A 55,590-nucleotide genomic window follows, 5' to 3' on the forward strand; every position below is an offset into this window, starting at 1 on the left:
TAGATCAGCTCGGCATAACGCGGCATGATCGAATCCTTCAGGTGGCCCGCGCCGGAATCCAGCGTGATCTGTTCGATCCCGCGATGCGCCTCAAGCAGGATGGTCCCGCCCGGCGTTTCGTAGATGCCACGCGATTTCATACCCACGAAACGGTTTTCCACGAAATCCAGCCGCCCGATCCCGTGGGTTTTGCCATAGGCGTTCAGCGCGGTCAGGATCGTGGCGGGGCTCATCGCCTCGCCGTTGATCGCCACGGCATCGCCTTTTTCAAAGGTGATTTCGATATATTCCGGCGTGTCCGGCGCGTCCTCGGGGTTGTCGGTGCGCTGATAGACGTAATCGGGCGCGTCCTGTGCCGGGTCTTCCAGCACCTTGCCTTCGGACGAGGTGTGCAACAGGTTGGCATCCACGCTGAACGGGGCCTCGCCGCGCTTGTCCCTGGCGATGGGGATCTGGTTTTTCTCGGCAAAATCGATCAGCCTGGTGCGGCTGGTCAGATCCCATTCGCGCCAGGGGGCGATCACCTTGATATCGGGGTTCAGCGCATAGGCCGACAGTTCGAACCGGACCTGATCGTTACCCTTGCCGGTCGCGCCGTGCGACACAGCATCGGCGCCGGTTTCGGCGGCGATTTCCACCAGCCGCTTGGAAATCAGGGGTCGCGCGATCGACGTGCCGAGCAGATACAGGCCCTCATACAGCGCATTCGCGCGAAACATCGGAAAGACGAAATCGCGCACGAATTCTTCGCGGATATCTTCGATATAGATGTTCCCGGGCTTGATCCCCAGCATTTCGGCCTTCTTGCGGGCGGGCTCCAGCTCTTCGCCCTGGCCCAGGTCGGCGGTGAATGTCACCACCTCGCAGCCATATTCGGTTTGCAGCCATTTCAGGATGATCGAGGTGTCGAGGCCGCCGGAATAGGCCAGCACGACTTTCTTGGGCGCGGACATGGAACTCTCCAAGGAATTTTGGTTCGCCACCGCCTAGCGCCTTTACGCGAGGGACGCAACATCGGGCGATGTGCGCAAGAATACCGCGCAGCCGTCTTGCCAAGGCGCGATTTGCCCGCCATCACGGGGCCTATGACAAGTTTTCAGGATATGGCCCGCGTGGCCGAGCGCGCCATGCGCGAGGTGTTCGCCGAAACGCCGCTGCAGCTCAATGCCCATCTGAGCGATCGGTTCGGCGCGGAAATCTGGCTGAAGCGCGAGGATCTGACGCCGGTGCGGTCCTACAAGCTGCGCGGGGCGTTCAATGCCATGCGCAAGGTGCTGGAGGCACATCCCGACCAGCAGGTATTCGTATGTGCCAGCGCCGGCAACCACGCGCAGGGCGTGGCCTATATGTGCCGCCATTTCGGCGTGCGTGGCGTGATCTTCATGCCGGTGACGACGCCGCAGCAGAAGATTCAGAAAACCCAGATCTTCGGCGGCGATGCCGTGGAAATCCGTCTGACCGGCGATTTCTTCGACGACACGCTGGCCGAGTCGCAGACATTCTGCGCCGCCGAGGGCGCACATTTCCTTGCGCCTTTCGACGATGACGACGTGATCGAGGGACAGGCCAGCGTTGCGGTGGAAATGGCCGTGCAGATGGGCGGTGCACCCGATCACATCATCCTGCCCGTGGGGGGCGGGGGCCTCAGCGCCGGGGTGCGCGCGTTCTTCGGGCCGCGTTGCCAATATACCTTCGTGGAGCCCGCCGGCGGGCGCAGCCTTTATGCCGCGGTGCAGGCGGGCGAGCCCGTGACGCTGGACCGGGTGGACAGTTTCGTCGATGGCGCGGCGGTGGCGCGGATCGGGGAAAAGCCGTTTGAAAAGCTGCACGATATCGACGCGGCCGACGTGATCGCGGCGCCCGAGAACCGTATTTGCGGCACGATGCTGGAAATGCTGAATGTCGAGGGCATCGTGCTGGAGCCCGCGGGCGCGCTGGCCGTGGATGCGCTGGTGGACATCGCCGACCGGATCAGGGGCAAGCGGGTTGTCTGCATCACGTCGGGCGGGAATTTCGATTTCGAACGCCTGCCCGAGGTCAAGGAACGGTCGATGAACTGGCAGGGCTTGAAAAAGTATTTCATCCTTCGCCTGCCGCAGCGCCCCGGCGCGCTGCGCGATTTCCTCGATCTGTTGGGGCCGAACGACAACATTACGCGGTTCGAGTATCTGAAGAAGAATTCGCGCAATTTCGGGTCGGTCCTGATCGGGATCGAAACCAATGCCGCCGGGAATTTCCCCAGCCTGTTCGACCGCGTGAACAAGCGTGGCTTTGCCTTCCGCGACGTGACCAAAGACGAAATCCTGGCCGATTTCCTGATCTAGGGGGGGTCCGGCCCGTTCAGGAATGCGCGATGCGAAGCGTGATAACAGGCGAGGATCGCGGCGATATCCACCTGTTCGGCTTGCCCGTTCGCGCATTGGTTTTCCCCATGCTGACAGAGGGCCGAGAATGCGCCGAAGCCGAGATTGAGTGCGCAGCCTTTGAGGAAATGCAGCTCGGAATCCAGAGCCGCCCTGTCAGGCCCGACGCGCAGACGCGTGATACCCTCTTCGATCTCTTCGAGGAACAGCGCGACGATTTCGTCGAAACCATCTGCGCCGACATCGTCGCGCAGCGTGTCGAGCCGTGCCCAGTCAATCATGCAATCCCTCATGCGGGTCAGGATCGGCGGCAGAGGTTAATAAAACCTGTTCCTCGTCATGCCGGAAACCACGCATTTTAGCCTTCAGCTTTCGTTAGCGTCCGGCGGTGCAAAAGGGGGCGAATGACGGAAACGAAAGGCGGGATCGGTGCAGGCGCCCCCCATCAGGCTGGACGCAAGGATACCCGGCGATGCCGGGCCGTTGCGTGTGCTGGTCGTGGATGACAGCCGGGCGCAGCGCCGTATCCTCGTGGCATCGCTCGGCCAGTGGGGCTTTGACGTGGTTGAGGCGGATTCAGGCCATTCCGCGCTGGAACAGTGTCTGATCCGGCCCCCCGACCTGGTGCTCAGCGACTGGATGATGCCGGGCATGGACGGGCTGGAATTCTGCCGGCGGTTTCGCGGGATGCGGCGTGACAGCTACGGGTATTTCATCCTGCTGACATCCAGGACCGAAAAGGAATCGGTCACGCGGGGCCTCGATTGCGGGGCCGACGATTTCCTGACCAAGCCGGTCGATACGGCCGAGTTGCGCGCGCGTATCAATGCCGGGCAGCGCGTGCTGAGGATGGAACGGGAATTGCAGGCGAAATCCGAGCGGCTTGCCGGTGCGCTGGACGAATTGCAGGGGCTTTACGACGCGATCGACCGCGATCTGGTACAGGCGCGCAAGATACAGGAGTCGCTGGTGCCCGAACGGTTCCGCGCCTTCGGGCCGACGCAGGTATCCATGCTGCTAAAGCCCTGCGGCCATGTCGGTGGCGATCTGGTGGGGCTGTTTTGCCCGGGCGAGAACCGGATCGGGCTCTATTCGATCGACGTGTCGGGGCATGGAATCACCTCGGCGCTGATGACCGCGCGCATCGCCAGCTATCTGAGCGGCCGGTTTCTGAATCAGAACATTGCCCTGCAGCGCCGGCTGGAGCGGTTCTTTGTCATGCGCCCCCCGGGCGAGGTGGCGCGCATCCTCAACGACCGCCTGCTGTCCGACGCCGGGGTCGAGGAGTATTTCACGATGGTCTACGCCACGATTGATCTGCGATCGGGGATGGCCCGCATGGTGCAGGCCGGGCACCCGCACCCGGTGTTGCAGCGTGCCGACGGACGGGTCGAGTTTCTGGGCGAGGGCGGGTTGCCGATCGGGCTGATTGCCGGGGCGCAATACAGGTGTTTCGAGGTTGCGATGATTCCGGGGGACAGGTTGCTTTTGTATTCCGACGGCTTCACCGAAAGCGAGGACGGCGCCGGTGCCATGCTGGGTGAGGACGGGCTGGCGCAGATGCTGGCGCACCATTCGGGACGCAGCGGCCCGGAACTGTTGGATGACATGTTCTGGACCCTGCACCAGCGCGAAGGCGGCACAAGGATGGCCGACGATGTATCGGCGGTTCTTCTGGATTATTTCGGGCCGGAATAGGCCCTAAACGGCAAAACGCGCCACGAAACTCCGGTCACCGCTGTTGCCCAGTTCCCGCGCGGCCACGCGCGGGCTTGCCCAGACCGTGCTGTGCCAGGGTTCGGTCGGCGGGCCAAGCGGGCGCACAGGGCGGGCCATGTAGATCGTGCACAGCTTTTCCGCCCAGAAATCATATTCCGGCATGAAGACGAAACGCCGGAACGCACCCAGCCGGCGCGGCGCCGAGATACTCCAGCCGGTTTCCTCGTATACCTCGCGGTGAAGTGCGGCCAGGGGCGATTCGCCCGGATCGACCCCGCCGCCGGGCAACTGAAGCTCGGGCACGGGCGATTCTTGAAAGGTCAGCAAAAGGTCGCCGCCATGCGGCAGGATGGCGTATACGCCGGGGCGCAGGCGGTATTTTATGTCGGATCGCGGCGTTGGGCCGAAACGCGGGATCATGGCGACCTCCTTGGACACTGCCTTGCGGCACCTATATGGAGGCGGTATGCCAAGACAAGGCGCCAAAGGAAATCCCATGACCATCGGATCGAAACTCGCCTGGGACGACGTGATCCTGCCGTTCCAGCTGGACAACTCGGATATGCGCGGCCGCGTGGTGCGGCTTGACGGGGTGCTGGACGGCATCCTGAAGCAGCACGATTATCCCCCGCAGGTCGAGGCGCTGGTCGCGGAAATGGCCCTGCTGACCGCGCTGATCGGCCAGACGATCAAGCTGCGCTGGAAGCTGTCCCTGCAGGTGCAGTCCAAGGGTCCGGTGCGGATGATCGCCACCGATTATTTCGGCCCGCAGAAAGAGGGGGAGCCCGCCCGCATCCGTGCCTATGCCAGCTACGATGCCGACAGGCTTGGCCGGGGTGCGCCTTTCAACCAGGTGGGTGAGGGGTATTTTGCGATCCTGATCGACCAGGGCAAGGGCACCACACCCTATCAGGGCATCACGCCGCTTGCCGGCGGCTCGCTTGCCTCCTGTGCCGAGGCGTATTTCGCCCAGTCCGAACAACTGCCCACACGATTTTCCCTGTCCTTCGGCAAATCGACCGAGAAGGGCGGTGTCGAACATTGGCGCGCGGGTGGGATCATGTTGCAGCACATGCCCAAGGCGTCGCCGCATGTATCCGGTGGCGGTTCGGGCGAGGGCGGGTTGCTCAGCGCATCCGATGTGGTTTCGGACGATGACCGCGACGACTGGAACCGCGTGAACATCCTGCTCGATACCGTGGACGATCTGGAGCTGATCGGGCCCAGTGTCACCTCGACCGACCTTCTGGTGCGCCTGTTCCACGAGGAACAGCCGCGCGTTTTCGATGCACAGGCCGTGCGGTTCGGCTGCACCTGCTCCGAGGACCGGGTGCGGCAAAGCCTGTCGATCTATTCTGCCAGGGACATCGAAAAGATGACGACGGATAAGGGGCGGGTGACCGCCGATTGCCAGTTCTGCGGCGCGCATTACGATCTGGACCCCGCGACGCTGGGGTTCGAGGCGTCCAGGGGGCCGGATCAGGGTGAGTGATCCGCTGGACCCCATAATCGCGGCTTTGGGCCGAAATAGTGCCGCATCGTCGGATTTCGATCTGAACCCCGACACTGTCTTGCCCCAGGGGCGCGTGTTGCGCCCTGCCGGTGTTCTGGTGGGGTTGCTGACGCGGCCGCAAGGTGTGCAGGTGATCCTGACCAAGCGGGCCAGCCACCTCAAGCATCATCCGGGGCAGATCGCCTTGCCCGGCGGCAAGGTCGATCCCGGCGATACGGACGAGGTGGCCGCCGCCCTGCGCGAGGCGCATGAGGAAATCGGTCTGGACCCCGCGAATACCGAGGTGTTGGGCACGCTGCCCAGCCACGAAACCGTCACGTCGTTTCGCGTGACGCCGGTGATCGCCCGGATTTATGAACCGTTCGATTTCCGGCCGGAACCGGGCGAGGTCGACGAGGTGTTCGAGGTGCCTTTGGCCCATGTCACCGATCCCGCGCAGTTCAATATCCAGTCGCGGCGCTGGCGGGGCACGATGCGGCACTATTTCACCGTACCCTGGGGTCCCTACTATATCTGGGGTGCGACTGCGCGTATCCTGCGCGGGCTGGCGGACCGGATGCAGGATTGATGCGGATCACCGACGAATGGCTGAACGAACCGGGCTTGCAACGCATCTTTGCGTTGCTTGAAGATGCGGGCCATCACGCGCTTTTGGTGGGCGGCTGCGTGCGCAACGCATTGCTGGGCGTGCCGGTGTCGGACATGGATATCGCCACCGATGCCCGGCCCGAACGGGTGATGGACCTGGCCGCGGCGGCGGGGATCAGGGCGGTGCCCACCGGGATCGAGCACGGCACCGTGACGCTGGTGGAAAACGGTATCCCGCATGAGGTGACGACCTTTCGCCGCGACGTGGAAACCGATGGGCGGCGTGCGGTCGTGGCCTTTGCCGATGACGTGGCCGAGGACGCAGGAAGGCGCGATTTCACGATGAACGCGCTTTATGCCCGCGCCGATGGCACGGTCATCGACCCGCTGGGCGGGTTGCCCGATCTGCAGGCGCGGCGCGTGCGGTTCATCGAAAACCCCGAACAACGCATACGCGAGGACTACCTGCGTATCCTGCGGTTCTTCCGGTTTCATGCCTTCTATGGAGATCCGCAGGGCGGATTGGACGCCGATGCGCTGGCCGCGATTGCCGCGAACCTCGACGGGCTGCCGATGCTGTCGCGGGAAAGGGTGGGGACCGAGCTGCTCAGGCTGCTGGCGGCGCCCGATCCCGCGCCGTCGGTTGCGGCAATGCGGTCTGCCGGCGTTCTGGGGGTGGTTTTGCCTGGCGCGGATGACACCGCCCTTGCCCCGCTGGTGCATCTTGAAGGGGCGGCCGGGGCCGCGCCCGATGCGATCCGCCGCCTGACCGCGCTGGGTGGTGACGACGTCGAGGACCGGCTGCGGCTGTCCAAGGCCGATGCCCGGCGGCTTGCCCTTTATCGGGCCGAAACAGGCTCTGTTTCGACCGCATCCGCGCTTGGATATCGCCACGGGGCTGCGGCTGCGCGCGATATCCTGCTGCTGCGGGCGGCGCTGCTGTCCCAGCCGCTTGACCCCGAGGAGCTTTCGGCGGCCGATACCGGGGCCCGGCAGGTTTTTCCGGTCAAGGCCGCGGATCTGTTGCCCGGGCTTCAGGGTCCCGCGCTGGGCGCGCATCTTAAGGAACTCGAAGAGCGCTGGATCGCCTCGGGCTTTGCGCTGACGCGCGACCAGCTCTTGCATTGACGCCGGGGTTGTAAGCGCCACTATTCACCGGGTCAGCTCAGGAGCATCCAGTTGCAACATCTGATCAATCCCTTTGCCCATGCCGATGGCCCGCCGCCGCAAACGCTGTGGCGGTTCATGGGCTGGGCGTTGCGCGGGTCGCGGCCGGTGCTGATCATTGCCACGCTGGCCTCGGCCCTGGCCGGCGTGATGGAGGCGGGCACCGCGCTGATTCTGGGATGGGTGGTCGACGGGGCGGTCGATGCCGGGCGCGATGTGTTCCTGTCCCCGGGGAACATCGCCCTGCTTGCCGGTGCCGTGGCGTTTTTCATGATCGCGCGGCCGCTGGCCTTTGGCCTGTCCTCGGCCGCCAATTCGATGCTGGTCCAGCCCAACGTCAACCCGCTGGTCCTGTCTCGGCTGCATCGCTGGACGCTGGGGCAGGCGGTGCGGTTCTTTGACGACGATTTCGCCGGGCGCATCGCGCAAAAGCAGATGCAGACGGCCCGCGCGATCACCGATGTGGTGTCCGAGGCGATCAACGTGGTGGCCTTTGCGCTGGCCTCGCTTGCCGGGTCGGTTGCGTTGCTTGCGGCGATCGACGGGCGGGTGGCGCTGGCCTTTCTGGGCTGGCTTTGTGTCTATTTCCTGACGATCCGCTGGTTCCTGCCGCGCGTGCGCAAACGGGCCGGGCGCCGTGCCGGCGCGCGGGCGCATGTGTCGGGGCAGATCGTCGATACGATCACCAATATCAAGACGGTCAAGCTGTTTGCCCATGACAGCCACGAAGACCGCGCCGCGCTGGGCGCGATGCAGGCGTTTCGCAATACCGCGCTGGATTTCGGGCGGCTGGCGGCCGGGTTCCGGCTGGCGCTGATGACGCTGGCCGGTATCCTGCCGGTGCTGCTGATCGGGCTGACGTTGTGGGACTGGTCGGCGGGACATGCCAGCGCTGGCGATATCGTGGCGGCCGGTGCCGTTTCGATCCGAATCGCGCAGATGACCGGCTGGGTCAGCTTTACGCTGATGACGATCTATTCCAACGTGGGCGAGGTCGAGGACGGGATGCGCACGCTAACCCCGCGCATACGGCTGGAGGACACGGCGCAAGCCACCGATCTGCGGGTCGATGCGGGCGAAATCCGGTTCGATCACGTCAGCTTTGCCTATGGGCGCGATGTCGGTGGCGTCGAAGATATCGACCTGACGGTGCATCCGGGCGAAAAGCTGGCCATCGTGGGTGCGTCGGGGGCGGGGAAATCAACGCTGGTATCGCTGTTGCTGCGCCTGCATCAGCCGGAACAGGGCCGTATCCTGATCGACGGGCAGGAGATCGGGCAGGTCACGCAGAAAAGCCTGCGCCGCGCGATCGGGATGGTCACGCAGGAAACCGCTATGTTCAACCGTTCGGCTCGCGACAACATCCTGTATGGCCGCCCCGACGCCAGCGAGGACGATATGATCGCCGCCGCCCGAAAGGCCGAGGCGCATGAGTTCATCCTCGGGATGCAGGATCACAAGGGCCGCAAGGGGTATGACGCGCATCTGGGCGAACGTGGCGTCAAGCTGTCGGGCGGGCAGCGGCAGCGTATCGCGCTGGCCCGCGCGATCCTCAAGGATGCGCCGATCCTTGTGCTGGACGAGGCGACATCGGCGCTCGATTCCGAGGTCGAGGCCGCGATTCAAACCGCGCTGGAACGTGTGATGGAGGGCAAGACCGTGCTGGCCATCGCGCACCGGCTTTCGACGATTTCGCAGATGGATCGCATTATCGTGCTGGATCAGGGTCGCATTGTCGAACAGGGCACCCATGATACCCTGCTGGCGAAAGACGGGCTTTACGCGCGGTACTGGAATCGCCAGTCGGGCGGTTTCATCGGGTTGAGCGACGCCGCCGAATAGGGCTTTGCCCGCGCCCCGGTGCACGCTATTTCCGCGATATGGAACGCCACGAAATTCAACGCCTGGGTCATCAGGGCGACGGGATCGCCGCCGGTCCCGTCTTTGTCCCGCTTACCCTGCCGGGTGAGCTGGTCGAGGGCACGCGCGACGGATCGCGCCTGACCGATGTCAGGATCGTCACGCCATCGCCCGACCGCGTAGCGCCGCCCTGCCGGCATTTCAAATCCTGCGGCGGATGCCTGTTGCAACATGCCAGCGATGTCTTCGTGTCCGACTGGAAGCTGGGCGTCGTGCGCACCGCGCTTGAGGCGCAGGGGCTGGTGGCCGATTTTCGCCCGGTCCATACCTCGCCCGCAAGCAGCCGCCGGCGCGCGGGGATTTCGGCGCGGCGCACGAAAAAGGGCGCCATTGCCGGCTTTCATGGCCGCGCCTCGGGCACCATCGTCGAAATACCCGATTGCCGGCTGATCCACCCCGATCTGAAGCCCGCACTGGCCGTCGCGGAACGGCTGGCGATTCTCGGCGGCAGCCGCAAGGGTGAGCTGAGCGTGCTGGCCACCCGCACACTGAACGGGCTGGACATTGCCGTGGCGGGCGGCAAGCCGCTGGACGGCCCCCTCCGCATGGCCCTTGCGCAAGAGGCCGAGGCATCGCGCCTTGCCCGCCTGTCCTGGGAGGACGAGGTGATCGCCACCCGCCTGCCTCCGACGCAAAGGATGGGCCGGGCCGAGGTGTCGCCGCCGCCGGGCGCGTTCCTTCAGGCGACCGCGGATGGCGAGGCGGCGCTGTTGTCGGCGGTGCAGGAAATCCTGGGCGATGCGCCGCGCGTGATCGACCTGTTCGCGGGCTGCGGCACCTTCGCCCTGCCGCTGGCCGAACGGGCCGAGGTGCACGCCGTCGAAGGATCGGCCGCGATGCTGGGCGCGCTGGACAAGGGGTGGCGCGGCGCTCAGGGGCTCAAGCGTGTCACCACCGAGGCGCGCGACCTGTTTCGCAACCCGGTCATTGCCGCGGATTTGCACCGATACGATGCCGCGGTGATCGACCCGCCGCGCGCCGGGGCCGAGACGCAGGTGGCCGAGCTGGCGCAAAGTGGGATTTGCGATATCGCCTTCGTGTCCTGCAATCCGGTGACCTTTGCCCGCGACGCCCGCGTGCTGGTCGATGCGGGCTGGCAACTGGACTGGGTGCAGGTGGTCGATCAATTCCGCTGGTCCAGCCATGTGGAGCTTGTCGCCCGGCTGACCGCGCCCCATATGTGAGCGCAAATTCCGGCGTTGAGGGGCAGCAGTTTCATGCGTGAACAGTTAGGCAAATGGCTGGACCGGCCATTGGTTCGAAATACGATTGTCGCGGTTATCATCTTCAACGCGGTCATCCTGGGGCTCGAAACCTCGCAGGTGGTGATGGATCGGGCCGGGCCGCTGATCCTGTTGCTGGATCAGCTTTGCCTCGCGGTTTTCGTTGTCGAGATCGCGTTGAAACTGGTGGCAAGGGGCCCGCGCTTCTTTTCCTCGGGCTGGAATATCTTTGATTTTGTGATCGTCGGTATCTCGGTTGTCCCGGCGGGTCAGGGCCTGTCGGTGCTGCGGGCGCTGCGCATCCTGCGTGTGCTGCGTGTGGTGTCGGTCGCGCCGCGCCTGCGCCGGGTGGTCGAGGGGCTGCTGAACGCGCTGCCGGGCATGGGCAGCGTGTTCCTGTTGATGACACTGATCTTCTATATCGGCGCGGTGATGGCGACCAAGCTCTTTGGCACAGCCTTTCCCGACTGGTTCGGGACGCTGGGGCGGTCGGCCTATTCTCTGTTCCAGATCATGACGCTGGAAAGCTGGTCGATGGGCATCGTGCGCCCGGTGATGGAGGTCTATCCCCAGGCCTGGGCGTTCTTCCTGCCCTTCATCCTGGTCACGACATTCGCGGTGGTGAACCTGCTGGTGGGTCTGATCGTGAATTCGATGCAGGACGCCCATCACGAAGAGGACAATCAGCGCACCGATGCCTATCGTGACGAGGTGCTGGCGCGGCTGGCTGCGATCGAGGCCCGATTGCCCCGGCGGGATTGACCGAAACTCGCCAGCCCCGCGTGAAAACCACTGGCCCGGGGGCGGCGATCTGGTGTATTACTCGGGCAATAACACAGGCAAAATACAGCAGGCAAATCAGGCAATGTTCCGTTTTCTGGCTATTCTGGCCGCAATGCTCGCGCTGTCGGGCTGTGCCAGCAAATTCAAGACCTATGATGGCCCCGAGGTCACGCATGTCCTGGTAAACAAGGGCGCGCGGAAAATGTACCTGTTGCACCATAACCAGGCGCTCAAGGCGTATGATATCGGGCTGGGCTTTGCGCCAATCGGCCACAAGCAATTCGAAGGCGACGGCCGCACGCCCGAAGGCACCTATATCATTGACCGCCGCAATCCCAACAGCGAGTTCCACCTGTCGGTCGGCATCAACTATCCCGGCAACAGCGACCGCGAATTTGCGAAAGAGGCGGGCCGCAGCCCCGGCGGCGATATCTTCATCCATGGCCGGCCATGGAAATACCGCAAGGGCGGGCGCGACTGGACGGCGGGATGTATCGCCGTCACCAACAAGGAAATCGAAGATATCTACGCGATGGTGCGCGACGGTACCCCGATCACGATCCGGCCGTGATCAGTCGCCCATGACCAGCGTCCACCAGATCTTTCCGTTGTTTTCCTGATACCAGGAGAATCCCATTTTCCGGGCTTCGGGGGCAACGATGACGCGGCGGGTGTCGGGCTGCTCCATCCAGGCGGCCAGCGTTTCCAGCTCGGTTTCGTAGGTTTCCGAGATGTTTTCGCCCAGAAGCGTGCCGTCATACCCGGCGCGGCGCACGCGGTCGATCGGCGACGACCCGTCCGATCCGAAGTGCCACGGCCGGTTCTGCACCGACATGTCGCGCGCATGGGTTGCGGCAGCGGCGGTCAGGTTCGGGTCGAGCTCGACCTCGGCGGCGCCTGCGGCGCGGCGCAGCGCATTCACAGAATCGAGCATCCGGTACTGGATGCGTGCCTTGTCGCCCATCCCGATGCGATACACCTTCGGCAGCGGCTTGCCGTCCGCGCCAAGGGTCGGCACGGTTGGGGCACAGGCGGCCAAAGCAAGAGCGAGAGAGACGAAAAGGGCAGCAATACGCATGGGACCGTCCGCGATTTTTGATTTTGTAACGGCTTATCGCGGCGAGCGTTGTGTTTCCAACCCACTTCGTCGTGAGTCGGCCAAATGACGCGCGTTTGATTTGCGACTGCGGCTTTCGCGCAATATGTTTCTGGGATATTCGGAGTACCCTGACCCCTGGGGAGAATACGATGACCAAACACACGCCCAATCACCTGACGCGGCGCGGATTTATCGCGGCAGGCACCGCCATGATGGCGGCGCCGGCGCTGGCGCAATCCTCGTCGGACGTGAACGGTGCCGGCACCGTCGAGGTCGAGCGCGACCTGAGCCAGGCCGTCCGCCGCAATATCTCGAGCTTTCGGACGCTGGACTGGCAGCCCTATTTTTCGAACCTGAACAATGGTGCGATCCTTGTCGATATCGACAGCCGGGCGCTGCACTACTGGTCCGAGGACCACTCGGTTTACAAGCTTTACCCGTCATCCGTCCCGCTGACCGAGGATCTGACCCGCCGCGGCCGCACCAGCGTGGTGCGCAAGGTCGAAGGCCCCGACTGGCGCCCGACCCCCTCGATGAAGGAACGCAATCCCGAATGGCCCGACTATGTGCCGCCGGGCCCCGACAACCCGCTGGGCACGCATGCGCTGTACCTGAGCTGGACCTATTACCGCATTCACGGCACCCATGATACGCGCAAGATCGGGCGGCGGTCGTCCAATGGTTGCATCGGTCTGTATAACGAACATATCGCCGAACTGTTTGCGCTGACCAACGTGGGTACGCAGGTGTTGCTTATTTGACGACATTTTCGCCACAGCGGCATGAGAGCGGCAAAACTGGGTTTGCAATTAGCGGTTTTTGCTGCTTTACCAAGAGCTACGAGGTAAGTCTTGGGTGCTTGTCGTCGCGTATATATGTGCGACAGGCGAATATCTGGAGGATAACATGAAGAAACTCGTTCTGGCCGCCGCTTTTGCCGCTGCTGCAACCAACGCTTTTGCCGGCAACATGGCTGAGCCCGTGATCGAAGCTCCGGTCATCGTTGAAGAAACCGCAAGCTCGTCGGCCGGTGGCATCGCCATCCCGCTGCTGCTGCTGGCGGTTCTGGCTGTTGCTGCTTCGGACTAAGTCCAGGCACATAAAGCAAAAGAAAGGCGGTGGATTTCCACCGCCTTTTCTTTTTGTCTATGGCCCTCCGGGTCAAAGCCGCAGACGGGTCGGTCCGGGGGCGATCCTTGTGCCCAGCCGCGCATGGTGCTGCGCCGTGGCGATGGGCGTGGTCGGCTCTTGCCGCGAATTGCGCAGATGGGTCGGACGGTCGCCGAACCCGTGCCAGATATCCCGCCCGGCAACGCAATTCAGCGCGAAAAGCCGCGTCACCTGCGGGCAGGCGGCACTGGTGCCCGACAACATCCCGCGCGACCCGCCAAGCACACCGGCCGAGGGCATTCCCGGGCGCAGGCGGCTGCGGTCGCAGGGGGCTGAGGCGTCGATATCCGGCGCCGTCGCACCGCCTGCCGAGATCCCCGTGCTGCCTGAATATCGGCAGGGAAACCCCGTCAGCGCCTCGTATCCCGCAACGCGGGTCACGCCCGGCGCCGTGGCAATCGCGCTCAGCCCGCCATAGCCCCGGATCAGGTCCATCCGCCCGTCGTAAATGGCCAGGTCGTCCGGTATTGGCGGCGGTCCAAGATCCACCAGGTAGCTTTGCCGCCCGCCGGTGCCCATGCGCACCGGATCGTCGTCGCGCTGCACCCACAGCCGGATCGCGCTGCCTTCGGGCAGGGGGCTTGCCTGCGCCGTGCGGCTGACCTCGACCGTCCAGCGGCCGGCCGGGGCGGCGCGTGTCTGCCCCGGCTTGTGCCATGTCGGCAACAGCGCGACCAGAACCCGCCAGCGCGTGCCCCGGTCCAGATCGGCGGACAGCTGGCCGATATTCTGCCCGCCCATCTCGATCTCGACAAAGCGGCGCGGGTCACCGCCGGGCAGGGCCGGGTCGGGCGTGACCGGCAGCTCCCCGCGCCCGCTGAGCTGGCCATGCGGGGGGATCAGGTCGATCTGGTATTCCGACGGGTCCATACCTTGCGGAAACCAGATTTCCAGATAGCTGCAGGTCATGTCGTCAGGCTGCACCTGCCAGCCCAGCCGGCAGGCGCCGTTGGACATGCGCGGTTCGTCGATATGGGCGTGCAGCCCGGCTGCGAACTCGTTGCCGGTGGGCATCATGATCTGCGTCAGCGGCTGGATCGCACGCCGGGCGTCCACAAGGTGCTGGATCGCGTCATCCAGCGCCGATCCGCTGTCATGGCGGCCCGCGTTCCAGCCATAGCTGAGATTGACGAAAAGCGGCAATTCCGCCGGATCAGAGCCTGTTTCCGCCGCGATCCGCCGCGCGCGGTCAAAGATATAGTGAAGCGCGCTCAGGACATAGGTTTCCTTGCCGAAGCCCGAGGTTTCCCACGAAATCGCGTTGGGCAGTTCCACGGCGATGATCTGCACCTCGTCACCCATCGGATCGGCGGGGATGCCGGGGCCGTTGCCCGCCGCCATCGCCAGCACCTGCGCCCCGTGCGTCGCGGTGCGGCGCAGCAGCCCGCCCCGCCCCTCGCGCCCGTCAAGCAGGGTGCCCGACCGGCGATAGGCTTCGGCCTCGTTCCCGGCCGATCCGGCGCGCAGCGCGTCGATTTCGGCATTCACCAGCTCGCGGCCAAAGGGCACCGCATCGCGGGGCAGGGCCGGGGCGGATTGCAGCCAGCAATGGCTGATCCGGGTGCGCCCCACCGCATCCAGAAAGGCGCGACCGGCAAAGGGAATACCGTCGTCGATCACCGCGACGATGGCCTTTGGCCTCGTGGCGGGCGGGGTCCACCCGTCCATCGCGCGACCCCGCGCATAATCGGGCACCCAGGCATCGGGGCGGATCGGGAAATTCACGCGGTATCGCGCTTTACCCGCCTGTTTCAGCAGCTCGGCCACATCCTGATCCAGCCTGTCGTTCCGGCGATGCGGTATCAGCCGGTGAAAGGCAAAGGGCAGGATCGTGTGGCCGACATCGCCCGGCGCCCAGATCGGCGGCAGCCGGGCCGCGACCCCGGCGGGAAAGGGCAGGGTATTGCCGCCTTCCAGCAGGGCGGTGAAGTATCCCGCCGAAATATCTGTATGGGGCGGAAAGACAAAGGGCTGCCCAAGCTCGGGCGAATAGACCCAGCGTTCATACGGGCCGCTATAACGGTCAATGCGCAGGTGATCGGGGCGTTCGGCAAACATCCGTCATACCCCCGCGCCCTGGCGTTCCTTCATGGATTCGTCCCAAAGCCAGCCGAAAATGGGGCTTTGCGCCACGGTATAGTCGGGTCCGGTGGTCAGCCCGTTCGCCTGCGGATCGTTGACAAAGGCGTGATCGGTGAAATCGCCGTGCACCGCGGCATAGGAATAAGAGGGCGTATCGACCTGTTGCCCGCAGCGCCGCAGAACCGCCCGGCCCACCGCCGTGCCCAACGCGGCCCCGGCCCAGCTGTCGACCGGAAAATGCACGCCCGCCACCGTGCGGTTCACCGCGATGCGCTCGGCCAGGCCACGCAGCAGCGTCAGCCGCGTGGACTGGTCCGACATGGATGCCCAGCCTTCGACCACCTGCGCCAGAACCGTCATCGCGGCATAGGCTTCGGTCGCGTGGGCGCTGGGAAAGCTGCCATGGCCGGGCGTGGCGATCATCGGCATGACGCGGCCATCCACCTGGTCGGGCCGCCGCACGGCCAGGGCGAACTTGGCGATCATCGCGGTATGGGCGGCCGCCACCTGCGTTGCCGCCAGCAGCTCAAGCGTCTTTTCGTGCTGGGCATTGTGCAGGCCCAGGATCATTGCGAAATACTCGGTCGGAAAGCCCAGCTGCGACGTGATTTCGATCGTGCGGTCTGCGCGCAGGTCGCCGTAATCGCGCACGATGGCGGCCTGTTTGGCCAGAACAGAGTCTGACGGGCGGGCCAATGTCACCATCGTGGCACCGTCCATGCGGATCTTGACCGTCTCGGCCGCGGCATTCGCGCTCCAGTCCAGGCCCCTGGTGTATTCGGTCAGGTACAGCGATCCGCGCACCCATCCCGCCCAACGCGACAGGTTGCCGGTGCTGGCGAAATCCATCGGGTCCACCGCGGATGCGGGATCGGTTCCGACAAGATGGCTCAACCCTTCGGCGGTGGTCTGTAGCCCGACCGTTACGGCGCCATTATAGGCGCCCGAGGCCCCCAGCCCGCCAAGCCCTCCGAGACCACCCAACCCTCCGAGGCCCCCAAGCCCCCCGAGACCGCCCAGGCCACCCAGCCCCCCAAGGCCGCCGAGACCACCGAGGCCCCCCAAACCGCCATATTGTGACATTTGCCTTCTCTCCTATGTGTCAACGAATGCCTGCGGCGGTCAGCGCCTCGATCACGCGCTGACCGACCTGATGGTTCGCCGACGGATGCGTGCGGCGATAGTAATCCAGACTGAAATCGGGTTGCCGACGCATCAGTTCCTGCGCGGTCTTGCGGGCCTCGTCGGTGCGGCCCAGGAAATGCAGGGCCGTCGCGCGCGTTCGCAGCGTCGACAGGTGCCGGTCGTTCACCGCGAGCGAGCGGTCGGCAAATTCCAGCGCCTTGGCATAATCCTCGGCGGCGACATAGGCGGTGCTGGCAAGGCTGTCGTAGAAATAGCCGAACGGGTCGATGGGCGACAGGTTGCGCGCGGTCGTAATCCCGCGCACGGCGGCCTTGCCGTCGTCCTGGAATGCCATCAGCGTGCCGCGCAGCAGCCAGGACAGGCTTTCGTTCGGGTTCGCCTCAAGCGCCATGTTGTAGCGCTCTTCGGCGACCGACATGTTCTGCAGCAGGTTGTTATGGGCAAAGCCGTCGATGGTCAGGCTAAAGCTCGATTCCGGGTCGATATCCAGCGCCCGCGCGGTGTGATCCAGCGCCTTTTGCGTGTCGTCCTGCGCATCCACGGTCCAGCCGTTAAAGACGCTCAGCACATGCCACTTGCCCAGCCAGGCGTGGATCTCGGCCGCGTCGGGCGTGCGGTTCACCGCCTCGGCCAGAAGCTCGCGGGATTTCAGGAAATCGCGCATCTGCCGCTTGTGCATCAGCGATACGCCCGCGATCAGCAGGTTGTGGTCCTCGATCATGGGCAGCGGCCGGTCGCGCACATAGGAGATCGCCATATCCGCGATCGACCGGCCGATCGACTGGATCACGTTGGCCAGCCGACCCTGCAACTGTTCGGTAAACTCTCCCGCCGGGCAGCTTATGTGCCGGTTCCACAGGATGTTGCCGCTGCGGGCGTCCATGAAATCGAAATCGGCGACGATATCGTTTCGGAAACGTCGCATCGTGCCGGTGATCAGGTAATCGACATTCAGCGTTTCGCGGATCTCGGCGATATCGAATGCCCGCGTGGCCATCGCCCGGCTGCTGAGATGCGAGATCACCGTCAGCAGGTTCGACCGCGACAGCGAGCGGCAGGCCTCTTCTGCGACCCAGTCGGCCAGAACGCCAAGGTCGGGATCGTCGCCCACCACTTTCAGCGGCAGGGTGGTGATACGCGGGCGCGGGCGGCCGAACTGCACGCGGGGCGTGGTGCGGAACAGCGCCGCCACCTGGTCGGGATTGGCGCGGATCGTCTGCACCCAGTCCACGAATGCGCGTTCCCGGATGTTCAGATCCTCCAGGAATGCCCCGTCATTGGGCGAGCCCAGAAAGCTGACATGCTCCAGGTCCAGCTCGACATCGCTGTTGGTGACGTGCAGGAACGTGCTGAACTCGTCGCCCAGCATCCCGCGCAGGTCGGACAGGGCGCGGCGCAGGTTCTGGTGCCCGGCATCGTAAGAGGTATCGCCCCAAAGCGTCTGTTGCAGATAGGTGCGGGTGCGCCGACCCAGCGGCGCGGTGGCGAGGATCGTGAAAAGCGCGCGGTGCTTGGCGCCACGGATCTCCTGCGGCTCGCCGCCGGTGACGCGCACGATGCATGTGCCGAACAGGGACATTTCCAGCTTCGTCGCCACCCTGACCCTCCTTTTCCGATGGAAAGGTTAATCCGCAAATGCCTGTGAACCAAGCACTTCACAGTTTATTCACGCACTGCTTTCCCATGGGTCAACTACGATGCTGTGCATCACGGAGATTCAAGAAGGCCGCACATATGTTGGCGACAATGAAAGATCGCAAGATCAACGATCTGGTCGATTTCTACAGGCACTGGCCGGAAGTGCGCGCGCAGGCACAGAACCTGCAGGCGCGGCGCGATATCGGCGACGACCAGCGGGAAATACTGAAATGGATGATACGCGTGGTGGATCGCGTCGGTCCATCCGACCTGAGCGAGGAGGTCTGAGATGATCACGAACCTGAGACATGCCAAATGGATGCCGGTCGAACCCGTCGGCTGGGTGCGCCGGGCCTATGGGCGGACCATCAAGTACGAATCCGAGGGCGGCACGTTGCGCACCTCGACCGCCCGAATGCGGACGACCGGAGGCCAGGTTTACCTGCAGTTCGAGGTGACCGGCCGGATGCTGGTGCAGTTGTTCTGCAACGATGTCCCGGTGTTCGAAGACCTGATCGCCCATGGCGATCTGGATACGTTCGTCGACCTGCGGCCGGACCCGTTCGCCGATCGCGTCGATGTCGAACTGCACCTGATCCCCGCGACCTTCGGCAGCGTGCGGATCGCGCAGAACGTCCAGTTCGTCAGCGCCCGCCAGGTCGCCGGGATGTGCCTGGCGAATGCCTCCTGATCCCCTGCCCGTGCCGGTGTCGCGCGCGGCGGTTTCCCCTTTCTCCCCGTGACTGCGCGGATGCGTCCCCCCGGACCCATCCGCGCTTTTTTGTCACGGCTCCGCACGCCGGGTCAGGCCGGTTCGATCCAGCCCTTCAGCTCGGTTTCGATCACGTCGCACAGCGCGTCGATATGGGCCGGTTCGTCATTGAGGCAGGGAATATAGGTAAATCGTTCCCCACCCGCCTCTTCGAAGCTTTCCCTGATCTCTTCGTTGATCTCTTCCAGCGTCTCGATGCAATCGGCGGCAAAGGCAGGCGCGATCACGGCGATGTTCTTTTTGCCCGCCTTCGCCAGCTCGGCCACGTGTTCGACCGTGTAGGGGCGCAGCCATTCCTCGGTCCCGAAAACCGACTGGAAGGTGGTGCAGATCCGGCTGTCGTCCCAGCCCAGCCGTTCCTTCAGCAGGCGCGTGTTCTTCTGGCACTGGCAATGATACGGGTCGCCCTCCATCAGATAGCGTTTCGGCATCCCGTGATAGGAACAGACCAGCATGTCGGGTTTCGTGTCCATCTGCGCATAGGTGCGTTCGACCGACTGCGCCAGCGCCTCGATATATTTCGGGTGGTCGAAATAGGCCGGGATAGTGCGCACGGCAGGCTGCCATTTCTCGTCCATAAGCGCGCGGAAGAACGCATCGTTCGCCGTGGCCGAGGTGGCGCCGGCCTGCTGCGGGTACAGCGGCACGAACAGGATGCGGCGGCATCCGGCCTCGACCATCCTGCGCAGTTTCGATCTGGTCGACGGATTGCCGTAGCGCATACAGAAATCGACCATCACCCTGTCGCCATACTTGCCCTGCATGACCTTCGAGATCGCCGCGGTCTGGTCCTTGGTGATCGTCATCAGCGGGCTTTCGCCCTGTTCCTCGTTCCAGATCGACTTGTAGGCGGCGCCGCTGGTGAACGGGCGCTTGCTCAGGATGACAAGCTGCAGCAACGGTTGCCATTTCCATGCCGGATAGTCGATGACGCGCCGATCCGACAGGAACTCGCTCAGATAACGCCGCATCGACCAATAGTCGTAGTTGTCCGGCGTCCCGAGATTGGCCAGCAGAATGCCGATCTTCTCGGCCGGGATCGCGGGGTGATCCGAAGGGGCGTGTTCGGGGCGTGTGGCCTGAGATGTCGCATCCAGCATTCCTGGGCCTCGTTTCTTGTGTTTTATTCGCAAATCGGCATGGGTTTCATCGGGACATAAGGGATATTGCGCGCGCGTCAATCATGAAGCGGCGTTTCCCTTGTGCCCAGTGCATCGGCCAGACGCGTTCGTGCGGAACCGGGTCGCAGGGGCTGCGGCTGGCTGTCGTCCGGCGCCCAGCCCGTCAGCACCACCAGTTCAAAGGTTTCGGTAATCCGGCCGCCGTCGGTTTCGGCCAGCCCGGCATGGATCGCGGCGGCGCGGGCCAGCACCCCGGCCCGTGTCGGGCGCCGCAGCCGCGCCTGCAACGCGTTGCCTTCGCCCATCGCGCGCAGGTCGCGCATCAGGGCAAAGCTGTCGGCATAGGACACGCGCAGCGGCACCGCATCGGCCACCGGCAGCGCCAGCCCCGCCCGTTGCAACAGCGCGCCCATGTCGCGGATCTCGGCCATCGGGGCGACGCGCGGCGACAGCCCGCCGGTAAGTTGCGACTCCGCCTCGGCCAGCGCGGTGCGCAACCCGGCCAGGGTCTGCCCCCCGAATGCCACGGACAGGAACAGCCCGTCCGGCTTCAGCGCGCGCCGGCACTGGATCAGCTGGCCAACCGGGTCGTTCGCCCAATGCAGCGCCATGGCGTGAATGACCAGGTCATGCGTGCCGGGGTCGAGCGTCAGAACCTCGTCATCGGGAACGATTTTCGCCCCGGGCCACTGCGCCGCCCAGAAATCGGGAAAGCCGGTGACGATGGCCGGATTGCTAAACGTCCTGTTAACCATCGAGAGGCGATCCTTCACCTCGTCCAGAGCGGTTTCGTGCAGGAACAGGGCCGGGCCCTGCCTTGCGGCGCGGGCGCGGTTGCGCATCAGGGCGCGGCGGTCGGTCAGGCGGGGCATGTCTGTCATGGCGCGTTGATATAAGGGCAGGACGATGGCACTTCAAACCTTGATGCGCATGATCTATCCGCCGCGCTGCCTGAATTGCGGCGATATGGTCGACAGCGATTTCGGCCTGTGCGGGCCATGCTGGCGCGACACGCCCTTTATCGGCGGCACGGTCTGCGACCTGTGCGGCACGCCCCTGCCGGGCGGTGAGCCGGGCGAGATCGCCCATTGCGACGATTGCCTGACCATCGCGCGGCCCTGGCAGCGCGGCCGGGCGGCGCTGCTTTATGACGGCAACGGGCGGCGGATGGTTCTGGCGCTGAAACATGGCGACCGGCACGAGATCGTCCAGCCCGCCGCCCGCTGGATGGCGCAGGCGGCGCGGCCCCTTGTGGTTCCCGGTGCGCTGATTGCCCCGGTGCCGTTGCACTGGTCGCGGCTGTTGCGGCGGCGGTTCAACCAGTCGGCGTTGCTGGCGCAGGCGTTTGCGCGCGAAACCGGCCTGCCGCATTGCCCCGACCTGCTGCGGCGCGTTCGGAGGACGGATATCCTGGACGGCAAGGGCCGCGACCAGCGGTTCGCGGCGCTGACGGCGGCCGTTACCGTGCCCGCAAACCGCGCGGAACGGGTCCGAAACCGCGCGGTTTTGCTGGTCGATGACGTGATGACCTCGGGCGCGACGCTGGCGGCCTGCGCGGATGCCTGCCTTGCCGCAGGTGCAACACAGGTTTCCGTGATCGTTCTGGCGCGCGTTGCCAAGCGACCCTAAATCCCCTTAGAACACACGAAATCCGCTAGGGGACCAATATGCAGCCTGTCGAGATCTATACCTCGCCGCTTTGCGGCTTTTGCCACGCAGCCAAACGCCTTCTGACGCAGAAGGGCGTCAGTTTCTCGGAAATCGACGTCCTGGCCAATCCCAACCGCAAGCCCGAGATGATCGAGCGCGCGAATGGTGGCTATACCGTGCCGCAGATTTTCATCGGCGAAACGCATGTCGGCGGCTGTGACGAGCTTTACGCGTTGGAACGGGCGGGCAAGCTCGATCCGCTTTTGGCGGGCTGACGGATGCGCGCGGCGCTGCTGCAACTCAATTCCGGCGATACGCCGGAGGAGAACCTGCCCATAACGCTGGGCATGGTGCGGCGGGCCGTGGACAATGGCGCGGATTTCATCGCCACGCCCGAGGTGACGAATTGCGTATCCGCCAGCCGCACCCGGCAGAACGAGGTGTTGCGCCATGAAGCCGACGATCCCACCCTTGCCGCGCTGCGCGATGCCGCGGCCGGGGCAGGTGTGTGGCTGCTGATCGGGTCGCTGGCGCTGAAAACGGATGATGCGGACGGGCGGTTCGCCAACCGGTCTTTCCTGATTGCGCCCGATGGCGGTATTGCCGCGTGGTATGACAAGATCCACATGTTCGACGTTCAGGTCAGCGAGACCGAGACCTACCGGGAAAGCGCGGGCTATCGCCCCGGCAACCAGGCGGTTCTGGTGCAGGCCGGTGCCGCGCGGGTCGGCATGACAATCTGCTACGACATCCGTTTCCCGCATCTTTACCGCGGGCTGGCGCAGGCGGGTGCGCAGATCCTGACCGTGCCCTCGGCCTTTTCGCCCGTCACCGGCGCCGCGCATTGGGAGCCGCTGTTGCGCGCCCGCGCCATCGAAACCGGCTGTTTCGTGCTGGCCCCGGCGCAGACCGGCACCCATGCCGCCACACGCGGCAAGGCGCGGCAGACCCATGGGCACAGCATGGCGGTCGCGCCCTGGGGCGAGGTGTTGCTGGATGCCGGGACCGACCCCGGCGTTCACATGGTCGATCTCGACCTGGGCGAGGTGGAAAAGGCCCGGGCGCGCGTACCTTCGTTAAGCCATGACCGCGCGTATGGGGGGCCGGATGTCTGACGCCGCCAGCCCCCTTGCCGTCGCGCTGTTCAGCGAGTTGCTGACCGCCGATCAGCTTGTGCGCAACCGGCTGTCGCGGGTGCTGCCCAAGGGGATGGAAATCTCGCATTTCTCGGTTCTGAACCACCTGGCGCGGGCGGGTGGCGAACGCAGCCCTGCGCAACTGGCGAAATCCTTTCACGTCACACGCGGGGCGATGACCAACACGCTGAGCAAGCTGGAATGGGCGGGCTACGTGCATATCCGCCCTGACTGGGACGATGCGCGGCGCAAGATGGTGGCGATCAGCCCGGCGGGGCGGCAGGCGCGCGACGCCGCGCTGTCGGCGATTTCGCCGATGATCTCGGAAATGGCCGAGGAGCTGGGCGAGGACAAGCTGCGCGCCATCCTGCCCATCCTGCGCGAATTGCGTCTCAAGCTCGAGGACGAGGGCTGAGCCCCGTGGCTCAGGCCGGTTTCGTGCTGGCGGTCACGTAGTTCACGCTCAGATCACGCGGCGACAGCGACCAGCTCCAGGTTGCGGGGTTGAAGACGAATCCCTTGCGATCAACCGGCGTCAGGCCCGCGTTGCGGATCAGGTCGTGCAACTCGTCCGGGGTGATGAATTTCGACCATTCATGTGTGCCCTTGGGTAGCCAGCGCATCACATATTCCGCGCCGACGATCGCCATGGCAAAGCTTTTGGGATTGCGGTTGATGGTCGAACAGATCATCAGCCCGCCGGGTTTCAGAAGCTGCCGGCAGGCGGTCAGATAGGCCAGCGGATCGGTCACGTGTTCGACCACCTCCATGTTCAGCACCACGTCGAACTGTTCGCCGGCGGCGGCCAGATTCTCGGCCGTGGTGTGGCGATAGTCGATATCCAGCCCCGACTGTTCGGCATGGATGCGCGCGACGGGAATGTTGCGTTCCGCCGCGTCGGCGCCGACAACGGTGGCGCCCAGCCGCGCCATCGGTTCGCTGAGCAGCCCGCCGCCACAGCCGATATCGAGCAGGCGCAGCCCGTCAAAGGGTTTTCCGGCCTTCAGGTCACGCCCGAATTCCCCCGCGATCTGCTGCGTGATATAGTCCAGCCGGCAGGGGTTCAGCATGTGAAGCGGTTTGAACTTGCCCTTGGGATCCCACCATTCGGCGGCCATTGCCTCGAATTTGGCGACTTCGCCGGGATCCACGGTCGTTTGGGCGGTTTGCATTCGGCTCTCCATATGCTCTTTTGGTGCCTGGTAACCTATATAGGGCGTGAATGGACAAATACGCAGGTCAAAACAGCGCGGTCCGGCATCTGTATCCGTCGCGTGATCCGTTCGATCAACGGATGTTGCAGGTGGGCGACGGCCACACGCTGTATGTCGAGCAGTCGGGAAACCCCGATGGTATCCCCGTCGTGGTGCTGCATGGCGGCCCCGGCGGCGGGTGCAGCCCGGTGATGCGGCGGTTTTTCGATCCCGCGAAATACCGCGCGATCCTGTTCGACCAGCGCGGCTGCGGCCGGTCGCGGCCCCATGCCAGCGTCGACGCCAACACCACCTGGCACCTTGTCGAGGACATCGAGCGGATTCGCGCCACGCTGGGTATCGACCGCTGGATGGTGTTCGGCGGAAGCTGGGGGGCGACGCTGGCGCTGATCTATGCGCAGACGCATCCGCGCGCGGTGCGCCACCTGATCCTGCGCGGCGTGTTCCTGGCCACGCAGGCCGAGCTTGACTGGTTCTATGGTGGCGGTGCGGGTAAGTTCTGGCCCGATGTCTGGTCGCGCTTTGTCGATCCGATCCCCGAGGAGGAGCGCGACGACCTGATCGCGGCCTATCACCGGCGGCTGTTTTCCGGCCATCTGCAAACCGAGATGCGGTTCGGGCGCAGCTGGTCGGCCTGGGAAAACGCGCTGGCGTCGATGGGCGCGAACGGACATGCGGGCGAGGCGCCGGGTGAATATGCGCGCGCCTTTGCGCGGCTGGAAAACCACTACTTCACGCACAAGGCGTTCCTGGACCGTGACGGGCAGATCCTGCAGGACATGGGCAGGATCGCGCATGTTCCGGGCGATATCGTGCAGGGGCGATACGACATGATCTGCCCGCCCCATTCGGCGTGGGAGCTGTCGCAACGCTGGCCCGGGGCCGAGCTGCACATGGTGCGCAACGCGGGCCACGCGCTGAGCGAGCCGGGGATCAGTTCGCAACTTGTGCGGATCATGGACGCGCTGGCCGTGGCGGACGACTGATTTAACCGCTTGCAGACTCAGCGCCTGTCACCTATATCCGTTTCAACAGCGGCGCGTCGGGGTCCACACCCGGCGCCCACCGGAAAATCTGACGGGCCGCGCGCCCGTTTTTTTGTGTCTGGAGCATCCATGAGCGACCTGATCGCCAAAACAGCCATCGACCGGCGGATTGCCGAGATCATCGGCCCCGTGATCGAGGACATGGGGTTCGAACTGGTGCGCGTGCGGCTGATGGGTGGCAAGACGAACACATTGCAGATCATGGCCGAGCGGCCGACCGGCGGGATCGAGGTGGATGAATGCGCCGAGATCTCGAACGCGGTCAGCGCGGTTCTGGATGTCGAAGACCCGATCACCGACCAATACGTGCTGGAAGTGTCGAGCCCCGGCATCGACCGGCCGCTGACGCGGCTCAAGGATTTCGAGGTGTTCGAAGGGTACGAGGCCAAGCTGGAAACCGCCGAGAACATCGACGGCCGCCGCCGGTTCAAGGGCGTGCTGGCCGGGGTCGAGGGCGACGATGTGCTGATCAACGTCACCGAGGGCACGATCGGGCTGCCCTTCGACTGGCTGTCGGACGCCAAGCTGGTTCTGACCGACGACCTGATCAGGGAAATGCTGAAGGCGCGCAAGGAAGCGGGCGTTCTGAACGAAACCGCGTTTGACGATATCGAAACCGAAGACGGTTCCCAGGAGGACTGAAAATCATGGCCATCACTTCTGCAAACCAGCTTGAGCTTTTGCAAACGGCCGAGGCCGTGGCCCGCGAAAAGATGATCGACCCCGGCCTTGTGGTCGAAGCGATGGAAGAATCCCTCGCCCGCGCCGCCAAGAGCCGCTATGGCAGCGAGATGGATATCCGCGTGTCGATCGACCGCAAGACCGGCCGCGCCACCTTTACCCGCGTGCGCACCGTGGTCGAGGATGAGGAGCTTGAGAATTACCAGGCGGAAATGACGGTCGAGCAGGCGAAACAGTACCTGGACGATCCCAAGGTCGGCGACCAGTTCGTCGAAGAGGTGCCGCCGGTGGAAATGGGCCGGATCGCCGCGCAATCGGCCAAGCAGGTGATCCTGCAAAAGGTCCGCGAGGCCGAGCGCGACCGCCAGTTCGAGGAATTCAAGGACCGCGTCGGCACGATCATCAACGGCGTCGTCAAGCGCGAGGAATACGGCAACGTCATCGTCGACGTGGGCCGGGGCGAGGCGATCCTGCGCCGCAACGAAAAGATCGGCCGCGAGGCCTATCGCAACGGCGACCGCATCCGCTGCTACATCAAGGACGTGCGCCGCGAAACGCGCGGGCCGCAGATCTTCCTGTCGCGCACGGCGCCGGAATTCATGGCGGAACTGTTCAAGATGGAAGTGCCGGAAATCTACGACGGCATCATCGAGATCAAGGCCGTGGCCCGCGATCCGGGCAGCCGCGCCAAGATCGCCGTCATTTCCTATGACGGCTCGATCGACCCGGTGGGCGCCTGTGTCGGTATGCGCGGCAGCCGCGTGCAGGCCGTTGTGAACGAGCTTCAGGGCGAAAAGATCGACATCATCCCGTGGAACGAGGATGTGCCGACCTTCCTGGTGAACGCGCTGCAGCCGGCCGAAGTGTCCAAGGTGGTTCTGGACGAGGACGCCGAGCGGATTGAGGTTGTCGTGCCCGACGACCAGCTTAGCCTTGCCATCGGCCGCCGTGGCCAGAACGTGCGCCTGGCCAGCCAGCTGACGAACCTCGATATCGACATCATGACCGAGGCCGAGGAATCCGAACGCCGCCAGAAGGAATTCGAAGAACGCACCAGGCTGTTCATGGATACGCTGGACCTGGACGAATTCTTTGCACAGCTTCTGGTGTCCGAAGGGTTCACCAACCTCGAGGAGGTGGCCTATGTCGAGCTGGACGAGCTGCTGGTTATCGACGGGGTGGACGAGGATACCGCCAACGAGTTGCAGGCCCGTGCCCGCGACGTGCTGGAAGAGCAGGCGCGTGCCGCGCTTGAACGGGCGCGTGAACTGGGTGTTCAGGACAGCCTGGTTGAATTCGAGGGCCTGACCCCCCAAATGATCGTTGCGCTGGCCGAGGATGGTATCAAGTCGCTGGAAGATTTCGCCACCTGCGCCGACTGGGAACTGGCCGGCGGCTGGACCACGGTCGAGGGCGAGCGCGTCAAGGACGATGGCCTGCTGGAACCGTTCGAGGTGAGCCTGGAAGAGGCGCAGAACCTTGTCATGACCGCACGTCTGCAACTGGGCTGGGTCGATCTGGCGGATCTCGAGGCCGACGAGGCCGAAGCCGAAGAAGACGCCGGTGACGAATCCGCAGAGGAGGCCGGGGCCTGATCGCAGGCCTCGGGGGCGCGCGGATGACGCGGGGCGGACAAGCCAGGGCAAAAGGCGATGCAGCCGAACGCAAATGCATCGTCACGGGGCAATCCGCGCCAAAGGCAGGACTGATCCGTTTCGTGGTCGGGCCGGATGGCGCGGTGGTGCCGGATATTGCCGAAAAACTGCCCGGTCGCGGTATCTGGGTGTCGGCCGATCGTGCGGCGATCGACAAGGCCGCCCGCAAGGGGCTGTTTTCGCGCGCCGCCAAGGCGCAGGTGACGGCGCCCGAGGATCTGGCCGACCGGGTCGAAGCGATGCTGGCGCGCCGGGTGGTCGATTTGCTGAGCCTTGCCCGGAAAAGCGGGCAGGCGGTTGCCGGTTTCGAAAAGGTCAAGGACTGGCTGGCCAAGGATCAGGCCGAGATACTGATCCAGGCCAGCGACGGGTCCGGCCGGGGCAAGTCGAAGCTGTCGACGCCGCAGGGCGGACGCTTCATCGGCTGGCTTACGGGCGATGAGCTGGGATTGGCCTTTGGCCGACAAAACGTGATACACGTTGCGCTTGCCGCTGGTGGTTTGGCGCCGCGTGTTGTAGAGGAGGCCGCAAGACTTAAGGGTCTGCGCCTCTCAGACGGCGGAGACTCTGCCGGAAAGGATAGAAGACGCAAATGAGCGATAACGACGGTAAGAAAACTTTGGGTGTACGTGGCGGGCCCCGTTCGGGGAACGTAAAGCAGAGCTTTAGCCACGGCCGGACCAAGAACGTCGTGGTGGAAACCAAGCGCAAGCGCGTCGTGAAACCCAAGCCGGGTGCGACGTCGAAGCCGGCTGCTTCCACCGGCGGTGGCCAGAAACATGCGTCCTCGGACCCGGCAAAGCGGCCCGCGGGCATTACCGATGCGGAAATGGAACGCCGCCTGAAGGCGTTGCAGCTGGCCAAGGAAAAGGAAGCCGAGGAAGCGGCGCAGCGCGAGGCCGACGAAAAGGCCCGCGCCGAAGAGCGTGAGCGCCGCCGCGCCGAGCAGGAGCAGAAAGAGCGCGAACAGCGCGAAGCCGAAGAGCGCGCCAAGGCCAAGGCCGAGGAAGAAGAGCGCCAGCGCCGCGAGGCCGAGGATGCCGCCAAGCGTGCCGCCGAAGCTCCGGCCCCCGCGCCCGAGGATGCCTCGGCTGCTGCCGCGCGTGGCAAGCCCAAGGAAAAGGAAGCGCCCCGCAAGGTCGAACGCGAGGAACGCCCGCGTGGCAAGGGCCGCGACGATGGCGGCCGCCGTGCCGGCAAGCTGACGCTGAACCAGGCGCTGTCCGGTGGCGAAGGCGGGCGGCAGAAATCCATGGCCGCGATGAAGCGCAAGCAGGAGCGTATGCGCCAGAAGGCGATGGGCGGCGCGCAAGAGCGTGAAAAGATCGTGCGCGAGGTCCAGTTGCCCGAAACCATCGTCGTCAGCGAGCTGGCCAATCGTATGGCGGAACGGTCCGCCGACGTGGTCAAGGAACTGATGAAGATGGGCATGATGGTCACGCAGAACCAGTCCATCGACGCCGATACCGCGGAACTCATCATCGAGGAATTCGGCCACCGCGTCGTGCGGGTTTCGGATTCCGACGTGGAGGACGTGATCAGCCAGGTCGAGGACAAGGAGGGCGACCTGAAGCCGCGCCCGCCGGTCATCACGATCATGGGCCATGTCGACCACGGCAAGACATCGCTGCTGGATGCGATCCGCGACGCCAAAGTGACCGCGGGCGAGGCCGGCGGCATCACCCAGCATATCGGCGCCTACCAGGTGGAAACCGATGGCGGTGCGGTTCTGACCTTCCTCGATACGCCGGGCCACGCGGCCTTTACCTCGATGCGCTCGCGCGGTGCACAGGTGACGGATATCGTTGTCCTGGTCGTGGCTGCCGACGACTCGGTCATGCCGCAGACGATCGAGGCGATCAACCACGCCAAGGCGGCCGCAGTGCCGATGATCGTTGCGATCAACAAGTGCGACAAGCCGCAGGCCGATCCCGACAAGGTGCGCGCCGAGCTGCTGCAGCACGAGGTGATCGTCGAGGCGATGTCGGGCGACGTGCAGGATGTCGAAGTGTCCGCCGTGACCGGTCAGGGCCTGGACGAACTGCTTGAGGCGATTGCGCTGCAGGCGGAAATCCTTGAACTCAAGGCCAATCCCGACCGTGCCGCCGAGGGTGCCGTGATCGAGGCGCAGCTTGACGTGGGCCGTGGCCCCGTGGCGACGGTTCTGGTGCAGAAGGGCACCCTGAACCAGGGCGATATCTTCGTCGTGGGCGAACAATGGGGCAAGGTCCGGGCGCTGATCAACGACCGGGGCGACCGCGTGGATCATGCCGGCCCCTCGGTTCCGGTCGAGGTTCTGGGCCTCAACGGCACGCCGGAGGCGGGCGATGTCCTGAACGTGGTGTCGACCGAGGCGCAGGCCCGCGAGATCGCGGAATACCGCGAGCAGGCCGCCAAGGACAAGCGCGCCGCAGCCGGTGCCGCGACCACGCTGGATCAGCTTCTGGCCAAGGCCAAGGCGGACGAAAGCGTCAGGGAGCTGCCGATCCTCGTCAAGGCGGATGTGCAGGGCTCGGCCGAGGCGATCGTTCAGGCGATGGAAAAGATCGGCAACGACGAGGTGCGCGTGCGCGTGCTGCATTCGGGTGTCGGTGCCATCACCGAAACCGATGTCGGCCTTGCCGAAGCGTCGGGCGCGCCGATCCTGGGCTTCAACGTGCGTGCCAACGCATCGGCCCGGAACACCGCGAACCAGAAGGGCGTCGAGCTGCGCTATTACAGCGTGATCTACGACCTTGTGGACGATGTGAAAGCGGCGGCTTCGGGCCTGCTGTCGGCCGAGATCCGCGAGAACTTCATCGGCTATGCCCAGATCAAGGAAGTGTTCAAGGTCTCGGGCGTCGGCAAGGTCGCCGGTTGCCTGGTCACAGAAGGCGTGGCACGCCGGTCGGCCGGTGTGCGCCTGCTGCGCGACGACGTGGTGATCCACGAGGGCACGCTGAAAACGCTCAAGCGGTTCAAGGACGAGGTGGCCGAGGTTCAGTCGGGTCAGGAATGCGGTATGGCGTTCGAGAATTACGACGATGTCCGCCCCGGCGACGTGATCGAGATCTTCGAGCGCGAGGAAGTGACCCGTACGCTGGAGTGATCCGGCACGCATCGGACAAATATAAAAAGGGGACAGCCGATGCTGTCCCCTTTTTCGTTCCGTAAGCGATACGCGCTTTTCAGGCGGCTTTCGGCATCACCGGAGTGCCTGTGAATTCGCGTTCTCCGACGCGGATAACCGTTTTGCCATCGGGCAAATCGCGGACGAACTGTCCCTGAATCGATACGCAACTCCCAATCGTAATGGTGCGCAGCATGTCAATCATCCCCACAGTTGACGTAAGCAACCATAACGTCAGAAGCGTGAACAATGAATTAAAATATTTCGGTATTGTTCAGGCGTTTGCCGATTTTTCCCGTCACAGCCAGTCGCGCAGGATGGGAATCAAAGGGATATCGGCAGGCGGCATCGGGTAATTTCGTAATTCGCGGGCATGGGCCCATTTCAGGGTCTGCCCCTCTTTCGGTTGCGGAATCCCGTCCCATTTCCGGCAAGCGAAAAGCGGCATCAGCAGGTGAAAGTCGTCATAGGAATGGCTGGCGAATGTCAGCGGCGCAAGGCAGCTGTTCCAGGTCTCGATCCCCAGTTCCTCGTGCAATTCGCGCACCAGCGCCGCCTCGGGGGTTTCGCCGGGTTCGACCTTGCCGCCGGGAAATTCCCACAGGCCGGCCATCGACTTGCCCTCGGGGCGTTGCGCCAGAAGGATGCGGCCGTCGGCGTCGATCAGCGCCACCGCCGCGACCAGCACCACCTTCATGAGCGGTAGTCCGCGTTGATCGAGATGTAGCCGTGGGTCAGGTCGCAGGTCCAGACCGTGGCCTTGCCGTTCCCCAGCCCGATATCGACCCCGATCGTCAGCTCGGGTTGCTTCATGTAGACGGCGCCGTCCTCTTCGCGGTAAGCGGGCGATACCCAGCCGTTTTCGGCCACAAGGATGTTCCCGAACCGGATCGACAACCGGTCACGGTCTGCCGCGGCGCCGGATTTGCCGATGGCCATCACCACACGGCCCCAGTTCGGGTCTTCGCCGGCGATGGCGGTTTTCACCAGCGGCGAATTGGCGATGGACAGGGCGTGGACACGCGCGTCTTCGTCGCTTTGCGCGCCGGTCACCGTCACCTCGACGAATTTCGTGGCCCCTTCGCCATCGCGCACGACCTGGTGCGCGAGGTCCAGCATGACCTTGTGCAACGCGGTTTCGAACTCGGGGGTGTCGTCGACACTGACGCCCGATGCGCCGGTGGCCGCCAGCAGCAGCGTGTCCGAGGTCGAGGTGTCGCTGTCGACGGTGATGCAGTTGAAGGTTCTGTCGGTCAGATCCGACAGCATCGCCTGCAATCGTCCCTGTTCGATGGCGGCGTCGGTGAAGATATAGACCAGCATCGTCGCCATGTCCGGCGCGATCATGCCCGACCCCTTGGCGATTCCGGCGATGCGCACGGGGCGGCCATCCACCGTGATTTTGGCACCGGCGCCCTTGGGGAAGGTATCGGTCGTCATGATGGCGCGGGCGGCATCTTCCAGCCGGGCGGGGGCCAGCCTGGCGGCCATCTCGTCCAGCCTGGCGATGATCCGGTCATGCGGCAGCGGTTCGCCGATCACCCCGGTGGACGAGGTAAAGACGCGGCCCACCGGCACACCCGCGGCATCGGCGACCGCGGCTGCGATCGCCTGCACCGATTCGACGCCGCGCCCGCCGGTAAAGGCGTTGGAATTGCCCGAGTTCACAAGGATCGCCGCGCCCGCATCCGGTGCTCCGCCGATCTTGGCCTGGCAATCCAGCACCGGGGCCGAGCGCGTGGCCGAGCGCGTGAACACGCCCGCCATCGCGGTGCCCGGTGCCAGCCGCGCCAGCATCACATCCGTCCGGTCGCGGTACTTCACGCCCGCGGCGGCGGTTGCGATCTCAACGCCCGCGATATCGGGCAGCAGGGGAAAGCCGGCCGGGGCCAGCGGGGATACGGCCAGCGCCTTGCCCATGTCTTATTTCTCCAGAAGGTCGAGATTCGACAGAACGGATTTGTCGATGCCTTCGTCCTTGCGTTCGACTTCGGCCGCGTCGGTCAGTTCCTGCACGCGGGCATCGACGATCTGCTGTTGCAGCCTGGCCTCGATCTCGCCGCGCACCTCGTCCAGCGCCGGCACGTCCTTGAGGCGGGTATCGTTCAGGCGGATGACATGCCAGCCGAATTGCGTCTGAACCGGGTCGGACACGGTTTCCTTTTCCATGGCCTGCACAGCCTCTTCGAACGGCGGCACCATCATGCCGGTGCTGAACCAGCCCAGTTGCCCGCCATTGGGGCCCGACGGACCGGTCGAGTGATCGCGCGCAAGCTGGGCGAACTCCTCGCCGCCACGGGCGCGTTCGGCCAGGGCGGTGGCCTCTTCCTCGGTTTCGACAAGGATGTGGCTTGCGTTCCATTCCTGCTCGGGTTCGGCGCTGGCGTATTCCTCGTCATAGACGCCCTGCACGGCCGCATCGGTCATCGCGCCGGCCAGCAGGTCGTCGATCGCCTCGGCCGCCAGCATCTGGCGCTGTTCGTTTTCAAGCGCCATTTCGACACGGCGCGGCGTGTTTTCCAGCGTTTCGGCAAGCACGGCCTGCTGCACAAGCTGGTTGAGGATACCGTCGAACAGCACCTCGTCGGGAAGCTGGGCATATTGCTGCGGCAGCGAGGCGCGCACCAGGATCAGGTGGCCCAGCGTGATGTCCTGACCGTTGACCGTGGCCACCACGGTTTCGGCGGTGGGTGCATCCTCGGCGGCGGCGGGCAGCGTGTGGCCGAGGGCCAGTGCGGTCGCTGCGGCAAGCATGAGGCGTTTGGGCATGGTAAAATCCTTTCATGGGCCCGTTTCGGCCCGTGACGTTGACACTTTCACAGCCGCCCCTTACGTAGCCTTGTGGCCGGTTTGGCTGTTATTTCCCGCCCGTTTTAGGCGGTGTGGAAACAGCGGGCAAGCAAATGGCTCGCACGAAATCGTCAACGACCGGAACGGATGGATCATGCTGGGATTCGGAACTCTTGCCCGAAAGGTGTTTGGCACACCGAACGACCGCAAGGTCAAGGCCACGCGCCCGCTGATCGAAAAGATCAACGCGCTTGAACCCGAGTTCGAAAAGCTCAGCGATGCCGGCCTGATCGAAAAGACCGAAGACCTGAAAAAACGCGTAGCCGGGGGCGAGGCGCTGGAAGCCATCCTGCCCGAGGCGTTCGCCAACTGCCGCGAGGCCGCGAAACGCGCGCTGGGGCTGCGGGCCTTCGACGTGCAGCTCATGGGCGGGATTTTCCTGCACCAGGGCAATATCGCCGAGATGAAGACCGGCGAAGGCAAGACGCTGGTCGCCACCTTTCCCGCCTATCTGAACGCGCTGACCGGCAAGGGCGTGCATATCGTCACGGTGAACGACTATCTCGCCCGGCGCGATGCGGAATGGATGGGTAAGGTCTATGGCGCGCTGGGGCTGAAGACCGGGGTCGTGGTGCCGCAGCAGCCCGACGACGAAAAGCGCGCGGCCTATGCGGCCGACATCACCTATGCCACCAATAACGAACTTGGCTTCGATTACCTGCGCGACAACATGAAGGCCGAACTGTCGGACATGGCGCAGCGCGGCCACCACTTCGCCATCGTGGACGAGGTCGACAGCATCCTGATCGACGAGGCGCGCACGCCGCTGATCATTTCCGGCCCGGCGCAGGACCGCAGCGATCTGTACGTGGCGATCGACGCCTTCACCCCGGAAATCAAGGACGAGCATTTCACGCTGGACGAAAAACAGCGCAACGTGACCTTCACCGACGAAGGCAACGAATGGCTGGAAGAGCAGCTTCATACGCGCGGCATCCTGCCCGAGGACCAGTCGCTTTACGAACCGGAAAGCACAACCATCGTGCACCATGTGAACCAGGCGTTGCGCGCGCACAAGCTGTTCCAGCGCGACAAGGATTACATCGTCCGTCCCGCGGTGAACCAGACGGGGCAGGCGCTGGGCTATGACGAGGTGGTGCTGATCGACGAATTCACCGGCCGCATGATGGCGGGCCGGCGCCTGTCGGACGGCCTGCATCAGGCCATCGAGGCCAAGGAAGGCTGCAAGATCCAGCCCGAGAACGTGACGCTGGCGCAGGTGACGTTCCAGAACTATTTCCGGCTTTACGACAAGCTGGCCGGCATGACCGGCACGGCCTCGACCGAGGCCGAGGAATTCCAGACCATCTATGGCCTGGGCGTGGTCGAAGTGCCGACCAATCGCCCGATCGCGCGAAAGGACGACGACGACGCCGTCTATCGCTCTGCGCAGGAGAAATACGACGCCATCGTCGAAACGATCAAGGACGCGCATGAAAAGGGCCAGCCGACCCTTGTCGGCACGACCAGCATCGAGAAATCCGAATTCCTGTCCCAGATGCTGACCAAGGCCGGGATCACGCATAACGTTCTGAACGCGCGCCAGCACGAGAAAGAGGCGCAGATCGTCGCCGATGCCGGCAAGCTGGGCGCGGTGACCATCGCCACGAACATGGCCGGGCGCGGGACCGACATCAAGCTGGGCGGCAATGTCGAGTTCAAGATCATGGAGGCGATCGAGGCCGATCCCGACGCCGATCCCGAAGAGATCCGCAAAAGGATCGAGGCCGAGCACGCCGCCGACGAGGAGAAGGTGAAAGAGGCCGGCGGCCTGTTCGTTCTGGCCACCGAACGCCACGAAAGCCGCCGCATCGACAACCAGCTTCGCGGCCGTTCGGGCCGCCAGGGCGACCCGGGCCGGTCGGCATTCTTCCTGAGCCTCGAAGACGACCTGATGCGCATCTTCGGCTCGGAACGGCTGGACAAGGTGCTTTCGACCCTGGGCATGAAAGAGGGCGAGGCGATCGTGCACCCCTGGGTGAACAAATCGCTCGAACGCGCGCAGGCCAAGGTCGAGGGGCGCAACTTCGACATCCGCAAGCAGTTGCTGAAATTCGACGACGTGATGAACGAGCAGCGCAAGGTGATCTTTGCGCAGCGCCGCGAAATCATGGAGGCGCAGGACCTGTCCGAGATCGTGACCGACATGCGCCATGAGGTAATCGCCGACCTGGTCGACGAACACATGCCGCCGAAAACCTATGCCGACCAGTGGGATACCGACGGGCTGCACGATGCCTGCATCGAATACCTGACGATCGACGTGCCCGTGGGCGACTGGGCCGCCGAGGAAGGCGTGGATGACGAAGAGATCACCGAGCGCCTGGAAGATGCCAGCGATAAGATGATGGAGGAAAAGGCGGCCGCCTTCGGGCCCGACACCATGCGCCAGATCGAAAAGCAGGTGCTGCTGCAGACCATCGACGGCAAGTGGCGCGAGCATCTGCTGACGCTGGAACATCTGCGGTCGGTCGTGGGCTTCCGTGGCTATGCGCAGCGCGATCCGCTGAACGAATACAAGACCGAGGCGTTCCAGTTGTTCGAAGGGATGCTGGATTCTTTGCGTCTGGAAGTGACGCAGAAACTGTCGCAGATTCGCCCGCTGACCCAGGAAGAACAGCAGGAGATGATCCAGCAGCTTGCCGCCCAGCAAGCGGCGCAACAGGCCGCGTTCGAGGCGGCAGCCGACGAGTCGGAAGCCCGGACAGTGGCCGCGCTGGAAGACGGGTTCGACGAAAACGACCCCGCGACATGGGGCAACCCCGGCCGGAACGAGCCATGCCCTTGCGGTTCCGGCAAGAAGTTCAAGCATTGCCACGGGCGGTTTGCCTGATCGTTTTCGCCACGTGCGCGAAAGCGAAAGGTCAGAATAACTCCTAAGCGGTGCCACATCGGCGCCGCTTTTTCCCTGTTCCCTCCACAATCGAAGCATTGGGTTTGAGGAGAACGGGATGTTCGATCCGAAACGCTATATTCTGGCGGGGGGCACGGTTGTTGTCGCGCTGGGCATCGGTTTCGTGATGCAGCAATCGCCCGCACCGCATTCCGGCGGGGATGCATCGCCTGCGCAGACGGCATCGCTCGACACCCGGCCGGACATGCCGCCCGTCGCGCAATCCGGGGTCACGACCGATTTCGGCGCCATGGGGCTGAGCGGTGTCGCCCATACATCCGCCAATCCCGAACCCCGGAAGGAGGCGCAGGCGCCCCTGGCCGAAACCCCGGCGCCCACCGGGGAAACCGAACTGGCCGCCGCGACGCCCGATGTCAAAGAAGGCCCGGTTCTGTCGGATGCGGGGCCGGAAGCGGTGCCGCTGGCGGATGCGTGCGAGCCGACGATGACGGCCACCGCCGCGCCTGCTGCCATGGTCACGCTTGAGATTTCGGTGTGCCAGCCCGATGCCCGGGTAACGATTCACCACAACGGCATGATGTTGTCCTATCTGACGGATGCGGCGGGCAAGGCAGAGATCCTTGTTCCCGCGCTTTCGTCCGAGGCGCTTTACATCGCGTCCGTCGAAAACGGCGTCGGGGCCGTGGCGCGCGCGCAGGTCGCGGATTTCGCCGATTACGAGCGTGTCGTGCTGCAATGGCGCGGCGAGGCCGGTTTCCAGGTTCATGCGCTGGAATACGGCGCGGAATACGGGGCCGATGGCCATGTCTGGCGCGAGTCGCCCGGCAACATCGCCCGCGCCCGGGACGGGCAGGGCGGATTTCTGACGATGCTGGGCGACCCGGCGATCACGGACGGGCTGCGCGGCGAGGTCTATACCTTTCCGGTCGCCGCCGCCGAAAAGGGTGACGTGGACCTGAGCGCCGAGGCGATCGTGACCGAGGGCAATTGCACCCGCGATATCGAGGCGCAGGCCCTGCAGGTCGGCGACTCGGGCGAACTGAGCGTGCAGGATCTGGTGCTGACCGTGCCCTCCTGCGAGGTGGCGGGCGATATTCTGATGTTGAAAAACCTGCTGCAAGACCTGAAAATCGCGCGTAACTAGAACCAACCGCAACTTTCGGGGCTGAGCGTAGATGATTTTCCTTCGTGCGGCGTTATGCGCCGCACTTTTCCTTGTCTGGGGGGCTGTCGGTGCCGTCGCGCAGGACGTGACCCTGACGTCCCGTGACGGCTCGGTCGAAATCACCGGCACGCTTCTGGGGTTCGACGGCGAATTCTATCGCGTCGACACGGTTTATGGCGAGTTGACGGTCGATGGATCGGGTGTTCTGTGCGAGGGGCCGGGCTGCCCGAACCTGACCGCTTTCGTGGCCGAGTTGCGCATGTCCGGGGCCGAAACGATGGGTGCGGTCCTTATGCCCGCTTTGGTCGAAGCGTTCGCCCAGCGCAGCGGCCTGTTCGCCACCCGGCAAGAGGACGAGCCCGCGCGCATCACCTATCTGTTGCGCGACAAGGCCCAGGGGCAGCTTGTCGGGCGGTTCCACATCCATGCGACCAACACGGACGAAGGTTTTGCCGACCTGCTGGTGAACGAGGCCGATATCGTCATGTCCCTGCGCGAGGTGCGCCCGGCCGAGGTCGCCCGCGCGCAAGAGGCCGGGATGGGCGATCTGCGCGGTCGCGGGCGGGTGCGCGTTCTGGCGCTGGATGCGCTGGTGCCGGTGGTGGCCCCCGACAACCCGGTTGGCACCATCACCACGCCCGACCTGGCGCGCGTCTTTTCCGGGCAGATCGACAACTGGCAGGCGTTGGGCGGGCCGGATGCGCCGATCACGCTGCATCTGCGCGATGCGCGCTCGGGGCTGGGGCAGGCGGTGGTGGACCGGCTGCTCAGGCCCATCGGTGCCGATCTGGCCGAAGGGGCGGTCCGACACACGACGAATGCCGCGCTGGCCGAGGCGGTTACCCGCGACCCGTTCGGGTTGGGGCTGGCCTCGGCCGCGGCAGTGGGCGGTGCCAAGCCGCTGGCCCTGTCCGGCGATTGCGGATTTTCGCTGCGGGCCGAGCGGCGCAACGTCAAGACCGAGGACTATCCGCTGACCGCGCCGCTGTTCCTGTATCTGCCGGCGCGGCGGTTGCCCTCGCTGGCGCGCGATTTCATGTCGTATCTGCGCGGTCCGCAGGCGCAGCTTGTCATCCGGCGCGCGGGCTTCGTGGACCAGACGCCCGAAGAGATCCCGATCGACGCGCAGGGCAATCGCTTTGCCAATGCCATAGCGCGGGCCGGGGATGAAACCGGGCTTATGGATCTGCAGCGCATGGTGTCGGTGCTGTCGCCCCACAAACGGCTGACCACGACATTCCGGTTCGAGCCGGGCTCGACCCGGCTGGATGCGCAATCGCGTTCAAACGTGGAACAGCTTGCCCGCGCGCTTGAGGCCGGGGTGTATGACACGCGCGATCTGTTGTTTGTCGGGTTCTCCGATGGCGAGGGCTCGGCGCGGATCAACAGCGAAATCGCCGGGCGGCGGGCCGAAACCGTGCGCGGCGCGGTGATCGCCGCCGCCGAAACCGCCAACCTGTCGCGGATCGGCCTGGGGGTCGATGCCTTTGGCGAGGCGATGCCGATGGCCTGTGACGACAGCGCCTGGGGCCGGCTGGTGAACCGGCGGGTCGAGGTCTGGGTGCGTTAAAGCAACCCCTCGGCGCGAAAGCTGAGTTCGCGGGATTTCCCGATGATCAGGTGATCGTGCAGCGTGATCGACAGCGCCTGCGCGGCGGTTTCGATCTGGTGGGTCATCGCGATATCCGCCTCGGACGGGGTGGGATCGCCCGAGGGGTGGTTGTGCACCAGGATCAGCGCGCTGGCATTCATTTCCAGCGCGCGTTTCACCACCTCGCGCGGATAGACCGGCACGTGATCCACCGTGCCGCGCGCCTGTTCCTCGTCCGCGATCAGGACGTTCTTGCGATCCAGGAACAGGATGCGGAACTGTTCGGTATCGCGGTGGGCCATGGTGGTATGGCAGTAATCCAGAAGTTGCTCCCAACTGCTGACCACATGCCGTTGCAGGACACGGGCGCGCGCAAGACGATGGGCCGCGGCCTCGACGATCTTGAGCTCGCAGATCACGGCGTCGCCTGTGCCCCTGACCTCTTTCAAACGCGCGGGCGCGGCGGCGATCACGCCGTTGAAATCGCCGAACCGGTCCAGCAGCGCGCGCGCCAGCGGTTTGACGTCCTGCCGGGGGATGGCGCGGAACAGCACGAGTTCCAGCATTTCGTAATCCGGCATTGCCTGCGCGCCGCCTTGCATGAACCGCGCACGCAGCCGTTTGCGGTGATCGGCGATGTAAGAGGGCAGGCGCCCCGCAGCCATGGGCGCGGGGTTCGCGGCCTCGTCCGCATCAAAAAGCGGCAGGGGCATTTCGGCAAAGGCGTTCGGCTGCTGGCTCATGGCGGCCAGATTGCGCGCCCTGGGGTGAAGAAGTGGTTAACGGCCGCAAAAAGGGCGTGCCCCAGCGCCGGGGCACGCCCTTTTCCAGATACCGGGCAGGGGGCCGTGTCAGCCCTTCATCGAATCCCAGAAGCTTTTGACAGACGAGAAAAAGCTTTTGCTTTCCGGGTTGTTATCCTCGGACAGCGCCTCGAACTCGCGCAGCAGCTCTTTCTGGCGGCCGGTCAGGTTCACCGGGGTTTCGACGGCAAGTTCGATGAACATGTCGCCGGCCGCGCCGCCGCGCAGGGTGGGCATACCCTTGCCGCGCAGGCGCATTTGCCGCCCGGACTGGGAACCCGCCGGGATTTTCACGCGTGAGCGGCCGCCGTCGATCGTGGGCACCTCGATATCGCCGCCCAGCGCCGCGCCGGTCATCGACACGGGCACGCGGCAAAACAGGTTCGTGCCGTCGCGTTCGAATATCTTGTGCGGCGTGACCTCGATGAAGATATAGAGATCGCCCGCCGGGCCACCCCGCATTCCGGCCTCGCCCTCGCCGGCCAGCCGGATGCGCGTGCCGGTTTCGACGCCGGCGGGAATGTTCACGCTGAGCGCGCGATCCTTTTCCACCCGGCCCTGGCCGCCGCAGGATTTGCACGGGTTCTTGATCGTCTGGCCCAGCCCCGAGCAGGTCGGGCAGGTGCGTTCGATCGTAAAGAAACCTTGCTGCGCGCGCACCTTGCCCATGCCCGAACAGGTGGGGCAGGTGGTGGGCTCGGCGCCGCCTTCGGCTCCGGTGCCGTTGCAGGCATCGCACGCGACCGAGGTGGGCACGTTGATGGTTTTCTGCAGGCCGGTATAGGCATCTTCCAGCGTCACGCGCAGGTTATAACGCAGGTCGGCACCCCGCGCGGCGCGCTGGCGCCCACCGGCCCCGCCACGGCCGCCCATGCCGAACAGGTCGTCGAAGATATCCGAAAAGGCGCTGGCGAAATCGCCCTGGCCCTGGAAACCGCCGCCCGGATGACCGCCGCCGCCCATGCCGCCATCGAACGCGGCGTGGCCAAAGCGGTCATAGGCCGCCTTTTTCTCGGGGTCTTTCAGGGCGTCATAGGCCTCGTTCACTTCCTTGAACTGCGCCTCGGCATCGGGGTTGTCCGAATTGCGGTCGGGGTGCAGTTCCTTGGCTTTCTTCCGATAGGCTTTCTTGATCTCGTCGGGCTCTGCACCTTTCGAGATACCAAGCACATCGTAGTAATCACGTTTTGCCATTGGGGTTCCCCTTTACCGGAACGTCAAGGGCCGGCCCGGCGCCCGGACCGGCCCTGATTGGTTCCGCAAAGCGCGGTTACGAGCGCTTGTCGTCGTCGAGATCTTCGAAGTCGGCATCGACGATATCGTCATCGTCGGCCCGGCCGCCTGCCTCATCCGTGGCGGTGGGTCCGTCTTCGCCTTCCTCGGCCTGCGCCTTGTAGATCGCTTCGCCCAGTTTCATCGCGGCTTCGGTCACGTTCTGGATGCCGGACTTGATCTTGTCGGCGTTGTCGTTCTCCAGCTCGTCCTTGAGCGCGGCAACCGCCAGTTCGATCGCTTCGATCGTGGAGGGGTCGACCTTGTCGCCATGTTCCTCGATCGACTTTTCGGTCGAATGGATCAGCGATTCGGCTTGGTTCCTGGCCTCGACCAGTTCGCGGCGCTGCTTGTCGGCCTCGGCGTTTTCCTCGGCTTCCTTGACCATCTTTTCGATGTCGTCGTCCGACAGGCCGCCCGACGCCTGGATCGTGATCTTCTGCTCCTTGCCGGTGCCCTTGTCCTTGGCGCTGACCGACACGATGCCGTTGGCGTCGATGTCGAACGTCACCTCGATCTGGGGCATGCCGCGCGGTGCCGGCGGGATGTTTTCCAGGTTGAAGGCGCCCAGCAGCTTGTTGTCGGCGGCCATCTCGCGCTCACCCTGGAAGACACGGATCGTCACGGCCGACTGGTTGTCCTCGGCGGTCGAGAAGATCTGCGATTTCTTCGTCGGGATCGTGGTGTTGCGGTCGATCAGGCGGGTGAACACGCCACCCAGCGTTTCGATCCCCAGCGACAGCGGCGTCACGTCCAGCAGGACCACGTCTTTCACGTCACCCTGCAGAACGCCGGCCTGGATGGCGGCGCCCATGGCGACCACCTCGTCGGGGTTCACGCCCTTGTGCGGCTCTTTCCCGAAGAACTTGGTCACTTCCTCGACCACTTTCGGCATCCGGGTCATACCGCCGACCAGAACGACCTCGTCGATGTCGCTGGCGTTCATGCCGGCGTCTTTCAGCGCGGCCTTGCACGGATCGAGCGACCGCTTGATCAGGTCTCCCACCAGGCTTTCCAGCTTGGCGCGGGTCAGCTTCATCACCATGTGCAGCGGTGCGCCGCTGCCGGGGTCCATTGCGATGAACGGCTGGTTGATTTCCGTCTGGCTGGAACTGGACAGCTCGATCTTGGCCTTTTCGGCAGCTTCCTTGAGGCGCTGAAGGGCCATCTTGTCCCCGGTCAGGTCGACATTGTGCTCTTTCTTGAACTCGTCGGCCAGGTAGTTGACGATCCGCATGTCGAAATCTTCACCACCAAGGAAGGTGTCGCCGTTGGTGGATTTCACCTCGAACAGGCCGTCGTCGATTTCCAGGATGGTCACGTCGAACGTGCCGCCGCCAAGGTCATAGACCGCGATCGTGTGGCTTTCGTCCTTGTCCAGGCCATAGGCCAGCGCGGCCGCGGTCGGTTCGTTGATGATGCGCAGAACCTCGAGCCCGGCGATCTTGCCGGCGTCCTTGGTGGCCTGACGCTGTGCGTCGTTGAAATAGGCCGGAACGGTGATGACGGCCTGCGTCACTTCCTCGCCGAGATAGCTTTCGGCGGTTTCCTTCATCTTGCCCAGGATGAAGGCCGAAATCTGGCTGGGGCTGTATTTCTCGTCCTTCACCTCGACCCATGCGTCGCCATTGCCGCCATCGACAACCGCGAAGGGCATGTTCTTCTTGTCCTTGGCGATGTCGGCGTCGTCGAACCGGCGACCGATCAGGCGCTTGACGCCAAAGATCGTGTTGGCCGCGTTGGTGACGGCCTGACGCTTGGCAGACTGGCCCACAAGGCGCTCATTGTCGGTGAAGGCGACGATCGAAGGCGTCGTGCGTGCCCCTTCGGAGTTTTCGATAACCTTGGGCTGCGCACCGTCCATGATGGCGATGCAGCTGTTCGTTGTCCCAAGGTCGATACCGATGACTTTACCCATGTTTTCGATCCCTTTCTTTTCAAGGCGATGACACGAGACCCGGACCCGTTATGGCATCCCTGCCCCGAATTGGTTTCGTGCGGCACCTGGGTGCGGCGCCACGCTTCCCGGCGTATATAAGGAGGGGTCTGGCACCCTGCAAGCGGTGGAAATAGGCCGAATTCGTGAATCAGAGGTAATTTCTTGTCCAAAGAACCCCGAATGCTGCGAGGCGTGGCGATTTACCCCGGTTTTCTCGACCCGGACGCGCAGCAGGCGCTGGTCACGGCGCTGCGCGACGTGGTGGCCGCGGCGCCGATGTTTCATCCCGAAACACGATGGGGCAAGCAGATGAGCGTGCGCATGACCTCGGCCGGCCGTTGCGGCTGGGTCAGCGACAGGCGCGGCTATCGCTACGAGCCGCGCCACCCGTCGGGTACGCCATGGCCAGAGATCCCGGCCGGGGTGCTGGCGATCTGGCACGACCTGGTCGGCGCTGCGCGCGACCCCGATTGCTGCCTTGTGAATTACTATGGTGAAGGTGCGCGGATGGGGCTGCACCAGGACCGCGACGAGGCGGATTTTTCCTGGCCGGTCCTGTCGGTCAGCCTGGGCGATGAGGGCCTGTTCCGGGTCGGCAACACCGATCGCGGCGGCCCGACCGAAAGTGTCTGGCTGCGGTCCGGCGACGTGCTGGTGATGGGCGGCGATGCCCGGCTGGTTCATCACGGTGTCGACCGGATCAGGTTCGGGTCGTCCACGCTTTTGCCACGGAGCGGGCGGCTGAACCTGACCTGCCGGGTGGTGTTCTGAAACCGCGCGGTTTTCGCCTAAAATCGCGCGGTTTCGTCCGGGCACTCCCTCGTCTCCGTTAACCTGCCGGCAAGCTTTGGCGCGCTATTCCTGACCCTGGGTGAGATGAAAGGTGGTGGAGATGGGCGCGCAAGGCAATGCGGCGCCAGTCATCATCAAAAGGAAAAAGATCGTTGCCGGCGATGGTCACCACGGTGGGGCGTGGAAAGTGGCCTATGCGGATTTCGTGACCGCCATGATGGCGTTTTTCCTGCTGATGTGGCTGCTGAACGCGACGACGGAAAAACAGCGCAAGGGGATTGCCGAATATTTCAGCCCGACCGTGCCGCTGGCGCGGATCTCGGGCGGGGGCGAGGGCGTGCTGGGTGGCGACAGCCTGTTTTCAGAGATGTCGCTGGCGCGCACCGGCACGGGTGGTACGACCCTGCGGTCGACGGGCCGGGAGTCGGGGCTTTCGGACGCGGAAATGCAAGCCCTGCGCAGCGTCGAAGATGCCCTGCTGGGAAGTGGCGGTGAAAGCATCACGCAGGAAAACCTTTTGCGGCACGTGGTGACCCGCATGACCGACGAGGGGCTGGTGATCGAGCTTTTCGATATCGACGATGCGACGCTGTTCGACGGGCCGACCGACACGCCGACCGCGCTTTTGACCGAGCTTTCCGCGATGCTGACCCGCGTTCTGGGGCTTGTGCGCAACCCCGTCGCGGTGGCGGGGCACGTGGCCGCGCAGCCGGTTGTCTTGCTCGACAACACCGTCTGGCACCTGTCCTCGACGCGGGCCGACGCGCTGCGCAGGCTTCTGGAGGCACAGGGAATGCCCGGCGCCCGGATCGAGCGCGTGACGGGCCATGCCGATCGGGAACCCGCCTTTCGCGATCCGATGTCGCCGCGCAACAACCGGCTGGAGATCGTGCTGCTCCGCACGGAAGGTTGATGGAATTTTAGCTATTAGCCCGGTGTTAAGCCGGCGCCTTTAAGACTGCATCCCGACACGGGCTGATGCAGCAGAAAGGCGTATCCATGACGATTTCCTCTTCGCTTAACGCGGGTGTGGCGGGATTGGCGGCGAATGCCAGTCGCCTGGCCTCGATTTCCGACAACATCGCCAATTCTGCGACCTATGGCTACAAGCGGGTCGAGACCGATTTTCACTCGATGGTTCTGTCGAATTCGGGGCGTGCCTATACCGCCGGTGGGGTGCGCACCACCAGCCAGCGCCTGATCGACCAGAGCGGGTCGCTGGTGACAACGTCCAATGCGACGGATCTGAGCGTGCGGGGGCGCGGGTTCATGCCGGTGGCCCAGGCGGCGCAGGTGGGCGTGGGTAATGGCGACACCACGATGTACCTGACGACCACGGGGTCGTTCCGCACCGATGCGGATGGGTATCTTCGCACCGAATCGGGCCTTGTCCTGCTGGGCTGGCCCGCGCTGGCCGACGGTACGATCCCGGTTTATCCGCGCGACACGTCGGCCGGGCTCAGCCCGGTGCGCATCAATGTCAACCAGTTCACCGGCGAACCGACAACGCGCATGTCGCTGGGGGTAAACCTGCCCGCCACCGGCACCACCGCGGGCGCGCCGGGCGACATGCAGGAATGGCCGGTCGAGTATTTCGACAATCTCGGCACCTCGGAAAGCCTGGCGGTGCAGTTTACGCCGACCGTGCCGGCCACGGGATCGTCGAACGAATGGACGATGGTGATCCGCGATTCGGCCCAGGGCGGCGCGGTGATCGGGGAATACACCCTGACCTTCGATGACAGCCGGACATCGGGCGGGACATTGAATGCGGTCTCCACGGTTTCGGGCGGTGCCTATGATCCTGCGACCGGCAGCATGATCGTCGATGTCGCCGGTGGCCCGATGGAGATCACCATCGGCAAGCCCGGGGATTCAAGCGGGCTGACCCAGCTGTCCGACAGTTTCGCGCCGGTGGCGATTTCCAAGGACGGCTCGCCCGTGGGCAACATGACATCGGTCGAGGTGGACGAAAACGGTTTCGTCCATGCGTTCTTTGACACGGGGATCACGCGCCGCGTCTATCAGATTCCGCTGGTCGACATGCCGAACCCAAACGGGATGGTGGCGCTGGATCATCAGACCTATCTGCCCTCGCCCGAAAGCGGCACGTATTTCATGTGGGATGCCGGTGACGGTCCGACCGGCGATATCGTCGCCTATGCGCGCGAGGAGTCGGCGACGGACGTGGCGGGCGAGCTGACCGCGATGATCCAGACCCAGCGCGCCTATTCCTCGAACGCCAAGGTGATCCAGACGGTGGACGAGATGCTGCAGGAAACCACCAACATCAAACGCTGATCCCTGACGAAAGGCTGAGTCCATGAGCATTTCCGGCGCGCTGTCCAACGCCCTTTCCGGCCTGACCGCATCGTCCCGCGCGGCCGAGGTCGTCGCATCCAACATCTCGAACGCAACGACCGAAGGTTATGCGCCGCGCGATCTGGAGCTGGCCGCGCGCGTCCTGGGCGGCGTGTCGGTGACGGGCATCATCCGCCATGTCGACCCCGCCCTGACAGCCGACAGGCGTCTGGCCGATGCCAGCCATGCCGAGGCCGAAATGCGCGGTGCCTATCTGTCACGCGTGGCGGATATGGCCGGCATGCCCGGCGCGCCCGGTGCGCTGGGCACGCTCTTGTCAGAGTTCGACGCCGCCCTTGTGACGGCGGCCAGCCAGCCGAATGTGACCGCCCGGCTGGATGTCGCGGTGATCCGGGCGGATGCCGTGGTGGAAAAGCTGACCACCATGTCGGACGGTTTGCAGGCCATGCGGCAGGAGGCCGATCGCGGTGTCGCGGAGGCGGTATCGCGGCTCAACACGCTTTTGACCGACCTTGAGGGTATCAACACCCGCCTTGTCGGTGCGCGTGGACAGGAAGGCGCGGCGTTGCAGGATCAGCGCGACCGGATGATCGACGAGATCAGCACCATCGTGCCGGTGCGGGTGGTGCCGCGCGACAATAACGGGCTGGCGCTCTATACATCGCATGGCGCCGTGCTGTTCGAGGGGCAGGCAGCGCGGATCGGTTTCACGCCCACGCCGACGATCATGCCGCATATGACCGCCGGATCGGGCCTGTTGTCGGGCCTGACCATCAACGGCAATCCGCTGGCGACCGATCCGCCGGGTGGTGCGTTGCGCGGCGGTACGCTGGGTGCGCTCTTCGCCATGCGCGACGGGGCGCTGGTTGACGCGCAGGCGCAACTGGATGGTGTGGCGCGTGACCTGGCCGAACGGTTCCAGGGCATGGCGGTCGACCCGACACTGGGCGCGGCCGCCGCGGGCCTTTTCACCGATGCAGGTGCCGCGGTGCTGGCCACGAACGAGGTGGGCCTGGCGGGCCGGTTGCAGTTGAACCCCGCTGTCGACCCGGTTGCGGGCGGCGAAAGCTGGCGTATGCGCGACGGTCTGGCCGCCACGGCGCCGGGTGCCAGCGGCAACGGGGCGCTGCTGACCGCGATGAGCGCGGCGCTGGGCGAAACGCGGATGCCGGGCTCGGCCGCGTTGCCGGCGGTTTCCCAGTCTCTGCACAGCCGCGTTGCCGATTACCAATCCAACGCCGCGGTCTTGCGCAACGAGGCCGAGCGCCGCCAGGGATTCGTCACCGCGCAGCGGGACGCCCTGCGGGTGGCCGAAAAGGAAGGCGGCGTCGACAGCGATGCCGAACTGCAGAAACTGATGCTGATCGAACAGAGCTACGCCGCGAATGCGCGCGTGATCGAGACGGTGGGCAAGCTGATCGACACCCTGATGAGGATCTGAGCCATGACCGTTACCACACTGGGCGACCTGACCACGCATGTCATGTTGCTGAGGCACAACACGCGATTGCGCACCGAGATGCAGCGCCTGAGCGTGGAACTGGCCAGCGGTCAGGTGGCCGACCCCGCCCGCCACCTTGGCGGCGATTTCACGGCGCTGGCCGATATCGAACACCGCATGACGGCCAACGCCGCCTATCGGCAAGCGACGGCCGATGCGAAGACGGCAACGGACGCGATGCAGCATGTGCTGGGTAGCTTGCAGGATGTAACGCAGGATCTGGCCGGGACGCTGGTTACCGTTTCGGAAACCGGATTGGGCGAGAGCGGACAGATTGCATCGGGCAAGGCGCGTGCGGTTTTCGATCAGGCCGTTGCCCTGCTGAATACCCGCGTTGCCGGGCGCAGCCTGTTCGCCGGAGAGGAGGTGACAGCCCCCGCGCTGGCGGATCCCGATGCGATCCTTGCGGGTTTGCGCAGCGCGACCGCGGGCCTGACCGATCCCGACGACATCACGACCGCCGTCGATGGGTGGTTCGACCTGCCGGGCGGCGGGTTCGGCACGATCGCCTATACAGGTACCGCAGATGCCGCGCCCGCGTTCCGTGTCGCCGAGGGCGAAAGTGCCAGACTTGATCTGCGCGCCGATCATGCCGCGTTGCGGGCCAGCCTGAAACCCATCGCGCTTGCCCTTCTGGCCGGGGATCAGGCCGCCGGGCTGGATCAGGCGGCGCGTGACGGGCTTTACCGTGCCGCCGGTACCGCGCTTTATGCCGCGCAGGACGGGCTCGGTGCGCTGCAGGCGGATCTGGGCGTCACGCAGGCGCGGCTTGAGGAAACGGCGGTTCGCAACGCCTCGGAGAAACTGGCGCTGGAACAGGCGCGGGCGGGGCTTTTGTCGGTTGACCCATACGAGACGGCAACGCGGCTGGAGCAGGTCCAGTTCAACCTGGAAAGCCTGTATACCGTGACGGTGCGCCTGTCGCGGCTGTCCCTGACGGAGTACATGTGATGCGCCTTGCCCTTGTGGCGGTTCTGGCCGCCGCGTTGCCCGGTCATGCCGGCGCCAATCCCGTTCGGATCAAGGACCTTGTGGAATTTGACGGGGTACGGGGCAACGACCTGGTCGGATATGGCCTGGTCGTCGGGCTGAACGGCACGGGCGACGGGATTCGCAACGCGCCCTTCACCGAAGAGATAATGACCAACATACTCGAACGGCTTGGTATCAACGTCAGCGGTGAGCAGTTCCGCCCAAAGAACGTGGCTGCGGTTTTCGTGACCGCGACCTTGCCGGCCTTTGCCCGCGCCGGTGGCCGCATAGATGTGACGGTGTCGGCGATCGGTGATGCCAAAAGCCTGATGGGCGGGACGTTGATCATGACACCGCTGAATGCTGCAGACGGGCAGATCTATGCCGTCGCGCAGGGCACGGTGATCGCAGGCGGCGCCGTGGCCGGGGGCGACGGGGCCGAGGTGATACAGGGTGTTCCGACGGCGGGTATGATCCCCGCCGGTGCTTTTGTCGAACGTGAGACAGAGTTCGATTTCTCCGATCTACGCTCCATGCGTCTTGCCTTGAGAGAGCCGGATTTTACCACGGCCGCGCGTATCGAGACGCGGATCAACGCAAGCTTCGGTCGCGAGGTGGCGGTGATGCTGGATGCGGGCACGGTCGAGCTGGATATCGGGGCGACGCGGGCGCGATCGCCCGCCCATGCCATCGGCCGGATCGAGAACCTTCCGGTCGAGCCGGAACGCCGCGCCCGCGTGGTCGTCGATCAGCGGTCGGGCACCATCGTGATGGGCGAGGACGTGCGGATTTCGCGCGTGGCGGTGTCGCAGGGCAACCTGACCCTGCGCATCCAGGAAACTCCGCTGGTCGTGCAGCCGAACCCGTTTTCAGGGGGCGAGACCGTCATCGTTCCGCGCACCGAGGCCGAGATCGAGGAAGAGCCGGGCATCGGGCTGGCCGAACTGCCTGAAGGCACCTCCCTGTCCGAGGTGGTGGCGGGGCTGAATGCACTGGGCGTTTCGCCGCGGGACATGATCGACATTCTCAAAAGCATCAAAGCCGCCGGGGCGCTCCATGCGGATTTCGTCGTGCGTTGAGCGGTATGCTTTCGCCCGACGCCTGTGGCGGAGAGGCGTGCCTTTCAGTCTCTGATATTGCGGAAAGGCTGTTTTTGAGCTGGAGCTAAAGTAGCTCCGGCCCGCCGGTGTTCAGGTGTTTTCCGGGTCTGCCTGAAGGGTGCACCGCGGACCCGGCCGGGGCAGGGGCGTTCAGAGGTAGCCGCGCACCAGCGCGCCCGCGATAAGTGACCATCCGTCGGCGATCACGAAAAATGCCAGCTTGAACGGTAGCGAAACGATGACAGGTGGCACCATCATCATGCCCATCGACATCAGCACGGCGGAAACCACGAGGTCAATGATGAGAAATGGCAGAAAGATCAGGAATCCGATCTGGAACGCGCGGGCGATCTCGGACAGCAGAAAGCCGGGAACGAGAACCGAAAGCGGCGCATCCATATCCGGGGCGACCGGCCCGATATCGGGGCGCAGTGCAGCCAGGGTTTCGAAGGTTTCGGCATCGGTCCGGGCCGACATGAAGGTGCGAAACGGCTCTAACGTTGCGGAAAACGCGGTTTCAAGGTCAAGCGTGCCGGTCATGAACGGGTTAATCCCGCGATCCCAGGCTTCGCGGAATACCGGGTCCATCACGAAATAGGTCAGAAACAGCGCAAGTGTCACGATCAGCATGTTCGGCGGGGACTGTTGCAGCCCGATCGCCTGACGCAGGATCGACAGAACCGTGACGATGAAGGGAAAGCAGGTGATCATCACAGCAAGCCCCGGAACCAGGGACAGCAACGTGACAAGGGCAAAAAGCTGGATGGTGCGGGTCGTCAGCTGCTCACCGTTCGAGAAGGTGACTGACAGATCCTGCGCCCAGAGCGGCGACGCGAAAACCAGTGCGACAAGCAGGACAGTGCCGGCGGCGGCCATCCGCGGCGTCATTCCAACCCGTCCGCGAAATTGCTGATCTCGGTCAGGCGCACGGCGAGCTGCCCGGGCACATCGCCTTGCAGTTCCTCGAGATGGCCCCGAGCGATCAGGCGATCGCCGACGTAAAGTTCGACCGGGTCGTCGACGCGGCGATCGAGAGTCAGAACCGAGTTTTCGCCCATCTGGAGCAGCTCGCGGATCGGTGGGCGGGCGCGGCCCACGGAAATTGTGATCTCGATCGGAACCGACGAGAACGCATTGCCCGGCTCCGCTTGTCCGGTGCTGCCGTCCGTATCAGCCATGCTTTCTGTCCTCCTGCGCTGTTTCAAGGAATGCCGATACCCGTTGGCGGATGTCCTCCAGCGTCTGATCCAGGTCGATCATGCGCTCGCGGTCACCGAGGCGGAGAAATGCCTGCCCTTCGCCCAGCGTGCCGTCGGGTTGCACCGAGACGGACAGGCCGGATTCTTCCGGCAGGAGGGAGGCCACGCGGCCGGCCTGCGACGGAGCGACCGAAAGCACGATCGGCCCGCCGCCGATCTCGCGCGCGAGGCCGGTCAGTTCCTCGACGATTCGCGGTGTGAGCGCGTCAGCGGCCATCGTGGGCAGGAACGTATTCAGCAGCGCGTCGAACAGGGGGTCGAGGTTGTGCAGCAGCGCCGCCTGCACCTCGTGATAGGTAAAGGACAGGTCCTGCAGGTTGCGGGCCAGTTCGGCGCCGATATGCGATTGCTCTTGCGAATGCGCTTTCGTCGCGTCGTCCCACCCGGCCTGATAGCCACGCTCGAACGCGTTGAGCCTATGATCCTCGAGCGCCTGGCCGGACAGGACAAGCGGGCCGGTGTCGAAATCGCCGAAATCCTCAAGCAGGTTGTGCAGGCTCATCGGGCGGGCTCCTCTTCTTCGAGCCAGGTGCGCAGGATCTCGACGGTTTCATCCTGCCTTTCGCCGATCAGGGCGCGCAGACGCTGGACCGCGTCGGCCTGTGCCGTTCCATCGCCTTGGGCCAGCGTGGCCGGTGTCGGGCGGGCGGCGGGCAGGAAGTTCCCGTCGGCATCGGCGATTTCGCCGGTCAGGGCGTCGCCGGACGATGTGGGGTGTGCCGGTGCGGGCGGCGGCAGGGAGGCGGGCTGCGCCGCGGCCCCGCCGACCAGAACGGGGCGGATGACGAACAGGCCGAGAAGAAGCGCCACCAGCGCCAGAACCGCCATCTGGATCAGTGACATGGTATCGAGTGCCAGCCGGTCGAACAGTCCGGGCACGACCGCTGTTCCCATCGGTTCGACCGGTTCGAATATCATGGATTTCAGGGTGATGACATCGCCGCGTGCCTCGTCGAATCCGACAGCCGAGGCCACGAGATCGCGCAGGGCGGCAAGTTCGTCGTCGGGCCGCGGGGCAATCGTTTCGGTGCCGTCCCCCGAGTTTGCGGCGGTGCCGTTGACGAGAACCGCGACGGTCAGGCGCCTGATCGCCCCGGCGGCGCGCTGAATCTCGCGCTCGGTCCCGGACACCTCGTAATTCACGCGTTCGCGCACCCGGCTGTTCTGGCTGTCGCTGGACTCACCGCCCCCTGCCTCACCATCGGGCAGGTTCGACGCCACGGTCACTTCACCGCCCCCGGCGTTCCGGGAGCTGTCGCTGCTTTCCTCGGTCTCGGTGCTGATGGCGACGCGCCCGTTCGGATCGAATGTCCGTTCGCGGATCGATTCGCTTTCGGTGACAGTTTCCAGCGTGACCTCGACCACGGCATTGCCCTGGCCCACGCGCGCTTCGAGCAGCCGTTGGACCTTGTCCCGCAACGCAATGCTGCGATCCTCGGCGGTGTTCGACGGCGCCTCGCCTTCGGCGCCGGCGACGATCGCCCCGGTACCGTCGATGACGGTCACATCATCGGGCTGCAATCCTGCCACGGCCGACGCCACCAGGTAACGCAGCGCCCGCGCCTGCGATGGTGGCAAGGGCCCGCCGGAGGCCGTGACGGCCACCGAGGCCGACGGGCGCAGGTCGCGGCGGAACGGGTTGCCGTCGGTGTTGGCGATATGCACGCGGGCCGAGGTGATGCCGGGCCCGGCGACGATCGTGCGCGCAAGCTCACCCTCCTTCGCGCGCCAATAGGCGGCGTCGAACATCTGCGAGGTCGTGCCAAAGCCCGAAAGCCCATCGAGCAGTTCGTACCCGCGCGCATTGTTGGCCGGCATCCCTTCGCTGGCCAGCGTCATGCGCAGCGCATCGCGCCGGGCCGATTCGACGAAGATCGCGCCGCCGCGCACCTCGTAGGTGACGCCGCGCTGTTCGAGCGCGCGCACCACCTCGCCCGCAGCGCCGTTTTCCAGCCCTGAATACAAGAGCGCCAGGCTGGGTGTGGCCGCCAGCCTTGCAAGCGCGGTAACGGTGGCGAGCATGGCCACTGTCGCAAGCACGACGATGACCTTGCGGCGGGTTTCAAGCGCGTTCCAGATATTCAGAACCTGCTGCACGACGGACCTCCGGTTAACAGGGCGTTCTGCCCCTGTTCCCGTCGATCTATGGCGTACCTGGCTTAACAATCGGTTAGTTCCTGCACGGCTATGCAGACCGGGTAATGCAATTCATGCGCAGGTGACGAGATGACCGACGCAACCGCGGCCCCGGACACGCCCAAACCGTCGAAACTTCCTTTGATTCTGGGGGTTACCCTTGCCCTTCTGGGCGGTGGCGGGGGGTTCTATGCGGTATATTCGGGGATGATTCTCGGGGGCGAATCGCACTTGCCCGTGACGGCGGATGCGCATGAACATGGCGGGCATGGCGAGGGTGATGCCGGGCATGACAGCGAGCTTGCTATCGCGCCCGCGCCGCTTGGGGATGTGGTTTTCGTTCCGCTTGATCCGCTGGTCATCTCGCTGGCGCCGACGTCGCATAGCAGGCACCTGAAGTTCCGGGCACAGCTTGAGGTCGTGACAGGTGCCGAGGCCGAGGTGCAGGCGCTGTCGCCGCGTGTGATCGACGTTCTGAACAGTTACCTGCGCGCGATCGAGCCCGCCGATCTGGAGAATCCGGCGATTCTTGCCCGCCTGCGGGCCCAGATGCTGCGCCGCGTGCAGGTGGTGGCCGGGGCCGACCGCGTGCGCGATCTGCTGATCATGGAATTTGTGCTGAACTGAGCGAGGGGTGTCATGGAACTGATTGCCGATATTCTGCTGGTCGCCGGTGCGCTGGGCGCCGGTTTCTATTGCTTCGTTCTGGCGCGGCGGCTGAGCCGGTTCAACGACCTTGAAAACGGTGTGGGTGGGGCGGTTGCGGTTTTGTCGGCGCAGGTGGATGACCTGACCAGAACACTGGCGGCGGCGCAGCAGACGGCAGGCGAGTCGACGCAATCGCTGAACGGGCTGACCGAACGTGCCGAAGGCGTGGCCAAGCGGCTGGAACTGCTGGTCGCGTCGATGCACGATCTGCCCGACAGCCCGCCGGAGGATGTGCAGGAGCCGATGTTCGTGCGCCATGGTCGCGGGGACGGGGAGACGTGGCAATGAGGGCGCGGCGACCCGGCCGCGGCACCCTGGCGATCATCGCGGGGTTCCTGATCGCGTCGGCCGGTCTGCGGCTGGCCCCGGGTGCCGGCGCGGCGTTGGCCCGGGCCGGGGAGGATACCCCTGCGGTCGCCGGGCACGTACCGGCCCAGGAGCAGGCGGCTTGTGCGCCACCCAAGGAGATTGCGCCCGTTCTGGATGCGCTGCGGGACCGTGAGGCGCGGCTTGACCGGCAAGAGACGCGCCTGCGCGACAGGCTTCACGCGCTGGCGGTTGCAGAAGAGGAAATCACGTTCAAGACCGGGGAACTACGTGCCGCCGAAGACGCGCTGCGGGCCACGATCGCGTTGGCGGACAGCGCGGCCGAGGACGATATCACGCGGCTCGTGTCGGTATACGAGGCGATGAAGCCCAAGGATGCCGCTGCGCTTTTCGAAACGATGGACCCGGAATTCGCGGCCGGATTCCTCGGGCGGATGCAACCGGCCGCGGCGGCGGGGGTCATGGCCGGGCTCAGCCCCAGGGCTGCCTATTCCGTCAGCGTGATCCTCGCAGGCCGAAACATGTCGGTTCCTACCGAGTGAACAGCCCGCGCTGAGGGTTTCTTAACGCCTGCATGTCACGTTGCGCCTGCAGGCAAGGGCCGGAGGAAATCATGCTGGGTCTGATTGGTATCGTTGTGATCTTTGCAATGGTGTTCGGTGGCTACCTGGCCGCCGGCGGCAAGATCGGGATCATCCTGAAATCGCTGCCGTTCGAGATGATGATGATCGGCGGCGCGGCGGTGGGCGCCTTTCTGATCGGCAACGACATGGGTGCGGTCAAGCATACCGCCAAGGATATCGGAAAGGTTTTCAAGGGACCGCAATGGAAGCCCGCGGATTACCGCGACCTTCTGTGCCTTCTTTTCGAGCTGATCCGCCTTGCAAAATCAAGCCCGGTGGCGATCGAAGAGCATATCGAGGCACCGGCAGATTCTTCTATATTTTCGAAATATCCGAAGATCCTGAAGGACAAGGAGGCGATCAACCTGATCTGCGACACGCTGCGGTCGGCCTCGATGAACTATGACGATCCGCACCAGGTGGAGGAAGTCCTGGAAAAGCGGATCGACGCCAACCTGCATCACGCGCTGCACGGCAGCCACGCGCTGCAAACCGTGGCGGATGGCCTGCCGGCCCTGGGGATCGTCGCGGCGGTTCTGGGCGTGATCAAGACGATGGCGTCGATCGACCAGCCGCCCGAG

At 64.7% G+C, this 55,590-nt stretch carries 56 protein-coding genes (2 of these 56 only partly in view); 35 read left to right on the plus strand and 21 right to left on the minus strand.

The annotated features are described in order from the left end of the window. Positions 1-953 carry the 5' portion of an argininosuccinate synthase gene (locus tag F3H87_RS15060; RefSeq protein WP_149787346.1) on the minus strand. 274 nt of this gene lie to the left of the window's left edge, so 953 of the gene's 1,227 nt are visible here — the first part of the coding sequence; its start codon is at positions 951-953; the stop codon falls past the left edge of the window. A 132-nt stretch (positions 954-1,085) separates the two neighbouring features. On the opposite strand from F3H87_RS15060, the gene ilvA reads away from it, so the two are divergent. Further along, positions 1,086-2,324, plus strand: coding sequence for a threonine ammonia-lyase IlvA (gene ilvA, locus F3H87_RS15065; protein WP_149787345.1), 1,239 nt, complete (start codon positions 1,086-1,088; stop codon positions 2,322-2,324). Here ilvA and F3H87_RS15070 read toward each other — a convergent pair. After that, the gene (locus F3H87_RS15070; protein ID WP_149787344.1) at positions 2,321-2,644 is read right to left on the minus strand and encodes an Hpt domain-containing protein; all 324 of its coding nucleotides are present in this window, start codon (positions 2,642-2,644) and stop codon (positions 2,321-2,323) included. The two genes, ilvA and F3H87_RS15070, sit on opposite strands and share 4 nt — an antisense overlap. 148 nt (positions 2,645-2,792) lie before the next feature. Between F3H87_RS15070 and F3H87_RS15075 the strand changes: the two genes are divergently transcribed. Continuing rightward, positions 2,793-4,061, plus strand: a complete 1,269-nt coding sequence (locus F3H87_RS15075) for a PP2C family protein-serine/threonine phosphatase (protein ID WP_149787343.1) — start codon at positions 2,793-2,795, stop codon at positions 4,059-4,061. 3 nt (positions 4,062-4,064) lie between these two features. On the opposite strand, the gene F3H87_RS15080 is transcribed toward F3H87_RS15075, so the two are convergent. Beyond that, positions 4,065-4,502 carry an NUDIX hydrolase gene (locus F3H87_RS15080; RefSeq protein ID WP_149787342.1) on the minus strand — a complete coding sequence of 146 codons (438 nt, stop codon included), beginning with the start codon at positions 4,500-4,502 and terminating at the stop codon, positions 4,065-4,067. Positions 4,503-4,578: 76 nt separating this feature from the next. Between F3H87_RS15080 and hslO the strand changes: the two genes are divergently transcribed. The 7 genes from hslO to F3H87_RS15115 all read left to right on the plus strand — a co-directional run bounded on the left by hslO (position 4,579) and on the right by F3H87_RS15115 (position 11,847). Further along, positions 4,579-5,574, plus strand: a complete 996-nt coding sequence (hslO, locus tag F3H87_RS15085; protein ID WP_149787341.1) for an Hsp33 family molecular chaperone HslO — start codon at positions 4,579-4,581, stop codon at positions 5,572-5,574. Continuing rightward, positions 5,561-6,163, plus strand: coding sequence for a CoA pyrophosphatase (locus F3H87_RS15090; RefSeq protein ID WP_223228089.1), 603 nt, complete (start codon positions 5,561-5,563; stop codon positions 6,161-6,163). The genes hslO and F3H87_RS15090 overlap by 14 nt, the downstream gene beginning before the upstream one ends. Further along, positions 6,163-7,311 carry a CCA tRNA nucleotidyltransferase gene (locus F3H87_RS15095; protein ID WP_149787340.1) on the plus strand — a complete coding sequence of 383 codons (1,149 nt, stop codon included), beginning with the start codon at positions 6,163-6,165 and terminating at the stop codon, positions 7,309-7,311. Before F3H87_RS15090 ends, F3H87_RS15095 begins: the two co-directional genes overlap by 1 nt. A gap of 45 nt (positions 7,312-7,356) precedes the next feature. Continuing rightward, positions 7,357-9,192 (plus strand): ABC transporter ATP-binding protein, encoded by a 1,836-nt coding sequence (locus F3H87_RS15100; RefSeq protein WP_188129171.1) that lies wholly within the window; start codon positions 7,357-7,359, stop codon positions 9,190-9,192. A 38-nt stretch (positions 9,193-9,230) separates the two neighbouring features. Beyond that, positions 9,231-10,454 (plus strand): class I SAM-dependent RNA methyltransferase, encoded by a 1,224-nt coding sequence (locus F3H87_RS15105; protein ID WP_149787339.1) that lies wholly within the window; start codon positions 9,231-9,233, stop codon positions 10,452-10,454. A 33-nt stretch (positions 10,455-10,487) separates the two neighbouring features. Beyond that, positions 10,488-11,255 carry an ion transporter gene (locus F3H87_RS15110; RefSeq protein ID WP_149787338.1) on the plus strand — a complete coding sequence of 256 codons (768 nt, stop codon included), beginning with the start codon at positions 10,488-10,490 and terminating at the stop codon, positions 11,253-11,255. A gap of 103 nt (positions 11,256-11,358) precedes the next feature. After that, on the plus strand, positions 11,359-11,847 hold the full coding sequence (locus F3H87_RS15115) for a L,D-transpeptidase family protein (RefSeq protein WP_223228079.1): 489 nt from the start codon (positions 11,359-11,361) through the stop codon (positions 11,845-11,847). Here F3H87_RS15115 and dalA read toward each other — a convergent pair whose 3' ends face one another. Further along, positions 11,848-12,354, minus strand: a complete 507-nt coding sequence (gene dalA, locus F3H87_RS15120; protein ID WP_149787337.1) for a divisome-associated lipoprotein DalA — start codon at positions 12,352-12,354, stop codon at positions 11,848-11,850. It lies immediately after the preceding gene. Between the two features lie 170 nt (positions 12,355-12,524). Between dalA and F3H87_RS15125 the strand changes: the two genes are divergently transcribed. Together F3H87_RS15125 and F3H87_RS15130 are read left to right on the plus strand one after the other, a co-directional pair. Further along, a complete protein-coding gene (locus tag F3H87_RS15125) occupies positions 12,525-13,136 on the plus strand; it encodes a L,D-transpeptidase (RefSeq protein WP_149787336.1) in 612 nt (203 codons plus the stop codon). A 145-nt stretch (positions 13,137-13,281) separates the two neighbouring features. Then, entirely contained in the window at positions 13,282-13,464 is a 183-nt protein-coding gene (locus F3H87_RS15130) for a hypothetical protein (protein ID WP_090028881.1), read from the plus strand. 72 nt (positions 13,465-13,536) lie between these two features. Here the strand turns inward: F3H87_RS15130 and F3H87_RS15135 are convergent, their stop codons facing one another. From F3H87_RS15135 to F3H87_RS15145, 3 genes are read right to left on the minus strand one after another with little or no spacing between them, the layout of a single operon-like run. Next, positions 13,537-15,603: a S8/S53 family peptidase gene (locus tag F3H87_RS15135; RefSeq protein WP_149787335.1), complete on the minus strand. Its 2,067-nt coding sequence runs from the start codon at positions 15,601-15,603 to the stop codon at positions 13,537-13,539. Positions 15,604-15,606: 3 nt separating this feature from the next. Next, the gene (locus F3H87_RS15140; protein ID WP_149787334.1) at positions 15,607-16,710 is read right to left on the minus strand and encodes a phosphatase PAP2 family protein; all 1,104 of its coding nucleotides are present in this window, start codon (positions 16,708-16,710) and stop codon (positions 15,607-15,609) included. Between the two features lie 19 nt (positions 16,711-16,729). After that, positions 16,730-18,370, minus strand: coding sequence for a hypothetical protein (locus F3H87_RS15145; protein ID WP_223228080.1), 1,641 nt, complete (start codon positions 18,368-18,370; stop codon positions 16,730-16,732). 137 nt (positions 18,371-18,507) lie between these two features. Here F3H87_RS15145 and F3H87_RS15150 point away from each other — a divergent pair, with 137 nt between their 5' ends. Next, the gene (locus tag F3H87_RS15150) at positions 18,508-18,699 is read left to right on the plus strand and encodes a hypothetical protein (protein ID WP_149787333.1); all 192 of its coding nucleotides are present in this window, start codon (positions 18,508-18,510) and stop codon (positions 18,697-18,699) included. A gap of 1 nt (position 18,700) precedes the next feature. Beyond that, complete coding sequence (locus F3H87_RS15155) at positions 18,701-19,102, plus strand: hypothetical protein (RefSeq protein ID WP_149787332.1); 402 nt, start codon at positions 18,701-18,703, stop codon at positions 19,100-19,102. A gap of 113 nt (positions 19,103-19,215) precedes the next feature. Here F3H87_RS15155 and hemH read toward each other — a convergent pair whose 3' ends face one another. Next, positions 19,216-20,283 carry a ferrochelatase gene (gene hemH, locus F3H87_RS15160; protein ID WP_149787331.1) on the minus strand — a complete coding sequence of 356 codons (1,068 nt, stop codon included), beginning with the start codon at positions 20,281-20,283 and terminating at the stop codon, positions 19,216-19,218. Positions 20,284-20,360: 77 nt separating this feature from the next. Beyond that, a complete protein-coding gene (locus F3H87_RS15165; protein ID WP_149787330.1) occupies positions 20,361-21,185 on the minus strand; it encodes a methyltransferase domain-containing protein in 825 nt (274 codons plus the stop codon). A 25-nt stretch (positions 21,186-21,210) separates the two neighbouring features. On the opposite strand from F3H87_RS15165, the gene F3H87_RS15170 reads away from it, so the two are divergent. From F3H87_RS15170 to F3H87_RS15185, 4 genes are read left to right on the plus strand one after another with little or no spacing between them, the layout of a single operon-like run. Next, positions 21,211-21,933 carry a ComF family protein gene (locus F3H87_RS15170; RefSeq protein ID WP_223228081.1) on the plus strand — a complete coding sequence of 241 codons (723 nt, stop codon included), beginning with the start codon at positions 21,211-21,213 and terminating at the stop codon, positions 21,931-21,933. Positions 21,934-21,971: 38 nt separating this feature from the next. Next, positions 21,972-22,229 (plus strand): glutaredoxin 3, encoded by a 258-nt coding sequence (gene grxC, locus F3H87_RS15175; RefSeq protein ID WP_149787329.1) that lies wholly within the window; start codon positions 21,972-21,974, stop codon positions 22,227-22,229. A gap of 3 nt (positions 22,230-22,232) precedes the next feature. Beyond that, a complete protein-coding gene (locus tag F3H87_RS15180; protein ID WP_149787328.1) occupies positions 22,233-23,069 on the plus strand; it encodes a carbon-nitrogen hydrolase family protein in 837 nt (278 codons plus the stop codon). Continuing rightward, a complete protein-coding gene (locus F3H87_RS15185; RefSeq protein ID WP_149787327.1) occupies positions 23,062-23,505 on the plus strand; it encodes a MarR family winged helix-turn-helix transcriptional regulator in 444 nt (147 codons plus the stop codon). Before F3H87_RS15180 ends, F3H87_RS15185 begins: the two co-directional genes overlap by 8 nt. A gap of 10 nt (positions 23,506-23,515) precedes the next feature. Here the strand turns inward: F3H87_RS15185 and ubiG are convergent, their stop codons facing one another. Continuing rightward, complete coding sequence (ubiG, locus tag F3H87_RS15190; protein WP_149787326.1) at positions 23,516-24,262, minus strand: bifunctional 2-polyprenyl-6-hydroxyphenol methylase/3-demethylubiquinol 3-O-methyltransferase UbiG; 747 nt, start codon at positions 24,260-24,262, stop codon at positions 23,516-23,518. Positions 24,263-24,312: 50 nt separating this feature from the next. On the opposite strand from ubiG, the gene pip reads away from it, so the two are divergent. The 5 genes from pip (at position 24,313) to infB (ending at position 30,774) form a co-directional block, all read left to right on the plus strand. Beyond that, positions 24,313-25,290: a prolyl aminopeptidase gene (gene pip, locus F3H87_RS15195; RefSeq protein ID WP_149787325.1), complete on the plus strand. Its 978-nt coding sequence runs from the start codon at positions 24,313-24,315 to the stop codon at positions 25,288-25,290. A gap of 129 nt (positions 25,291-25,419) precedes the next feature. Next, entirely contained in the window at positions 25,420-25,992 is a 573-nt protein-coding gene (gene rimP / locus F3H87_RS15200) for a ribosome maturation factor RimP (RefSeq protein ID WP_149787324.1), read from the plus strand. A gap of 5 nt (positions 25,993-25,997) precedes the next feature. Then, the gene (gene nusA / locus F3H87_RS15205) at positions 25,998-27,626 is read left to right on the plus strand and encodes a transcription termination factor NusA (protein WP_149787323.1); all 1,629 of its coding nucleotides are present in this window, start codon (positions 25,998-26,000) and stop codon (positions 27,624-27,626) included. A gap of 23 nt (positions 27,627-27,649) precedes the next feature. After that, positions 27,650-28,282 carry an RNA-binding protein gene (locus tag F3H87_RS15210; RefSeq protein ID WP_149787322.1) on the plus strand — a complete coding sequence of 211 codons (633 nt, stop codon included), beginning with the start codon at positions 27,650-27,652 and terminating at the stop codon, positions 28,280-28,282. Continuing rightward, positions 28,279-30,774 (plus strand): translation initiation factor IF-2, encoded by a 2,496-nt coding sequence (gene infB, locus F3H87_RS15215; RefSeq protein WP_149787321.1) that lies wholly within the window; start codon positions 28,279-28,281, stop codon positions 30,772-30,774. Before F3H87_RS15210 ends, infB begins: the two co-directional genes overlap by 4 nt. Positions 30,775-30,853: 79 nt before the next feature. Here the strand turns inward: infB and F3H87_RS21840 are convergent, their stop codons facing one another. The 4 genes from F3H87_RS21840 to F3H87_RS15230 all read right to left on the minus strand — a co-directional run bounded on the left by F3H87_RS21840 (position 30,854) and on the right by F3H87_RS15230 (position 33,564). After that, on the minus strand, positions 30,854-30,991 hold the full coding sequence (locus tag F3H87_RS21840; RefSeq protein WP_188129159.1) for a hypothetical protein: 138 nt from the start codon (positions 30,989-30,991) through the stop codon (positions 30,854-30,856). A gap of 102 nt (positions 30,992-31,093) precedes the next feature. Next, positions 31,094-31,492 carry an 8-oxo-dGTP diphosphatase MutT gene (mutT, locus tag F3H87_RS15220; RefSeq protein WP_149787320.1) on the minus strand — a complete coding sequence of 133 codons (399 nt, stop codon included), beginning with the start codon at positions 31,490-31,492 and terminating at the stop codon, positions 31,094-31,096. After that, positions 31,489-32,715: a bifunctional glutamate N-acetyltransferase/amino-acid acetyltransferase ArgJ gene (argJ, locus tag F3H87_RS15225; RefSeq protein ID WP_149787319.1), complete on the minus strand. Its 1,227-nt coding sequence runs from the start codon at positions 32,713-32,715 to the stop codon at positions 31,489-31,491. Before argJ ends, mutT begins: the two co-directional genes overlap by 4 nt. Before the next feature lie 3 nt (positions 32,716-32,718). Next, positions 32,719-33,564, minus strand: coding sequence for a peptidylprolyl isomerase (locus F3H87_RS15230; RefSeq protein ID WP_149787318.1), 846 nt, complete (start codon positions 33,562-33,564; stop codon positions 32,719-32,721). A 175-nt stretch (positions 33,565-33,739) separates the two neighbouring features. Between F3H87_RS15230 and secA the strand changes: the two genes are divergently transcribed. The 3 genes from secA to F3H87_RS15245 all read left to right on the plus strand — a co-directional run bounded on the left by secA (position 33,740) and on the right by F3H87_RS15245 (position 39,234). After that, entirely contained in the window at positions 33,740-36,478 is a 2,739-nt protein-coding gene (gene secA, locus F3H87_RS15235; RefSeq protein ID WP_149787317.1) for a preprotein translocase subunit SecA, read from the plus strand. Positions 36,479-36,596: 118 nt separating this feature from the next. Next, positions 36,597-37,643 (plus strand): hypothetical protein, encoded by a 1,047-nt coding sequence (locus F3H87_RS15240; RefSeq protein WP_149787316.1) that lies wholly within the window; start codon positions 36,597-36,599, stop codon positions 37,641-37,643. A 31-nt stretch (positions 37,644-37,674) separates the two neighbouring features. Continuing rightward, positions 37,675-39,234 (plus strand): phosphate ABC transporter substrate-binding/OmpA family protein, encoded by a 1,560-nt coding sequence (locus tag F3H87_RS15245; RefSeq protein ID WP_149787315.1) that lies wholly within the window; start codon positions 37,675-37,677, stop codon positions 39,232-39,234. Here the strand turns inward: F3H87_RS15245 and radC are convergent. The 3 genes from radC to dnaK all read right to left on the minus strand — a co-directional run bounded on the left by radC (position 39,231) and on the right by dnaK (position 43,248). Beyond that, positions 39,231-39,998, minus strand: a complete 768-nt coding sequence (gene radC, locus F3H87_RS15250) for a RadC family protein (protein ID WP_149787314.1) — start codon at positions 39,996-39,998, stop codon at positions 39,231-39,233. The two genes, F3H87_RS15245 and radC, sit on opposite strands and share 4 nt — an antisense overlap. Positions 39,999-40,106: 108 nt before the next feature. Beyond that, on the minus strand, positions 40,107-41,252 hold the full coding sequence (gene dnaJ, locus F3H87_RS15255; RefSeq protein WP_149787313.1) for a molecular chaperone DnaJ: 1,146 nt from the start codon (positions 41,250-41,252) through the stop codon (positions 40,107-40,109). A 76-nt stretch (positions 41,253-41,328) separates the two neighbouring features. Beyond that, entirely contained in the window at positions 41,329-43,248 is a 1,920-nt protein-coding gene (dnaK, locus tag F3H87_RS15260) for a molecular chaperone DnaK (RefSeq protein ID WP_149787312.1), read from the minus strand. Between the two features lie 201 nt (positions 43,249-43,449). On the opposite strand from dnaK, the gene F3H87_RS15265 reads away from it, so the two are divergent. The 6 genes from F3H87_RS15265 (at position 43,450) to F3H87_RS15290 (ending at position 49,935) form a co-directional block, all read left to right on the plus strand. After that, positions 43,450-44,040, plus strand: coding sequence for an alpha-ketoglutarate-dependent dioxygenase AlkB family protein (locus F3H87_RS15265; protein ID WP_149787311.1), 591 nt, complete (start codon positions 43,450-43,452; stop codon positions 44,038-44,040). Between the two features lie 121 nt (positions 44,041-44,161). Further along, positions 44,162-44,974, plus strand: coding sequence for a flagellar motor protein MotB (locus F3H87_RS15270; protein ID WP_149787310.1), 813 nt, complete (start codon positions 44,162-44,164; stop codon positions 44,972-44,974). Between the two features lie 86 nt (positions 44,975-45,060). Beyond that, a complete protein-coding gene (locus F3H87_RS15275) occupies positions 45,061-46,362 on the plus strand; it encodes a flagellar hook protein FlgE (RefSeq protein ID WP_223228082.1) in 1,302 nt (433 codons plus the stop codon). Positions 46,363-46,384: 22 nt separating this feature from the next. Continuing rightward, complete coding sequence (gene flgK / locus F3H87_RS15280; RefSeq protein WP_149787308.1) at positions 46,385-47,824, plus strand: flagellar hook-associated protein FlgK; 1,440 nt, start codon at positions 46,385-46,387, stop codon at positions 47,822-47,824. A 3-nt stretch (positions 47,825-47,827) separates the two neighbouring features. Further along, positions 47,828-48,835, plus strand: coding sequence for a flagellin (locus tag F3H87_RS15285; RefSeq protein ID WP_149787307.1), 1,008 nt, complete (start codon positions 47,828-47,830; stop codon positions 48,833-48,835). Beyond that, positions 48,835-49,935, plus strand: coding sequence for a flagellar basal body P-ring protein FlgI (locus F3H87_RS15290; protein ID WP_149787306.1), 1,101 nt, complete (start codon positions 48,835-48,837; stop codon positions 49,933-49,935). Before F3H87_RS15285 ends, F3H87_RS15290 begins: the two co-directional genes overlap by 1 nt. Positions 49,936-50,106: 171 nt before the next feature. On the opposite strand, the gene fliP is transcribed toward F3H87_RS15290, so the two are convergent. The 4 genes from fliP to fliF are packed head-to-tail and all read right to left on the minus strand — an operon-like array spanning position 50,107 to position 53,312. After that, a complete protein-coding gene (gene fliP, locus F3H87_RS15295) occupies positions 50,107-50,844 on the minus strand; it encodes a flagellar type III secretion system pore protein FliP (RefSeq protein WP_223228083.1) in 738 nt (245 codons plus the stop codon). Next, on the minus strand, positions 50,841-51,134 hold the full coding sequence (locus F3H87_RS15300) for a FliM/FliN family flagellar motor switch protein (protein ID WP_149787305.1): 294 nt from the start codon (positions 51,132-51,134) through the stop codon (positions 50,841-50,843). Before F3H87_RS15300 ends, fliP begins: the two co-directional genes overlap by 4 nt. Continuing rightward, positions 51,127-51,717, minus strand: coding sequence for a FliH/SctL family protein (locus F3H87_RS15305; protein WP_149787304.1), 591 nt, complete (start codon positions 51,715-51,717; stop codon positions 51,127-51,129). The genes F3H87_RS15300 and F3H87_RS15305 overlap by 8 nt, the downstream gene beginning before the upstream one ends. Then, positions 51,714-53,312 (minus strand): flagellar basal-body MS-ring/collar protein FliF, encoded by a 1,599-nt coding sequence (gene fliF / locus F3H87_RS15310; RefSeq protein ID WP_149787303.1) that lies wholly within the window; start codon positions 53,310-53,312, stop codon positions 51,714-51,716. The genes F3H87_RS15305 and fliF overlap by 4 nt, the downstream gene beginning before the upstream one ends. 129 nt (positions 53,313-53,441) lie before the next feature. On the opposite strand from fliF, the gene F3H87_RS15315 reads away from it, so the two are divergent. From F3H87_RS15315 to motA, 4 genes are all read left to right on the plus strand, one after another. Then, positions 53,442-53,978, plus strand: a complete 537-nt coding sequence (locus F3H87_RS15315; RefSeq protein WP_149787302.1) for a flagellar basal body-associated FliL family protein — start codon at positions 53,442-53,444, stop codon at positions 53,976-53,978. 12 nt (positions 53,979-53,990) lie between these two features. Then, positions 53,991-54,347: a DUF6468 domain-containing protein gene (locus tag F3H87_RS15320; protein ID WP_149787301.1), complete on the plus strand. Its 357-nt coding sequence runs from the start codon at positions 53,991-53,993 to the stop codon at positions 54,345-54,347. After that, the gene (locus F3H87_RS15325) at positions 54,344-54,928 is read left to right on the plus strand and encodes a MotE family protein (protein ID WP_149787300.1); all 585 of its coding nucleotides are present in this window, start codon (positions 54,344-54,346) and stop codon (positions 54,926-54,928) included. Before F3H87_RS15320 ends, F3H87_RS15325 begins: the two co-directional genes overlap by 4 nt. A 71-nt stretch (positions 54,929-54,999) precedes the next feature. Then, a protein-coding gene (gene motA, locus F3H87_RS15330) for a flagellar motor stator protein MotA (RefSeq protein WP_149787299.1) crosses the window boundary here: on the plus strand, positions 55,000-55,590 show its 5' portion. The gene runs 279 nt beyond the window's last position; only the first 591 of its 870 coding nucleotides appear in the window; the start codon lies at positions 55,000-55,002; the stop codon falls past the right edge of the window.

Source organism: Lutimaribacter pacificus, assembly GCF_900142185.1.
In the GTDB taxonomy this organism is placed as follows: Bacteria; Pseudomonadota; Alphaproteobacteria; order Rhodobacterales; family Rhodobacteraceae; genus Lutimaribacter; species Lutimaribacter pacificus.

Bases quoted from the DNA above. Each gene is read 5' to 3' on its own strand.
- F3H87_RS15070 (WP_149787344.1), bottom strand. From the start codon at position 2,644: ATGATTGACTGGGCACGGCTCGACACGCTGCGCGACGATGTCGGCGCA.
- radC (WP_149787314.1), bottom strand. From the start codon at position 39,998: ATGAGCCAGCAGCCGAACGCCTTTGCCGAAATGCCCCTGCCGCTTTTT.
- F3H87_RS15155 (WP_149787332.1), top strand. From the start codon at position 18,701: ATGATCACGAACCTGAGACATGCCAAATGGATGCCGGTCGAACCCGTC.
- nusA (WP_149787323.1), top strand. From the start codon at position 25,998: ATGGCCATCACTTCTGCAAACCAGCTTGAGCTTTTGCAAACGGCCGAG.
- F3H87_RS21840 (WP_188129159.1), bottom strand. From the start codon at position 30,991: ATGCTGCGCACCATTACGATTGGGAGTTGCGTATCGATTCAGGGACAG.
- F3H87_RS15095 (WP_149787340.1), top strand. From the start codon at position 6,163: ATGCGGATCACCGACGAATGGCTGAACGAACCGGGCTTGCAACGCATC.
- ilvA (WP_149787345.1), top strand. From the start codon at position 1,086: ATGACAAGTTTTCAGGATATGGCCCGCGTGGCCGAGCGCGCCATGCGC.
- F3H87_RS15110 (WP_149787338.1), top strand. From the start codon at position 10,488: ATGCGTGAACAGTTAGGCAAATGGCTGGACCGGCCATTGGTTCGAAAT.
- F3H87_RS15135 (WP_149787335.1), bottom strand. From the start codon at position 15,603: ATGTTTGCCGAACGCCCCGATCACCTGCGCATTGACCGTTATAGCGGC.
- fliP (WP_223228083.1), bottom strand. From the start codon at position 50,844: ATGACGCCGCGGATGGCCGCCGCCGGCACTGTCCTGCTTGTCGCACTG.
- dalA (WP_149787337.1), bottom strand. From the start codon at position 12,354: ATGCGTATTGCTGCCCTTTTCGTCTCTCTCGCTCTTGCTTTGGCCGCC.
- F3H87_RS15125 (WP_149787336.1), top strand. From the start codon at position 12,525: ATGACCAAACACACGCCCAATCACCTGACGCGGCGCGGATTTATCGCG.
- F3H87_RS15185 (WP_149787327.1), top strand. From the start codon at position 23,062: ATGTCTGACGCCGCCAGCCCCCTTGCCGTCGCGCTGTTCAGCGAGTTG.
- pip (WP_149787325.1), top strand. From the start codon at position 24,313: ATGGACAAATACGCAGGTCAAAACAGCGCGGTCCGGCATCTGTATCCG.
- hemH (WP_149787331.1), bottom strand. From the start codon at position 20,283: ATGCTGGATGCGACATCTCAGGCCACACGCCCCGAACACGCCCCTTCG.
- F3H87_RS15080 (WP_149787342.1), bottom strand. From the start codon at position 4,502: ATGATCCCGCGTTTCGGCCCAACGCCGCGATCCGACATAAAATACCGC.
- F3H87_RS15165 (WP_149787330.1), bottom strand. From the start codon at position 21,185: ATGACAGACATGCCCCGCCTGACCGACCGCCGCGCCCTGATGCGCAAC.
- F3H87_RS15305 (WP_149787304.1), bottom strand. From the start codon at position 51,717: ATGAGCCTGCACAACCTGCTTGAGGATTTCGGCGATTTCGACACCGGC.
- dnaK (WP_149787312.1), bottom strand. From the start codon at position 43,248: ATGGGTAAAGTCATCGGTATCGACCTTGGGACAACGAACAGCTGCATC.
- dnaJ (WP_149787313.1), bottom strand. From the start codon at position 41,252: ATGGCAAAACGTGATTACTACGATGTGCTTGGTATCTCGAAAGGTGCA.
- mutT (WP_149787320.1), bottom strand. From the start codon at position 31,492: ATGAAGGTGGTGCTGGTCGCGGCGGTGGCGCTGATCGACGCCGACGGC.
- F3H87_RS15315 (WP_149787302.1), top strand. From the start codon at position 53,442: ATGACCGACGCAACCGCGGCCCCGGACACGCCCAAACCGTCGAAACTT.
- secA (WP_149787317.1), top strand. From the start codon at position 33,740: ATGCTGGGATTCGGAACTCTTGCCCGAAAGGTGTTTGGCACACCGAAC.
- F3H87_RS15180 (WP_149787328.1), top strand. From the start codon at position 22,233: ATGCGCGCGGCGCTGCTGCAACTCAATTCCGGCGATACGCCGGAGGAG.
- ubiG (WP_149787326.1), bottom strand. From the start codon at position 24,262: ATGCAAACCGCCCAAACGACCGTGGATCCCGGCGAAGTCGCCAAATTC.
- F3H87_RS15320 (WP_149787301.1), top strand. From the start codon at position 53,991: ATGGAACTGATTGCCGATATTCTGCTGGTCGCCGGTGCGCTGGGCGCC.
- F3H87_RS15115 (WP_223228079.1), top strand. From the start codon at position 11,359: ATGTTCCGTTTTCTGGCTATTCTGGCCGCAATGCTCGCGCTGTCGGGC.
- F3H87_RS15210 (WP_149787322.1), top strand. From the start codon at position 27,650: ATGACGCGGGGCGGACAAGCCAGGGCAAAAGGCGATGCAGCCGAACGC.
- F3H87_RS15275 (WP_223228082.1), top strand. From the start codon at position 45,061: ATGACGATTTCCTCTTCGCTTAACGCGGGTGTGGCGGGATTGGCGGCG.
- F3H87_RS15170 (WP_223228081.1), top strand. From the start codon at position 21,211: ATGGCACTTCAAACCTTGATGCGCATGATCTATCCGCCGCGCTGCCTG.
- F3H87_RS15270 (WP_149787310.1), top strand. From the start codon at position 44,162: ATGGGCGCGCAAGGCAATGCGGCGCCAGTCATCATCAAAAGGAAAAAG.
- grxC (WP_149787329.1), top strand. From the start codon at position 21,972: ATGCAGCCTGTCGAGATCTATACCTCGCCGCTTTGCGGCTTTTGCCAC.
- argJ (WP_149787319.1), bottom strand. From the start codon at position 32,715: ATGGGCAAGGCGCTGGCCGTATCCCCGCTGGCCCCGGCCGGCTTTCCC.
- F3H87_RS15105 (WP_149787339.1), top strand. From the start codon at position 9,231: ATGGAACGCCACGAAATTCAACGCCTGGGTCATCAGGGCGACGGGATC.
- flgK (WP_149787308.1), top strand. From the start codon at position 46,385: ATGAGCATTTCCGGCGCGCTGTCCAACGCCCTTTCCGGCCTGACCGCA.
- F3H87_RS15325 (WP_149787300.1), top strand. From the start codon at position 54,344: ATGAGGGCGCGGCGACCCGGCCGCGGCACCCTGGCGATCATCGCGGGG.
- F3H87_RS15130 (WP_090028881.1), top strand. From the start codon at position 13,282: ATGAAGAAACTCGTTCTGGCCGCCGCTTTTGCCGCTGCTGCAACCAAC.
- F3H87_RS15265 (WP_149787311.1), top strand. From the start codon at position 43,450: ATGCTGCGAGGCGTGGCGATTTACCCCGGTTTTCTCGACCCGGACGCG.
- rimP (WP_149787324.1), top strand. From the start codon at position 25,420: ATGAGCGACCTGATCGCCAAAACAGCCATCGACCGGCGGATTGCCGAG.
- infB (WP_149787321.1), top strand. From the start codon at position 28,279: ATGAGCGATAACGACGGTAAGAAAACTTTGGGTGTACGTGGCGGGCCC.
- F3H87_RS15245 (WP_149787315.1), top strand. From the start codon at position 37,675: ATGATTTTCCTTCGTGCGGCGTTATGCGCCGCACTTTTCCTTGTCTGG.
- F3H87_RS15285 (WP_149787307.1), top strand. From the start codon at position 47,828: ATGACCGTTACCACACTGGGCGACCTGACCACGCATGTCATGTTGCTG.
- F3H87_RS15150 (WP_149787333.1), top strand. From the start codon at position 18,508: ATGTTGGCGACAATGAAAGATCGCAAGATCAACGATCTGGTCGATTTC.
- F3H87_RS15140 (WP_149787334.1), bottom strand. From the start codon at position 16,710: ATGTCACAATATGGCGGTTTGGGGGGCCTCGGTGGTCTCGGCGGCCTT.
- F3H87_RS15300 (WP_149787305.1), bottom strand. From the start codon at position 51,134: ATGGCTGATACGGACGGCAGCACCGGACAAGCGGAGCCGGGCAATGCG.
- F3H87_RS15240 (WP_149787316.1), top strand. From the start codon at position 36,597: ATGTTCGATCCGAAACGCTATATTCTGGCGGGGGGCACGGTTGTTGTC.
- F3H87_RS15230 (WP_149787318.1), bottom strand. From the start codon at position 33,564: ATGCCCAAACGCCTCATGCTTGCCGCAGCGACCGCACTGGCCCTCGGC.
- hslO (WP_149787341.1), top strand. From the start codon at position 4,579: ATGACCATCGGATCGAAACTCGCCTGGGACGACGTGATCCTGCCGTTC.
- F3H87_RS15290 (WP_149787306.1), top strand. From the start codon at position 48,835: ATGCGCCTTGCCCTTGTGGCGGTTCTGGCCGCCGCGTTGCCCGGTCAT.